Origin of the sequence: Bacillus sp. JJ1533, from assembly GCF_036965045.1 — a bacterium.
Classification (GTDB): Bacteria; Bacillota; Bacilli; order Bacillales; family Bacillaceae_L; genus Ferdinandcohnia.
In genome coordinates, this window is the sequence record NZ_JBALOV010000001.1 from 57672 (window position 1) to 107880 (window position 50209).

52 protein-coding genes, 2 pseudogenes and 1 riboswitch (1 of these 55 running past the window's edge) are annotated in these 50209 nt (G+C 36.9%); of the genes and pseudogenes, 13 read left to right on the top strand and 41 right to left on the bottom strand.

What is annotated here, in order from left to right:
- Both V7138_RS00240 and V7138_RS00245 read left to right on the top strand, forming a co-directional pair.
- A protein-coding gene (locus V7138_RS00240) for an SGNH/GDSL hydrolase family protein (RefSeq protein WP_335393115.1) crosses the window boundary here: on the top strand, positions 1–290 show its end. It extends 391 nt beyond the left edge of the window; 290 of the gene's 681 nt are visible here — the last part of the coding sequence; its start codon lies beyond the left edge, outside the window; it ends in the stop codon at positions 288–290.
- Between the two features lie 312 nt (positions 291–602).
- The gene (locus V7138_RS00245) at positions 603–1328 is read left to right on the top strand and encodes a CAP domain-containing protein (protein ID WP_335393117.1); all 726 of its coding nucleotides are present in this window, start codon (positions 603–605) and stop codon (positions 1326–1328) included.
- A gap of 86 nt (positions 1329–1414) precedes the next feature.
- Here V7138_RS00245 and aroQ read toward each other — a convergent pair whose 3' ends face one another.
- Positions 1415–1858, bottom strand: a complete 444-nt coding sequence (aroQ, locus tag V7138_RS00250; protein ID WP_335393122.1) for a type II 3-dehydroquinate dehydratase — start codon at positions 1856–1858, stop codon at positions 1415–1417.
- A gap of 268 nt (positions 1859–2126) precedes the next feature.
- On the opposite strand from aroQ, the gene V7138_RS00255 reads away from it, so the two are divergent.
- Positions 2127–2672, top strand: a complete 546-nt coding sequence (locus V7138_RS00255) for a shikimate kinase (RefSeq protein ID WP_335393125.1) — start codon at positions 2127–2129, stop codon at positions 2670–2672.
- Between the two features lie 98 nt (positions 2673–2770).
- Here the strand turns inward: V7138_RS00255 and V7138_RS00260 are convergent, their stop codons facing one another.
- The 4 genes and pseudogenes from V7138_RS00260 to V7138_RS00275 all read right to left on the bottom strand — a co-directional run bounded on the left by V7138_RS00260 (position 2771) and on the right by V7138_RS00275 (position 6139).
- Entirely contained in the window at positions 2771–3874 is a 1104-nt protein-coding gene (locus V7138_RS00260) for a D-TA family PLP-dependent enzyme (RefSeq protein WP_335393128.1), read from the bottom strand.
- 52 nt (positions 3875–3926) lie between these two features.
- Positions 3927–5033: pseudogene (locus V7138_RS00265) on the bottom strand (threonine synthase).
- Positions 5034–5035: 2 nt separating this feature from the next.
- Positions 5036–5428, bottom strand: a complete 393-nt coding sequence (locus V7138_RS00270) for a RidA family protein (protein WP_335393131.1) — start codon at positions 5426–5428, stop codon at positions 5036–5038.
- 54 nt (positions 5429–5482) lie between these two features.
- Positions 5483–6139: a helix-turn-helix transcriptional regulator gene (locus tag V7138_RS00275; RefSeq protein WP_335393134.1), complete on the bottom strand. Its 657-nt coding sequence runs from the start codon at positions 6137–6139 to the stop codon at positions 5483–5485.
- A gap of 339 nt (positions 6140–6478) precedes the next feature.
- On the opposite strand from V7138_RS00275, the gene V7138_RS00280 reads away from it, so the two are divergent.
- Positions 6479–7699, top strand: coding sequence for a dicarboxylate/amino acid:cation symporter (locus tag V7138_RS00280; RefSeq protein ID WP_335393136.1), 1221 nt, complete (start codon positions 6479–6481; stop codon positions 7697–7699).
- A gap of 79 nt (positions 7700–7778) precedes the next feature.
- Positions 7779–8474: an aspartate/glutamate racemase family protein gene (locus tag V7138_RS00285; RefSeq protein ID WP_335393138.1), complete on the top strand. Its 696-nt coding sequence runs from the start codon at positions 7779–7781 to the stop codon at positions 8472–8474.
- Positions 8475–8682: 208 nt separating this feature from the next.
- Here the strand turns inward: V7138_RS00285 and V7138_RS00290 are convergent, their stop codons facing one another.
- On the bottom strand, positions 8683–10176 hold the full coding sequence (locus V7138_RS00290; protein ID WP_335393140.1) for a PAS domain S-box protein: 1494 nt from the start codon (positions 10174–10176) through the stop codon (positions 8683–8685).
- 332 nt (positions 10177–10508) lie between these two features.
- Between V7138_RS00290 and V7138_RS00295 the strand changes: the two genes are divergently transcribed.
- The gene (locus tag V7138_RS00295) at positions 10509–10868 is read left to right on the top strand and encodes a Lin0512 family protein (RefSeq protein WP_335393142.1); all 360 of its coding nucleotides are present in this window, start codon (positions 10509–10511) and stop codon (positions 10866–10868) included.
- 62 nt (positions 10869–10930) lie between these two features.
- Here V7138_RS00295 and V7138_RS00300 read toward each other — a convergent pair whose 3' ends face one another.
- From V7138_RS00300 to V7138_RS00320, 5 genes are all read right to left on the bottom strand, one after another.
- Positions 10931–11671: a type II toxin-antitoxin system Phd/YefM family antitoxin gene (locus V7138_RS00300; protein WP_335393144.1), complete on the bottom strand. Its 741-nt coding sequence runs from the start codon at positions 11669–11671 to the stop codon at positions 10931–10933.
- Positions 11672–11823: 152 nt separating this feature from the next.
- Positions 11824–12885: an LLM class flavin-dependent oxidoreductase gene (locus V7138_RS00305; RefSeq protein WP_438824296.1), complete on the bottom strand. Its 1062-nt coding sequence runs from the start codon at positions 12883–12885 to the stop codon at positions 11824–11826.
- Positions 12886–13163: 278 nt separating this feature from the next.
- Entirely contained in the window at positions 13164–13694 is a 531-nt protein-coding gene (locus tag V7138_RS00310) for a CueP family metal-binding protein (protein WP_335393148.1), read from the bottom strand.
- 168 nt (positions 13695–13862) lie between these two features.
- Positions 13863–14426 carry a TVP38/TMEM64 family protein gene (locus V7138_RS00315; protein ID WP_335393150.1) on the bottom strand — a complete coding sequence of 188 codons (564 nt, stop codon included), beginning with the start codon at positions 14424–14426 and terminating at the stop codon, positions 13863–13865.
- Between the two features lie 51 nt (positions 14427–14477).
- Positions 14478–15851, bottom strand: coding sequence for a sensor histidine kinase (locus V7138_RS00320; RefSeq protein ID WP_335393152.1), 1374 nt, complete (start codon positions 15849–15851; stop codon positions 14478–14480).
- A 200-nt stretch (positions 15852–16051) separates the two neighbouring features.
- Here V7138_RS00320 and V7138_RS00325 point away from each other — a divergent pair, with 200 nt between their 5' ends.
- Complete coding sequence (locus tag V7138_RS00325; protein WP_335393154.1) at positions 16052–16279, top strand: hypothetical protein; 228 nt, start codon at positions 16052–16054, stop codon at positions 16277–16279.
- A gap of 84 nt (positions 16280–16363) precedes the next feature.
- Here V7138_RS00325 and V7138_RS00330 read toward each other — a convergent pair whose 3' ends face one another.
- The 8 genes from V7138_RS00330 to V7138_RS00365 all read right to left on the bottom strand — a co-directional run bounded on the left by V7138_RS00330 (position 16364) and on the right by V7138_RS00365 (position 23292).
- On the bottom strand, positions 16364–16987 hold the full coding sequence (locus V7138_RS00330; protein ID WP_335393156.1) for a DJ-1/PfpI family protein: 624 nt from the start codon (positions 16985–16987) through the stop codon (positions 16364–16366).
- A gap of 79 nt (positions 16988–17066) precedes the next feature.
- On the bottom strand, positions 17067–17699 hold the full coding sequence (locus V7138_RS00335; protein ID WP_438824291.1) for a nitrite reductase: 633 nt from the start codon (positions 17697–17699) through the stop codon (positions 17067–17069).
- Positions 17700–17777: 78 nt separating this feature from the next.
- Positions 17778–20210, bottom strand: a complete 2433-nt coding sequence (locus tag V7138_RS00340) for a heavy metal translocating P-type ATPase (protein WP_335393159.1) — start codon at positions 20208–20210, stop codon at positions 17778–17780.
- A 73-nt stretch (positions 20211–20283) separates the two neighbouring features.
- Positions 20284–20490 (bottom strand): copper chaperone CopZ, encoded by a 207-nt coding sequence (copZ, locus tag V7138_RS00345; RefSeq protein WP_335393161.1) that lies wholly within the window; start codon positions 20488–20490, stop codon positions 20284–20286.
- Positions 20491–20558: 68 nt separating this feature from the next.
- Positions 20559–20891, bottom strand: a complete 333-nt coding sequence (locus V7138_RS00350) for a metal-sensitive transcriptional regulator (RefSeq protein ID WP_335393163.1) — start codon at positions 20889–20891, stop codon at positions 20559–20561.
- 118 nt (positions 20892–21009) lie between these two features.
- A complete protein-coding gene (locus V7138_RS00355) occupies positions 21010–21675 on the bottom strand; it encodes a response regulator transcription factor (protein WP_335393165.1) in 666 nt (221 codons plus the stop codon).
- An 84-nt stretch (positions 21676–21759) separates the two neighbouring features.
- Positions 21760–22491: an urease accessory protein UreH domain-containing protein gene (locus V7138_RS00360; protein WP_335393167.1), complete on the bottom strand. Its 732-nt coding sequence runs from the start codon at positions 22489–22491 to the stop codon at positions 21760–21762.
- 180 nt (positions 22492–22671) lie between these two features.
- A complete protein-coding gene (locus V7138_RS00365) occupies positions 22672–23292 on the bottom strand; it encodes a YdhK family protein (RefSeq protein ID WP_335393169.1) in 621 nt (206 codons plus the stop codon).
- 530 nt (positions 23293–23822) lie between these two features.
- Between V7138_RS00365 and yidC the strand changes: the two genes are divergently transcribed.
- Positions 23823–24614: a membrane protein insertase YidC gene (gene yidC, locus V7138_RS00370; RefSeq protein ID WP_335393171.1), complete on the top strand. Its 792-nt coding sequence runs from the start codon at positions 23823–23825 to the stop codon at positions 24612–24614.
- A 124-nt stretch (positions 24615–24738) separates the two neighbouring features.
- On the opposite strand, the gene V7138_RS00375 is transcribed toward yidC, so the two are convergent.
- Together V7138_RS00375 and dpaL are read right to left on the bottom strand one after the other, a co-directional pair.
- The gene (locus tag V7138_RS00375; RefSeq protein ID WP_438824292.1) at positions 24739–25428 is read right to left on the bottom strand and encodes a pyridoxamine 5'-phosphate oxidase family protein; all 690 of its coding nucleotides are present in this window, start codon (positions 25426–25428) and stop codon (positions 24739–24741) included.
- On the bottom strand, positions 25409–26605 hold the full coding sequence (gene dpaL / locus V7138_RS00380; RefSeq protein WP_335393175.1) for a diaminopropionate ammonia-lyase: 1197 nt from the start codon (positions 26603–26605) through the stop codon (positions 25409–25411). Before dpaL ends, V7138_RS00375 begins: the two co-directional genes overlap by 20 nt.
- Before the next feature lie 235 nt (positions 26606–26840).
- Between dpaL and V7138_RS00385 the strand changes: the two genes are divergently transcribed.
- From V7138_RS00385 to V7138_RS00400, 4 genes are read left to right on the top strand one after another with little or no spacing between them, the layout of a single operon-like run.
- Complete coding sequence (locus V7138_RS00385; protein ID WP_335393177.1) at positions 26841–27974, top strand: ABC transporter ATP-binding protein; 1134 nt, start codon at positions 26841–26843, stop codon at positions 27972–27974.
- The gene (locus tag V7138_RS00390) at positions 27974–28903 is read left to right on the top strand and encodes a carbohydrate ABC transporter permease (protein ID WP_335393179.1); all 930 of its coding nucleotides are present in this window, start codon (positions 27974–27976) and stop codon (positions 28901–28903) included. The genes V7138_RS00385 and V7138_RS00390 overlap by 1 nt, the downstream gene beginning before the upstream one ends.
- Positions 28900–29712 (top strand): carbohydrate ABC transporter permease, encoded by an 813-nt coding sequence (locus V7138_RS00395; RefSeq protein ID WP_335393181.1) that lies wholly within the window; start codon positions 28900–28902, stop codon positions 29710–29712. Before V7138_RS00390 ends, V7138_RS00395 begins: the two co-directional genes overlap by 4 nt.
- 18 nt (positions 29713–29730) lie before the next feature.
- Positions 29731–31092: an ABC transporter substrate-binding protein gene (locus V7138_RS00400; RefSeq protein WP_438824293.1), complete on the top strand. Its 1362-nt coding sequence runs from the start codon at positions 29731–29733 to the stop codon at positions 31090–31092.
- 101 nt (positions 31093–31193) lie between these two features.
- Here V7138_RS00400 and V7138_RS00405 read toward each other — a convergent pair whose 3' ends face one another.
- The 11 genes from V7138_RS00405 to V7138_RS00455 all read right to left on the bottom strand — a co-directional run bounded on the left by V7138_RS00405 (position 31194) and on the right by V7138_RS00455 (position 39214).
- Positions 31194–31454, bottom strand: coding sequence for a metal-sensitive transcriptional regulator (locus tag V7138_RS00405; protein WP_335393183.1), 261 nt, complete (start codon positions 31452–31454; stop codon positions 31194–31196).
- Entirely contained in the window at positions 31444–31809 is a 366-nt protein-coding gene (locus V7138_RS00410) for a sulfurtransferase (RefSeq protein WP_335393185.1), read from the bottom strand. The genes V7138_RS00405 and V7138_RS00410 overlap by 11 nt, the downstream gene beginning before the upstream one ends.
- Before the next feature lie 113 nt (positions 31810–31922).
- Positions 31923–33617, bottom strand: a complete 1695-nt coding sequence (locus V7138_RS00415; protein WP_335393187.1) for an FAD-dependent oxidoreductase — start codon at positions 33615–33617, stop codon at positions 31923–31925.
- 307 nt (positions 33618–33924) lie between these two features.
- On the bottom strand, positions 33925–34557 hold the full coding sequence (locus V7138_RS00420) for an FMN-dependent NADH-azoreductase (protein ID WP_335393189.1): 633 nt from the start codon (positions 34555–34557) through the stop codon (positions 33925–33927).
- Positions 34558–34838: 281 nt separating this feature from the next.
- Complete coding sequence (locus tag V7138_RS00425) at positions 34839–35615, bottom strand: sulfite exporter TauE/SafE family protein (protein ID WP_335393191.1); 777 nt, start codon at positions 35613–35615, stop codon at positions 34839–34841.
- Between the two features lie 56 nt (positions 35616–35671).
- Positions 35672–36799, bottom strand: a complete 1128-nt coding sequence (locus V7138_RS00430; protein WP_335393193.1) for an MBL fold metallo-hydrolase — start codon at positions 36797–36799, stop codon at positions 35672–35674.
- Between the two features lie 42 nt (positions 36800–36841).
- Positions 36842–37417: a sulfurtransferase TusA family protein gene (locus V7138_RS00435; protein ID WP_335393194.1), complete on the bottom strand. Its 576-nt coding sequence runs from the start codon at positions 37415–37417 to the stop codon at positions 36842–36844.
- 103 nt (positions 37418–37520) lie between these two features.
- Entirely contained in the window at positions 37521–37817 is a 297-nt protein-coding gene (locus tag V7138_RS00440; RefSeq protein WP_335393196.1) for a rhodanese-like domain-containing protein, read from the bottom strand.
- A gap of 22 nt (positions 37818–37839) precedes the next feature.
- Entirely contained in the window at positions 37840–38199 is a 360-nt protein-coding gene (locus tag V7138_RS00445; protein ID WP_335393198.1) for a rhodanese-like domain-containing protein, read from the bottom strand.
- A gap of 29 nt (positions 38200–38228) precedes the next feature.
- Positions 38229–38456 (bottom strand): sulfurtransferase TusA family protein, encoded by a 228-nt coding sequence (locus V7138_RS00450; RefSeq protein WP_335393200.1) that lies wholly within the window; start codon positions 38454–38456, stop codon positions 38229–38231.
- A gap of 362 nt (positions 38457–38818) precedes the next feature.
- The gene (locus tag V7138_RS00455) at positions 38819–39214 is read right to left on the bottom strand and encodes a DsrE/DsrF/DrsH-like family protein (RefSeq protein WP_335393201.1); all 396 of its coding nucleotides are present in this window, start codon (positions 39212–39214) and stop codon (positions 38819–38821) included.
- Positions 39215–39563: 349 nt separating this feature from the next.
- A riboswitch (purine riboswitch) is annotated at positions 39564–39665 on the top strand.
- 137 nt (positions 39666–39802) lie between these two features.
- Between V7138_RS00455 and V7138_RS00460 the strand changes: the two genes are divergently transcribed.
- Positions 39803–40996 (top strand): NupC/NupG family nucleoside CNT transporter, encoded by a 1194-nt coding sequence (locus tag V7138_RS00460; protein WP_335393203.1) that lies wholly within the window; start codon positions 39803–39805, stop codon positions 40994–40996.
- A 111-nt stretch (positions 40997–41107) separates the two neighbouring features.
- On the opposite strand, the gene V7138_RS00465 is transcribed toward V7138_RS00460, so the two are convergent.
- The 9 genes and pseudogenes from V7138_RS00465 to V7138_RS00505 form a co-directional block, all read right to left on the bottom strand.
- Positions 41108–41569, bottom strand: a complete 462-nt coding sequence (locus V7138_RS00465) for a DUF1259 domain-containing protein (RefSeq protein ID WP_335393205.1) — start codon at positions 41567–41569, stop codon at positions 41108–41110.
- A 201-nt stretch (positions 41570–41770) separates the two neighbouring features.
- Positions 41771–44107, bottom strand: coding sequence for an ABC transporter permease (locus V7138_RS00470; RefSeq protein WP_335393227.1), 2337 nt, complete (start codon positions 44105–44107; stop codon positions 41771–41773).
- Positions 44108–44117: 10 nt separating this feature from the next.
- Complete coding sequence (locus tag V7138_RS00475; RefSeq protein WP_335393207.1) at positions 44118–44879, bottom strand: ABC transporter ATP-binding protein; 762 nt, start codon at positions 44877–44879, stop codon at positions 44118–44120.
- A gap of 133 nt (positions 44880–45012) precedes the next feature.
- Complete coding sequence (locus V7138_RS00480) at positions 45013–46278, bottom strand: HAMP domain-containing sensor histidine kinase (RefSeq protein WP_335393209.1); 1266 nt, start codon at positions 46276–46278, stop codon at positions 45013–45015.
- Entirely contained in the window at positions 46275–46964 is a 690-nt protein-coding gene (locus V7138_RS00485) for a response regulator transcription factor (protein WP_335393211.1), read from the bottom strand. Before V7138_RS00485 ends, V7138_RS00480 begins: the two co-directional genes overlap by 4 nt.
- Before the next feature lie 200 nt (positions 46965–47164).
- Entirely contained in the window at positions 47165–47935 is a 771-nt protein-coding gene (locus V7138_RS00490; RefSeq protein ID WP_335393213.1) for an SDR family NAD(P)-dependent oxidoreductase, read from the bottom strand.
- Positions 47936–48371: 436 nt separating this feature from the next.
- Positions 48372–49090: pseudogene (locus V7138_RS00495) on the bottom strand (urease accessory protein UreH domain-containing protein).
- Between the two features lie 70 nt (positions 49091–49160).
- Positions 49161–49985 (bottom strand): urease accessory protein UreD, encoded by an 825-nt coding sequence (locus V7138_RS00500; RefSeq protein WP_335393215.1) that lies wholly within the window; start codon positions 49983–49985, stop codon positions 49161–49163.
- A gap of 3 nt (positions 49986–49988) precedes the next feature.
- On the bottom strand, positions 49989–50209 hold a 221-nt coding region (locus V7138_RS00505), incomplete at its 5' end, for a GTP-binding protein (protein ID WP_335393217.1).

Sequence of the window (50209 nt, forward strand, 5' to 3'; positions counted from 1 at the left end):
TCCCTGTTAATCAATATAAAGAAAACAATCGAAAAATCCTAGAAAAGCTTAAAGCTAATGGAATCAAAGTTGTTATCATTTCCCCAACCACTATTACTAATAACAAAAATAACGGAAAGAAAACTCAAATACACTACATTAACGCGATTAAATCATTGGCACAAGAAGAAAAGGTTCGGTATGTAAACGGCGGGGACATTTCTATCAACGGGAATTTAAGTGACGGAATTCATTTTAAAGCAGAAAAATATCAATTATTGGCCGAAAAACTAATGCTTGAGCTATTTTAACGGACAGGTTTAACCCTTTTGGAACACCGTACCTGTCCCTTGTCTCCAAAAGTCATATTCGTTATTGAATAGTAATATCCGTCATAATTCCTCTTGCATTCCAAGTCTGTCAATAGGGATAATCTAGTATTTTATACCTGTATTGACAAAAGGAAACATTAAATAGAATTTGGCAAATCTATTATTTTCAATTATGATCAGACATTATAATAGTAGAATGGTTTTAGAAGGAAAAGTCTTCCTCAATTATTACAAATTTCGCATGCTATGATGTTGGTGTATCTTTCGTACACAAAACGAGGAGGACTAAACATGAAAAAAACAGTATTATCGTTAGTAGTAGCAGGTGCAATTTTAGTTACAGGACCTTTAGCTAGTTCTGCTGAGCAGCTTGATGGTTCCAAAAATGTATATGAAGGTCGATACGTTGTATCTGTTAACAGCTCTACAAACTGGAACGATCTTATTCAAAACTTACTTAAAAAATACTATTCTCAATACGGCCAAACTCAGGAAAATGTAGCGGAACCTGCTCAACCTGCTAAGCAGCCTGTTGAACAAAAAACAGAAAAACCTGTTCAGGAAAGCCCTGTTGTTCAGCAGCCAGTACAGCAGCAACCTGTTGAACGAAAAAATGAAGCGACAAATCAGGCTGCTTATTCATTAAGTCAGTTTGAGCAAGAAGTTGTGACATTAACAAATAAAGAACGTGCAAAATATGGCTTACAACCACTAAAAATTGATTTAAAATTAAGCGAGGTTGCGAGAACAAAATCCTCTGATATGAAAAAGAATGGATATTTTTCTCACACAAGTCCAACCTACGGATCACCATTTGATATGATGAAGCAATTTGGTGTTCAATATCGTGCAGCTGGTGAAAACATTGCGAAGGGACAACCTTCACCACAAGAGGTTGTAAATGCTTGGATGAACAGTGACGGTCACCGCAAGAATATCTTAAGCTCTAACTTTACTCATATTGGAGTAGGTCATGTGGAAGGTAATTATTGGACTCAAATGTTTATTGGAAAATAAGCTTGTTAACCAAAATTGATATTTTCCTATTTTAAATAAAATTGGCACTCAGCGAGGTTCGTTGAGTGCCTTTATAATACTCCCTATTATTTCTCTTTAATCAAAGATACCGCAGCACGTAACCCAAGATAGTAGCTGTCAATTCCAAAACCGCATATTTGACCCTTCGCAATATCTGCAAAAACAGAACGATGCCTGAACTCTTCCCGAGCATGAATATTAGACATATGAATTTCAATAATGGGTACTTCGAGAATATCTAGTGCATCTCTCAATCCATAACTATAATGTGTCCATGCACCTGCATTTATGATTACAGCGTCTTTATTTTCAAAATAAGCCTTATGGATTCGTTCGCACATTTCCCCTTCATGATTGGTTTGGAAACTTTCAATTTCAACACCAAGCTCATTAGCTAATTTTTTCAGTCCTTCATCAATTTCCTCCAAAGTTACCGTACCATATTGAACAGGGTCTCTCTTTCCAAACATGTTATGATTAATTCCATGTAGCATCAGAACTTTTTTCATACTTTTCTTCCCCTAACCATTGAATTTAGTATTATATCATCTTCTAAGTATAACTTGTTTTAGAATTTTCAGGCAAACCGTTTAAGCAATCAAGGACTTTCAGCACCTAGGATCAGTAGCCATTTTTAAATCTTACAGACACTAGTATAGTTTATCAAAATAATTTTGATAAATTAAACTATTTTCCTTTTGAAAAATAAAAATCCTATGGTAGTATTTATTAAAATACAACCATCAATAAATGAAATTAACAATAGGAAGTGCCGAAATGATTAATAATAGTTCATTAAAAGAAAAGAGCATCGTTTTCATCGGTTTTATGGGAGTTGGAAAAACAACTGTTGGTCAGCTGGTTGCCAAAAAGCTTTTTAGAAGTTTTGTAGATATCGATCAAGAGATTGAAAAAGAATACAATATGCCAACATCACAGATTTTCAAATTAATTGGGGAAAAAGCTTTTCGAGAAAAGGAAAAAGAAGTTATTTCAAATTATTGCACTCAAAAATTGAAAATTATTTCTCTTGGTGGTGGTGCCTTTCTGCAAAAGGAGACCAGGGACATTTGTTTAAAAAATTGTATTGTTTTTTATTTAGATGTTTCTTGGAAATCGTGGAAGGAAAGAATAAATATTTTGATTGATAGCAGACCCGTTTTACAGGGCAAAACACTAGAAGAAATTGAAGCGCTTTTTAGTGAAAGAAAAGATATCTATTCGTTACACCACTCCAAATTAGATACTGACAACCATGATGTTGAAGAAATTGCAGATTATATTATCGAGTCATTAAAATTAGCTTGGGAATTATATGATTAAAATCGCAGATGGCAGACCCCTCAGGTCTACCATCTATTTCTAGGAAGAACAACATTAAAACCTTATCTTCCTAAGACTTTTCACAAACATAGCCTTCATTACTGCAGTTTCCCTCTACACAGAATGGGTATTTCTTCTACTACCTCATCTCCTGAAATCAGATAGGCGTGATCATACAGATTGCAGACTGGGCAGATATGATTTGGTATCATTTCGACCTTTTCACCAATGGCAACTTGGTTTCTAAATTCTTCGTTGTATATGATTGCATGTTCATCATACACTTGATCAATATGAACACCATAGTTTTTAATATAGCCTAGCCCCGTAGTTGCACATATTCCTTGACTGCGAGACTGCATGGTGATTCCTTTTGCCCCCACATCGGTAATTACTCGTTCTTTTGTTGGTTTACTGATGACCGTTGTTAATACTGTTGCAGCACATCTATCATAAGTACCAATAGCATTTCCTTGCGAGACATCCATGAAGATATAAGTTCCGATGCGAAGCTCCGTAATTCCTTCCATGACTCCAAAATCATGCATGAGCGGTGGAGTAGACCCAATGCTTACTGTATCAAGTTTGCACCCTAATTCTTGTGCTAGTTGTGCAAAACGAAGGGTGCGTTTTTGTGCTGCATCGTAAAGCTCATGGCATTCATCAAGGTCTTTTGCCTTGTAAGTGTGCCCATCATGTGAAAAAATTCCTTTTAATTGGACATGTGAGCAATTTTTTATATATTCCACTAAACGTATATAATCGCTTTCTTCTATCACACCAGAGCGATTTTCCCCTACTTCAATTTCAATCAAAACTTGAGCTGGCTTTTCGCTATCACTAAATACCTTTTCGATCATTTCACATTGTTCAATACTATCAACGCCAAAAGAAATATCAATTGTTTCTGCAAGCTTCTTTATGCGTTGGAGTTTGATCTCCCCAACGATCTCATTTGCTATAAAAATATCGTTTAGCCCGTTCTCAGCCATGACTTCTGCCTCGCCAACCTTCGCGACAGTAATTCCTTTTGAACCTGCATCTACCTGTAATTTCGCGAGAGCCGGCATCTTATGCGTTTTTGTATGCGGACGAAGGGTAACACCATATTTGTTAGCATAGGATTGCATTCTTTCAATGTTATCCATCATAATCTCGCGGTCAATTAGTAAAGACGGTGTATCTAATTCATTCTTTTTCATCGTTATCTCCCCTTAAAAGTGAATTAAAAAACTGACTTTCTACTCTATAAATCTAGTTACTTTTAATACCTGCTCCGCATAAAGGAAAGACTAATTGTTGCCCTTTTAATTCGGGATACTTCTCTACATACTGTAAGTAACCTGCATAATTGGCTGCTGAAGTGATTTCAACATATATCCCTTTCAATGCAAGCTGTTTTCTTGCTTCAATAATGCTTTCTTCGGACACCCCGATTATATCCCCTTCTGTTGCTCGTATCGCTTGTAAGATTTCTTTTCCTCTTGCCGGTGCAGCAATGGCAATGCCCTCCGCCAAGGTCCCTGAATGTTCAATAGGCTTCACCCTATCGCTGCCTTCCGTAAAGGCTTTCATAATTGGAGCACAATTTTTCGCTTGAACGGCAAGGATTCTTGGCATTTTCTTGATTTGCCCATTTGCCAATAATTCTTGAAAAGCAATATAGGCACCCATTAACAAGGTTCCATTTCCTACTGGAATTATGAATGCATCAGGCATTTTGTTATTCATTTGCTCAAATACTTCGTACACATACGTTTTCGTACCTTCCCAAAAGATGGGGTTATAAATATGACTTGCATAAAAAGAATCTGTGCTTTCAACCATAGCAATTGCTGCGTTTGCCGTATCTTCTCTCGCTCAAGGAATCTTATGAATAACCGCACCATGTGCTTCTATCTGGGCAATCTTTTTATTGGAAGTAGATTCAGGGACGAAAATGTCACATTGAATTCCTGCCCTTGCTCCATAGGCTGCAATGGCTGTGCCAGCATTTCCACTACTATCTGCTACCACATTCTTGATGCCCAACTTTTTCGCCATGGCAATGAGAAGAACAGCGCCACGATCTTTAAATGATAGTGTGGGCATATAGTAGTCAGCTTTCGCGTAGACATTTTCGGCTATTTTGAGGAGTGGTGTATCTCCTTCCCCAAGTGTAATCTCCTGCCACACATCTTCCTTTTCAAATGGGAGTGCATCGATATATTTCCAAAGTGAATGATTCCGAGATGTGGCTGTTTCAGTAAAATCAACTGCCTTTTTCTCATATTCAAGATGGAGTAGCCCTCCGCAATCACATTTCCATTTATTGCTTTCCAACGAATATGTTGAATGACATTCATTACAAATATAGTCCATCTTCAATCTTCCTTTTCTGAATCAATATACGCAACTGCCTCAAGTTCTATTGAATATCCATAGTGCAGTTGATTAGTAGGAACAACAGCCCGTGCTGGCTTATGGTCACCAAAGTACTGTTTGTAGAGTGTATTGACGGTATCCCATAAAGAAATATCCGATATATAAATGGTGACCTTCATGATATCTTCTCTTTTTGCACCTGCTGCTTCCAGTATGTGCTCCAAATTTGACAACACTTGTTTGGTTTCGGCAGTAATATCACCACTCGTTCCTTCACCTGTAAAGGGATCAACCGGAAGCTGTCCTGATATGAAGAGGAGGTTTCCTTTTTGTGTCGCAGCGGAATAATGACCAGGGTTTGGCTTTGCACCCTTTATTGAAATAAACTTCATTCGATTACCTCCTTGAATTTTGAATTTTTATAGAATGGGTGGACAGATACATCATTATCCTTTATTATTTTTTTCTTTAATTTCTTCGATATAGCTGTAAACTGTGACTTTAGAGATATTCAACTTCTCCGCAACTCTATCGATTGTTCCACGGATTAAGAAAATCCCTTTTTGTTCCATAAATCGAACCATCTCAACCTTCTCATCACGCCTTAGCTTCTCTACTGGTTTATTGCCAATAATTTTATCGATTAAATCATTGGCGATCTCCTGTATATGCTCCGTTTCGTTTGTTTGATCTTGCTGATAATGCTGGTTTGGGGGGAGATCAGGATTTTGAGGAATCAAGCTATTGAGCCAGTTGATATTTTCTGTAATTCTAGTCGTATCAATGTTTATGCAAAGGGCACCAATTACCTTTTTTTCACGATTACGAATTAACAAGGTAGATGATTTTATTAATCTACCATCATCTTTATGAAAATAATAATTTGCAGAATGATCATTCGTAAAGTTTTGAGAAAGCAATACTTCCGTAATGAGATGATTAAAGCTTTGTCCCACTTGCCTTCCGGTTACATGGTTGTTAACAGTGTACACAACGGAGCTTTGCGGAACGGTTAAATCATGCAACACAACCTCACAATCGCGGCCAAACGTTTTAGCGATGACCTCTGCTACCGGAATGTACTGTTCATGTATCGAATTCATATAAAAATTCCTTTCCATAAATGGATTTAATTAAAATATATATAATTTTTTATATAAAATCAATAATAAATTATATATCAAATACTCCCCTCTATTGTTAAATTTACTTATTTTACAAAAGGCTATTGACTATTTTTGTTATTTTTTATATAAAAAGATTAAGTCATATATAAAATCTTATACTTTTTTCAAGTCGTTTGAAAGCGTTAACAAAACTAAGGGGAGGATGGAGTTCTTTAGGTAAACGCATATTTTTTTAATTACTTTTATCTGAATATTTTAAAATTTATGTTTCTTGGAACAAAGAGAACAGTGTCACTAATTTAAAGGGGGATTCGTATGAAGAGAATTGGGTTACTTTCGCAGATTTTAATTGCATTTGTACTCGCTATTATTGTTGGTGCTATTGTTGGACCTAGTGTCGAAGTTGTTAAGCCTCTTGGTGATTTATTCTTACGGATGATTAAGTTTATTATCGTTCCTTTAGTTCTGGCATCTCTCGTTGTTGGTGTTGCAGGTACTGGTGATATTAAAAAAATCGGTCGTATGGGTGGAATCACTTTTTTTTATTACATTTTAACAACCGCTCTAGCTGTAGTCATCGGATTAATTCTTGCCAACATTTTCTCACCTGGTAAGGGTGTCAATATTGAAGCAACATTAGATAAAGCTGAAACTACTGAGGCTCCTGGAATAGTGGATACGTTATTAAATATCATCCCTACGAATCCAATTGCTTCATTAGTAAATGGGGATATGCTGCAAATCATCTTCTTTGCCATTTTCCTTGGTCTAGCTATTACGATATTAGGAGATAAGGCAAAGACGGTCTATAACCTCTTTGATGAACTTGCTGAAATTATGTATAAAATTACGGGAATTGTGATGAAGCTGGCTCCAATCGGGGTTTTCGGTTTAATTGCACCAACTGTAGGAGAGTATGGAGTTTCTGTACTTCTTCCGCTTATAAAGGTAATCTTAATCGTTTATGTGGGGTGCATCCTTCACGCTGTAGTAACCTATTCTACTTCTGTTAAAGTTTTTGCAAATATGAGTCCGCTTAAATTTTTCAAAGGAATTGCACCTGCTAGCATGGTAGCCTTCAGCACATCAAGTAGCTCCGGAACTTTGCCGATAACGATTAAAAACACGGAAGAAAACCTTGGTGTTTCTAGAAAGGTAAGCAGCTTCGTACTTCCGTTGGGCGCTACCATCAATATGGATGGAACCGCATTGTATCAAGGTGTAAGTGTTATTTTCATCGCCCAATTTTTCGGGTATGATCTTTCATTTGCCCAGCAGTTAACGATTGTATTAACTGCCACTCTTGCTTCAATCGGTACTGCAGGGGTCCCTGGAGCCGGTTTGATTATGCTTACAATGGTCGTTACTTCTGTTGGACTTCCAGTAGAAGGTATTGCTCTCATTGCGGGTATTGATAGAATTCTAGATATGATCCGTACTTCTGTAAATATCACAGGTGATGCATCCGCTGCAGTTGTCGTGAATGCAATCGAGGAAAAGCGCGAATTAAAAGTCTCGGATGGGGTTAGCGTATAAGCCGTTATAAAGAATAGAATGGTTGTTGAAAAGTTGAATAAAAAGTTTTCAACAACCGGTTTTAAAGGCGGAGGATAACATGACAAAAACACTAGGTATAATGGGTGGAATGGGGCCACTAGCTACGGTTGATTTGATGACAAAAATCATTCGATTAACACCAGCTCAAAAAGACCAGGATCATATTCATATGGTTGTAGATAATTATCCACAAATACCTGACCGTACATCTGCCATTCTTAGTAAGGGAGCGAACCCGCTTCCTTTTATGATTGAATCTGCAAAGAGATTAGAAATTGCCGGAGCAGATTTGATGGCAATAGCCTGCAATACTGCACATTATTATTTAGAAGATATCCAAGCTTCGACCACTATCCCCATTATGAATATGCCTATGGAAACTGTTCAACTCATAGACAAAGCAGGTCTAAAAACCATTGCATTGTTAGCGACTGATGGCACATTGTCTACAAACCTTTACCAAAAGTCCCTTCGCGAACGAGGAATTACTGTTGTGGAACCCGACAAAATGATACAAGACTGTATTATGGAAGGAATTTATGCTGTAAAAGGTGGAGATCTCGTTAAAGGAAAGAGGTTATTGCTTCGAGCCTCACAAACAGTGATAGAGCAAGGTGCAGAGGCAATTATTGCAGCTTGTACTGAAATTCCACTTATTTTAAGTGAAGTAGATGGAATTAAGGTAATAGATCCTACTGAAATTTTAGCGAAAAAGATTGTAGATATGTTTTTGAATAATAGGGTGAGACACTAAAAAATAAGTAACTGATCACTCGTGTCTCATTCTTCCCAGAATGAGACACGGCTTAACCAGCTATCGCACACTTTACTAATTAATATTTCTTTTCAGCTGAAGAAGAACGTTATATTTTCAAACTAAGTACCAGACCATTTTTATTTAAAGCAAGCTTTTTTCCAAAAGAACAAGGTCTCATTTAGGTGTTACACCCTCTCCTACCCTTTTAAACTGGCAGTCTGATTTTTACCGTTGTTCCTTGATTTTCTATGCTTTCGAAGGTTATTGTTCCTTTGTGTTCTTTTATAATTCGAAAACATAGCATGAGACCCAGACCCGTTCCCTTTTCTTTATTACTATAGAAAGGTTCCCCTAGTCTTTTGAGGCGTTCTTCACTTATTCCTACCCCGTTATCAATTACCTGAATGCATAATTGATTTTTATCCTCTATATGAGCAGAAACTTTTAGTAATCCTTTTTTGTAGACATCGGTTGCTTCAATGCTATTTTTACAAAGGTTCAATAAGACTTGTTTGATTTGATTTGCATCACACATAATAAGAGGAATATCCTCATTTATTTCGATGATAATCTCAATATTTTTTAGATGGGCTTCAGATTTCATCAAGGTGTCTATCTCTTTTAACAAAGAGGAGATACTTACTGACTTAAGCTGAATTTCCTGCGGTTTTGCAAGGGAAAGAAACTCCTTTATAATATCTTCAATTCGGTTTAACTCTGAAAGAACCACATCAAAATATTCTTCGTTCTTTATGCCTTGCTGAAATAGCTGAATGAATCCTTTTATTGAAGTAAGGGGATTTCGTATTTCATGTGCAACGCCCGCTGCTAGCTCCCCAACTAATGATAACTTCTCGGACTTCCATAGAAGCTCTTCCGCTCTCCTTTTCTCAGTAATGTCCTTTGCTACAACCATGATATGCTCCACTTCACCGTCTTCATCGAGTACAGGTGTAGCAGTACAATCAAATAGTTTCCAACCATTTTCTGCGTGTAAAAGTCGAAACTCAACCCTCATAGGAGTCTTCGTTTTATTTACCTCTTCAAACCCATTAATTATGAGTGAAGAGTCATTTGGATGAATAAGATGCAATGTATTTTGACTCAGAAAGTATTCAGGTGAATAGCCTAATACAGATTCATGAGAAGGTGATGCATAAATACATTTCCCTTGATTATCAAATAAAATAATTAAATCGGTCATATTTTCAGCGATCAAACGGTACTTATTTTCACTTTCAAGTAAAGCCTTTTCAGCCTTCTTTCTGTCGGTAATGTCCATACATGAACCTATTACCTCAATAACTTCCCCATCTTGTATAATTGGCCTAAGCGCGGCAAAATAATGAATTCCATTTAGTTCTTCTTCATAAGTAACATGATCTTCCCCATTCCATACTCGCTCATAAAATAACAACTTTCTTTTCGTATTCTGTTCCGGTAGAAAGTCAATTAACTGTTTTCCTACAACATGACTTGGAGTTAGACCTAAACGATATACTAACTCACCATCACATAGAGTATGGATAAATTGCCCATCTACGCTTATGAATTTGAAAATCATCCCTTGATGCAAATGAATCAATTCATTTAATTCCTTTCGATTAATACGCATTAATTCATCAGAACACAATTGTTCATTTAGATCATTTGGTAGGCTGATTTCTTTGGCTTTTTCTTTAGAAGTATTTTGTTTCATATGACAACTTTCCTTTCAATGAAAGTGAAAAGTAAAGATCTTATCTTTCGAAAAAAAGCCGAAAAAATAGTCGAGATGTTACAAACTTGGACTATTTTGTCATCTATCTTTATGTTAGGTAATAACTCTACAAATCCTTTTTTTAAGTATTCTATATTTTTATAACTATTATACTATTTAACGGAATCTATTTTAATCTCTTTTTCATAAGGTTGGTTATTTACAAGTAATGCTACGAGATTCCCTTCGAGCATTTTTAAAATCTAAAATATATTAAAAACTCTATTCTAAGGTAAAATAGAATTATCACTAAATAACGAGGTGTCTATCTTATGGAAAAATTGATGTTTATCGAAACCGGCATGGGGATTGATGTTCACGGCCAAAATATCACGAAAGCAGCTGTTCGTGCTGTAAAGAATGCGATTCATTTTAATTCAATGCCTGGAATTCGTTCTGTGTTACCAGGAAATAGCTTAGATAATATGGTAGTCAATGTAAAGCTAGCAGTGCCTTGTGATAAAGAACAGCTAGATATCGAGGCAGTGAAAGGAGCGATACCTTTCGGAAAAGTCTCAGTGGAAGTTATGGACGGAGGAATGCTGACAACAAGCGGAATTGTCCTTGAAGAGAAAGGCGATCAAAATGACTTAATGTACATTGTTGTTGCATCAGTCGAGGTTGGATACTAAAGGGACAGCTGTTCGTTGCCCTTATATAAAAATTGACGGGACGCGGAAACCTTGCGTCCCACTTACACTCTAAAAATTCTACTAATCTCTGCACTAAGTCCCTTGAAAATGAATGATTGTGCAGCCTCATTATTCTTATAGGTAGCACTGTTACTGATATTCTGATCCTCAAAATGGTAGACCGTTACTTCTTTATTGTCTGGATTCACAATCCAGTACTCACTCACACCAGTGTACATGTATAGGTCAAGTTTTTTTATGAGATCCTTACTCCTTGTACTTTTCGAAAGCACCTCAACAACAAGTGATGGGATCCCTTTATAATAATCATGTTCATTTAAATTTTCCTCTAAATCACAAATCACCATCAAGTCTGGCTGAACGATATTAATATTTTCTGGTGTTCTTCTTAGCTCAATGTCATAAGGAGCAACGATTGGTGTGCAGTTTTTCCCTTGGAAAAAGATATAAAAGTTTCCAAATAACTCAGTTATTGCTATTTGATGAGCAGTTTTAGGAGAAGTGAGCAAATAGATTTCACCATCTATATATTCATACCTTTCATCTGATTCCAGTTGTAATTTAAGAAACTCCTCGTATGTCGACTTTTTTCCATCATGACTATACTCACGAGCCTTTTCGTGTACCATTTCAGGCTGGACATTATTTTCTGTTGCTGTTTCTTTAGCCGCTGTTAGCTTAGCAATTTCTGTGCCATTACGTGTAATAATAATGTCCTCATGTGCTGCAAGCATTAAATATTTCCCGAAATTATTTTGCAGTTCCGTAGAGTTTACAATCACATTGGCTCCTCCTCACATTAGTTAAATTAGCTAATTTAGCTAACCTCATTATATGGAATTTATTTTCCATTTTCAATAAGTGGAGATGTTTTTTATATCCATAAAAAAGAATACCAGACACATAAACTGCGCCTGGTATTTTCAGTTTAATGTTATTTACTTGTTTCTCTACGAACAATTGGAGCTACCTTGGTTGCTAACAATTCAATCCCTTTTGCGACGTTCTTGAAAGGTTGGCCCCCGATATCAAGTTGTGCAAGGAAACGTTGATGGCCAAAGAGTTCGTATTGTTGAAGGATTTTTTCGACGACCTGCTGTGGGCTTCCCACGAACAAAGCAGTATCTGGACTGGCCATATGCTCAAAATCATTTCTTGACATCCTTGTCCCCATACCACGCTGACGGTTTACATATTCCCAATAGTTGGAGTAATAGCGATAAAACTCGTCCTTTGCTTGTTGCGTTGTCTCCGCAAGGTACGCATGGCCTGTTACACCAACCTTTAAGCTTTCAGGTGCATGTCCAGCGTCTTTTCCCGCTTGACGATAAAGATCAACCAGCGGCTTAAAACGTTTTGGTGGACCGCCCAAAATTGCTAAAGCCATTCCTACCCCAAATCTTCCAGCACGAACGGCACTCTCAGGTGTTCCTCCGACCCCAATCCAGACTGGTAAATTTTCTTGTACGGGTCTTGGGGCAATCTCAGCATTCCTTAAAGAGGGGCGGAACTTTCCTGACCATGTTACGTTCTCCTTTTTAGTCAGTTGTAATAACAAGTCCATGTGCTCTTCAAACAGTTCATCATAATCATTTGTACTATAACCAAAAAGAGGAAATGATTCGATAAAAGCTCCTCTCCCAGCCAGTATTTCAGCCCGACCATCCGATAATAAATCCAGTGTAGCGAAATCCTCAAATAGTCGTACCGGATCAAGCGTGCTTAAAACACTTGTTGTACTTGTTAATCGAATATTTGTTGTTGCTTGTGCAATTGCAGCTAACAGAACCGCAGGAGATGAAGAAGCATAATCGAGACGATGATGTTCTCCTACCCCAAATACCTCTAGTCCAGCCTCATCCGCAAGTTTTGCGGCTTGAATGATTTCTTTTACACGTTCCTTAGCTGTAATTGTTTTTCCTGTAAGAGGGTCTGGGCCAATATCCGCGAGTGTGTATATCCCAATTTCAATTCCACTTTTCTTATCAGTCATGATGGTTTACTCCTTCTACTATTAGTTACTTTATGTAAGTAAGTATATTTATATAATAAACTTATGTCAAATAAGTATAATTATATATGATCTTTGGAAAAGTAGGTTTTAGTTCAACCATATAAAAAGGGTTGTTCAAAAGTTTGTTATTAGTAACTTTTTAGAACAACCCTTATTTTTTATTAGTTTTTACTAAAAATTCCATTTATATAGATTAACTTTTTCTTTGCTCACTAATTTTGTTTTAATTAAAAATCTATGGTTATTTCTTGAGTAACCTACTAAATTAACTGCATGGTTGTAACACAAGTATTGTCGCCTTCAAATGTGGAAATTTCAGATTCTGCTATTTTTCCATCATATTCGATTTTTACTTGATAGGTTTGATCACGTGGTAACCATAAATCGATAAATCCATTTGCGAATGAGGTCATTGTTTCATCTACCACTACATTTCCCGCCTCATCTTGAATATAGACATCAAATTCTTCTTCAACTAATTCCCCTTGACAACCGGTTAAACTATGCATTGCACATTCATGTGTTTCTTTTACAAACGGTGCAATCGAAACAAAAAATTCTTCTTCAGGAAGTTCATATGAGGTTTCCTTTTTATCACTATCCGTTACAATAAGTTCGTGAGATGTAATGGAAGCAGATACATCGTCAAAACTTCCAACACTATAATCGTGTACCATTTCTTTAATATCCTTTACTTCTTTTACTTCCTTCTCACTCGAAGTACTATTGTTACAAGCCGCTAATAATAAGATTAGTAATAATCCAGTTATTCCCATTAAACCTTTTTTCATTTATGGTCCAACTCCTTTTATTAATACAGGGTAAGATTTTACCCACAATAATTTGTACGAATACTTAATTCCACTTTTAACTGTAACAAAAAAATATGAAGAAATTATGCATAAACTAGATTGTCTTTATTAATAAATGAGAGCGGTACTATGATATTTAATTACCACTCATTCTTTTTTCCTTTGATTCTTTTTCATCTTTTTCATGAAAAAGATTAGCCCTACTAGTGAAAGGATTGATAAAATGAGCTTTCCTTCTGTTGTCCAATGGGTTACCTGGTTCACGGAATAGGCTTCAATCAGTAGGGCTGGAATCTTTCCGATTGAACTTGCAAATAGAAATACGGTTAGACTTACTGTACCTACTGCTGAGGCAAAGGTAACTAAACCGGATGGAACAAAAGGTAATAATCGTAAAGAAAGGATAAGAAAGAAAGCTTCCTTCCCTTTAGTGTCCAGGAGTTTAGTTACAAGTGGATATTTATTCAACTTCTTTACGACAAACCTTTTAAAACCCTTTCTGTATAGCCAAAAAGAAACAATCGCTCCTAGTGTCTCTCCTAGGAAAGAAATGAGAGTTCCCTTCAAAAAACCAAAGACTAGTAGGTTTGCAGCAGTTATAAAAACACTGGGAATGACGCCAAAGATGCTGATCAGAATATTAATCAGTACACTGATTACAACGGCAAACTCTTTATAGTTACCCAGAACCTCTACTAGCCAATCTTGCATATTCTTCCTCCGTTACATCATAGGCTCAAAAGAGGCCTAATGTCTAAATATTTAACCTTGCAATTCAATTTTTACCATAGTCCCTTTTCCAGGTTCACTAGAGATATTTATTTGACCACCATGAGCTTCCACAATTTCTTGAACGATAGACAAACCTAGACCAGACCCGCCACTTTCGCGAGATCTTGACTTCTCAACACGGTATAGACGGGTGAATATTAAAGGTATTTCCTCTGTCGGTATACCTATTCCTTCATCAATAACTGACAACACCATTTTATTCTTAGTTTGGTTATGTTCGACATCTAATGTAACTCTACTATTTCTGTTTGAATATTTTAATGAGTTATCGAGAAGGTTTAAAATCACTTGTTCAAATCTTGGTCGATCTATCATTGCAATTAATCTATCTGGGCAAGAATGAACCAATTCAATCCCTTTTTTCTTAAATGCCGGCCGAACCTTTTCGACAATTTTATTTGTAAATTCGCACAGATCAACCTTTTCCTTTTCAATCACAAAGGTATGTTGGTCAATTTTGGCCAAATCAAATAAGTCCTTGACTAGACCTGATATATGCTCGGCTTCCTCATATATAATCTGTAAATATTGGTTTCTTTCCTCATCACTAATCCCTTTTCGTCTTGCTATATCGGCATACCCTTTAACATAGGTTAAGGGGGTTCTTAATTCGTGTGAAATACTTGCAAGGAATTCATTTCTTTCCTTTTTTAAATGGTTTAAATCATTAGCCAATGTTTGAATACTGTTCGCAAGCTCTCCTAATTCATCATTACTTCTATGGCTAACCGAAACCGTAAAATCTCCTTTACTTAACGCTTTCGTAGCCTGTTTCAAACTAATTAAAGGGAGTGTTATTACTTTCGAAAGAAAAAAGACGGTGATAACTGTTAAGATAATCGTGAGACTTCCAACCAGTATAAAATGCTGCTTTAATTTATTAACCATTGTTTGAATCGATTGTGTACTCTTAAACATATACACATGACCAATTAATTGATCATTACTTATTATTGGACTAACAGTGGATATATAAGACTCTGTTGCCCATCGATTTTCAACAATCATTCCCTCAAAAGGTACAGGACCTCTTTCCTGTTCCATCAGTCTTTTCATGGGTGATGTTAACTTATTTGACTTAGCAAGCACCTTTCCATGATGAGTCATGATGACTACATCCGTATCTGCCTCTGTTTCCATTAAAGCGACATGTTCAATTGTACTTTCATCAAAGCTTTTTTCTAAAACATGGCGGTGACTTTCCCCTCTTGCTTTTAACTCTGCTAATTCTTCGTCAATACGAGAATCAGCTAGCCCAGTATATAAAAAGGAAAACAAAATAATTTCAAGAATGAGGATAAATGCAAAAAACAATAGACCTAGTTTAATTGAGATTTTATTCATTCATTTTCCCCTCGTAATATTTATCCTTCAATCATACAAAAAAAGTATCAAGAAAGGATGCAATAATAATTACTCTCCATTATCATACCATTTTCAACTAGAATCCTATCTGTTCTTCACCAACTCTTCAAAAATTCTGCATAGATTCTGCATGGTTTAGATGTATTCTAAAGCCAATAAAAGAAAAGGAGTTGGTTGATGTGAAAAAGTGGGCCATTAGCATTTTCACAGTTGCCTTTGTAATAGGTACTGGTACTGCAGTTTTTGCACAAGGGGATGGTGAAGGAATCTTTCATTTCGATAAGATGAAACCCTTCATGGAAAAAATGCATCCTGATTTTTCTGAACAGCAATTAAAAGATATGTTTGAATCCTGTCATGGGGAAAACGGTATGATGAAAAATACCAATTTTAATGAAATGCATTAGAAATGACTAATGAAAAACATAAAAAAAGGGTCGTCACACAAGACGAGCCTTTTTAAATTGAGACGCTGCCTATTAGTGATACATTCACACGGTAAATTCAATCGTTTTGGCAGTTCTTTCAGCAGCGGATTTCCCGATAATTTGCTCAACAAGGTATAGTGCCATATTAATTCCCGAGGAAACTCCACCTGATGATACGATATTACCATCCTGTACTACCTTACTATCGGATACAACCTCAATCTTAGGATATTTTTCTCGAAGTAACTCCAATGCTAAATGATGGGTGGTTGCTTTCTTTCCGTCCAATAAGCCAGTTTCACCTAATATGTATGCCCCGGTGCAAACTGAACATAAATAATCAATGCTTTTATGAGAAATAATCCAATCTATGATTTTTAGGTTTTTAGCTACACCCTGTACTGCTCTTAAGGGACCACCGGGAATGATTAGAATATCTAATTTGGGACTAGTATCAATGCTAAAGTCTGGTTTTACTTTTATACCTGAATGAGTTGTAATTTCCATTCCTGTTTCGGAAAGAGTATATACTTCAAACGGTCTGGTAGGTAATAAGTTCTTTTTATAAAGGGTTAGTGCTTGTTCAGTTTTGTTATGAGCTGTTAATGATAACACCTCAGCAGGACCAGCAAAATCTAAAACATCGACATAGTCAAATAGTAAGAATCCGACCTTTCGTTTTTTCATCTGAATTATCCCCATTTTCCGGAACTATTAATCTAATAATTTCATCTTTAACACCTTTAGGAAGGTGATTTTTTTAAATTTAGATAACAGCCTTTTTAATGTTTTCTAAACCAAACCGTGTGACAAACTTAGAAAATTGTTCTCTTTTCTTGCCTTGTTCAGCATAAACAGCAATTATCTTTTCAACAACCTCATAAAGTTTTTCTGGCGTCAGCTGCTCCATTAATAAAGTTCCAGCTTTGGCGTCTTTTCCTTTCGCTTTCCCGCCAATATATAAATCATATCCGTCTTTTACCTTCATCACGCCGATATCATTTACTAAAGGTTCACCACATCCAACCGGACATCCGGTATAAGCTGGGCGAAGTGTAAATGGGACTTGTTTACCTGCTATTCGCTTATTTAATTCAATAGCAACAGGCATCCCTTCTTCTTCTGCGCCTTTACAAAAATTACAGGTTCTTAAGCTTTTCACAAAATTCCCCACTGGGTAACAAGCGAGCCCAACATCCGCAAATTTTTCTTTAACGAGTTCTACTTCACTTTCTAGTACATCTATATATAGTTGTTGGAAAGTGGTTAACTCTAGTTCGTCACCATCATTCATGTACTCAGCAATGGCAACCAGTTGTTTGGCGTTTAACTTTGCTCCAAATGAAATTCCACCATTGACGGCTAATTTAACCTTTTTCTCTGTTTGATCCACAACCATCTCACACCCTCATGGGACTCAAGGGACGGGTACAATGGCATAATAAGCGAACCAAAATACCTGTCCTACGTATCCTACTTATTTTAACTTTACTCGTTGTAAACGTAATGCGTTTAATACGACGGACACTGAACTGAATGCCATCGCTGCACCAGCAACCCATGGTGCTAGGAATCCTGCTGCTGCAATTGGAATTCCTATTGTGTTATACGCAAATGCCCAGAATAAGTTTTGCTTAATATTTCGCATTGTTTTACGACTCATTAAAATTGCATCAGCTATGCTATTGAGATCACCACGAATAAGTGTAATATCCGCAGCTTCCATGGCTACATCTGTACCTGTACCAATGGCCATCCCAATATCAGCAGTCGCGAGTGCTGGCGCATCATTTATACCGTCACCGACCATAGCCACTTTTTTGCCCTGCTGTTGTAATTTTTTCACTTCATCTGCTTTGCCTTCAGGAAGGACCTCTGCAATAACCGTATCAACGCCTACCTCTTTCCCAATGGCTTGTGCTGTACGTTCATTATCGCCAGTCATCATAATAACTTGGATGCCCATGTCATGTAAGCGACGGATTGCTTCTTTGGATGTTTCTTTAATGGTATCCGCCACGGCGACTAACCCTGCGTATTGTCCATTTATTCCCGCTAACATCGCGGTCTTACCATCTGTCTCTAGTTTTTCCATCTCCGGTAGAACGGCTTGTATTTCAATTCCGTACTGTTGCATAAGTTTACGTGTTCCAATGACAATGCCTTGGCCAGAAACTGTAGCAATGACACCATGACCTGGAATGGCCTCAAAGAATTGAACATTCCCAAGCTCAATCCCTTTTTCTTGAATACCTTCGACAATCGCTTGTGCGAGTGGATGCTCAGATTGCTTTTCTGCTGCCCCGATCAGCGATAAAAATGAATCTTCATCTTGACCATCTGCTACCAAAACATCCGTTAAAACAGGTTTACCGTGTGTTACAGTACCTGTTTTGTCAACAATTACAGTATCAACACCTTGGGTTTGTTCTAAATGCTCGCCACCTTTAAATAAAATTCCAAATTCAGCTGCACGACCGCTACCTGCCATAATGGAGGTCGGCGTTGCCAATCCAAGCGCACATGGACATGCTATCACAAGAATCGCAATTAACACTTCAAGTGCTGGTGTGAATTCTCCCGGGTTTACCCAAATGATCCATACTAAAAATGCAAGGACAGCAATCCCCACTACGATTGGAACAAAAATACCCGAAATTTGATCCGTTAAACGCTGGATCGGCGCTTTTGAACCTTGTGCATCTTCTACTACTTTAATAATCTGGGCTAATGCTGTTTCACGACCCACTTTTGTTGCTTTCATTTTAATGAAGCCATTCTTGTTAATCGTTGAGCCATATAATTCGTCACCAGCATTTTTATCGACTGGTAAACTTTCGCCCGTCAACATCGATTCATCAACTGCTGTTGAACCTTCGACCATTTCACCATCTACTGGGATTTTTTCTCCCGGCTTCACTAAAATGGTATCACCTATTATAACTTCCTCTAACGGAACTTCCTTTTCAACTCCATCACGTACGACAATGGCGGTTTTTGCCTGAAGCCCCATTAGCTTTTTAATCGCTTCAGATGAACGCCCTTTTGCTCTCGCTTCAAATACCTTACCTAAGAGAATGAGTGTGATCAATACCGCACTTGTTTCAAAATATAGGTGTGGACTGTGATGGGTTCCAGCCGTTACGATTGCTTGATATACACTATAAAAATAAGCTGCTGATGTACCCATGGCCACGAGAACATCCATGTTTGCACTTCCATTACGAAGAGCTTTATAAGCACCTACATAAAACTGTTTCCCGATAATAAATTGTACCGGTGTCGCCAAGATCAATTGAATCCACGGATTCATTAAGAAATCTGGTACATATAAAAACGATGTAAATGAAAAGTGTCCTACCATCGTCCATAAAAGTGGCAACGATAATAGTGCAGAAATAATGAATTTTCGTTGTTGATCTTTAATATGCTTCTCGCGATAGTCTACCTGCTCTTTATCCTCTTGCTTTTGGTGTGCACCGTAGCCTAGTTTTTCAACTTTTGCAATGATATCTGCAATCGCTACTTCAGAAGGATTAAATTCAATCGTAGCTTTTTCAAGAGCTAAATTGACATTTGCAGTTGCAACACCTTCCATCCGATTTAACCCTTTTTCGATACGTGTTGCACAGGCTGCACAAGTCATTCCGGTAATATCAAACTCCGCTTTTTGTTTCACCACACCGTAACCTAATGCTTCAATTTTCTTTTCAAAATCTACTTCACTCAGTATTGATGGGTCATATTTAATTGATGACTTTTCTAGTGCTAGGTTGACGGATGCCTGCTCAACACCCTCCATTTTATTTAACCCTTTTTCAATACGTGTTGCACACGCCGCACAAGTCATTCCGGTAATTTGAATACTCGCTTCTTTCAACTTACTGGCTGCTGTTGCCTCGGTACTCATGATTTTCTCTACCTCCCTTATACCTTATAGGGGTATATTTTTATGAAAATGAGAGAGTGCTATGGAAGCACTCTTATTCTACGTCATATCCTTGATCTTCAATTGTTTCTTTAATTGTATCAAGGGAAACTTTAGATTCATTAAAGGCAATTTCAACTAAAGCTTCGTCTAATTTTACGTTTACTTGATCTACGCCTTCTAATTTACCAACACTGCCTTCTACAGCCTTTACACAATGACCACATGACATTCCTTGTACGTTTAATGTTACTGTTTGCATATTATTTCTCTCCTTTTAAATATTTATTGTTTCATACTCCACTAGGGTATATGCAGATTAAAAAAAATTTACTTCTTCATTAGCTTTTGGATGGTAACAACTAATTCATCTAGAACTTCATTATCACCTTCCGTAAGGCGGTCTACGACACACCCTTTTAAATGACCTTCCAATAAGATTTTGGCCACACTATTTAAAGCGGATTGTGTTGCAGAAATCTGAGTAATAACGTCATCACAATATACGTCTTTATCAATCATCCCTTTAATGCCTCGAATCTGACCTTCAATACGATTTAAGCGATTTGTTAAATCCTTTTTCACACGTTCAGGATGATGGCTCTTTCGGCCGGACGTTCCACATTCTGTATGACAAGCTACATCTTCAGCTTTGTTTTCCATAGCACAACCTCCTAACTTGATTTCATCTTAGCATACCCCCATTAGGTATGTAAAGTAGGAAGTATCCATTTTTTTGCAAAAAGATATTTAATTAAAAAAGTAGACACAAATTAACACTTTATTCCCACTTGTATCCGATACCCCAAACGGTTTTTAGATGATTTTCAATTGGAAAACCTGTTTTCCTAAATTTATCACGTATATTTCGAACGTGTGAATCTACTGTTCGATCCTCAATACTGGCGTCATACCCCCATACGGTTTCTAATAGTTTCTCACGACTAAAAACAATATTCTTGTTTTTCATTAACAGGCCTACCATCTCGAATTCTTTTGGAGTTAGTATGATACTTTCATCATTAAAATACATCGAGTGGTTATTTTCATCCCAAACCAAACCATACATTTCAATTTTCGGAGATTGTTTCGTTCTTCTTAAAACGGCTTGAATACGAGCAATTAAGACACTCTCATCAAATGGTTTCGTAATATAATCATCGGCTCCTATACTTAATCCTCTAACTATATCTGTACTAGTATCTCTTGCCGTTAACATGATTATTGGTACGTCCGAAAATTTTCTAATCTTTCTGGCTGTCTCCCACCCATTTAAATGGGGCATCATGACGTCTAATAAAATTAAGTCAATGGGATTATTCTCCAGATATTTAATTCCTTCTTCACCGGAATTTGCCGATATGCATGTAAAACCATGATGCTCTATATATAAGGTAAGTAATTGCAGCATTCTTAACTCATCATCGATCAATAAAATTTTTGGCATCTGAATCGCTTCCTTTAAAAACTTCATTTTTCACTAAATATTAACTTTAAATATGTGTTCACGGTTATTCCATATATCTATTTCTCAAGTCCAATAAGTTAATGTATCGAATACTCCGAGAACTATCATGATCCAGCCAACTGTCTTTTGCACAGTGGCCCCTACCTTCCTTCCTTTTTTCATAAAGATACTTCCTAATTCAAAATACCAAATAAGAAAAATGGCTAAAATGAGTGGAATTGACGTTCCAATAGCAAATATGCTTGGCAGCACAGCTCCATATGATGTAGATAACACAATCGGCATGAGAGTAACAAAAAATAAGACGAACATAGTCGGGCAAAAACCTAAAGAAAAGCTAAATCCCATTAAAAATGCCCCTAACTTTCCTTTTTTAAAAAATCTATCTGGTATTTTGCCTAATGAAATTGTCCAACTCATTTTAAAATATCCCGCTAGGTAGATTCCAATGATTATTAGAATTGGACCTACTTGCTTTCTCACCCATGGAAATAGAAGAGTTAGATTTGCCTTAAATTCCTGCCCTAATAACCAAACTAATAACCCTAACCCTGAAAATACAACAATCTTTCCCAGTATGAAGAAAAACACTTCCGTCCATGCGAGTCTTTTCTGAACAGAACGGTTACCATAGACCATGATTGCCCCTAAATTGCCAGTAAACTGACATGGAACTAAGGCCCCTACAAGACCTAATAAAAATGCAGCAAGTACAGGCAGGCCTTCTACACTATAAAACATATTCCTAAATGGGGTACTTAGGAAATTACTAATCTCGGATAGGATTTGATACATTACCTTTCACTCCTAGAATTACTTGTTAACGCTATTATTGCAGTCTAAATAGTAGTTTTTTTCTGCATCATCTTTCATCATAACAAAGAATTATCGAGAAATTATGGAGTTATTTTAACATTTGTACGTAAAAAAAGAGATTGGTCTCGTTCAACCAATCCCTTCATTAATAAACATTCATTATTCTGCTGGCGAAAGTTCATCTTCCGTTACCCACTTATGGTTTGTTACTTTTTCCCCTGTCTTGGTATCGGTGAAATCCACCATATAAACAGTTGTTTGTTTAGCTGTGTCAATCGTAGCAGTAGCCCCCTTCATACCCTCCATATGATCAGCATTTAATACAACTTCATCACCTGGTTTATAAGGTTCCCCACCTGCATTTTCAATTTCTTCGTGAATCACCCATTTGTGGTTTTCCACAGGTTCACCGCCAGTTGTTGGGGTATAAGTAACCGAATATACTGTTGTACGATAGGCTCCCGACACAGTTGCTTCAGCGCCATTCATTCCTGGCATATGATCTGCATGCATAATCACTTTACTGCCAACTGGATAAGTTGGATTTTCCGCCTCAGCTAAACCTTCTGGAACCTCACCAGAACCTGAGTGATGCATACCTGAATGATCCATCTCCTCGTTAGAATCAGCTTCTTCTTCACTCATATCCATATTCTCCTGGGTGTTTGAGTCGTCATCCGAATTTTTATTACGGGTTGTTTCATCATTGCCAGCACATGCTGCCAGAAGGAATACCAACAATAATGAAGCAAAGTTTAACCATATTTTTTTGTTTTTCACTATTACCAACCTCTCTAACATATTTAACGTCAGTATTAAATTATCAATAAAATATGCAAATTTTATGCATAAACTCTAGGACTTTCTCCGTAATTTTTAATGAGGATAAAGGACAGTCTTGTTCTGTTACCTTCCATAATTTAATTTTTGTAGGTCAGTCTGATTTCAAGTATAGTAAAAGTATTCGAAAACGGATTGGGGTGAGGATCCTTTGTTGTTAGATTTGTTTCTATTAGACCCGGACTTTTATACTTTAATGGCACTTAACGTTAATCTTTGTATAAGTTTAATGGTCATTTTTCTCACAACGCAAAGGGTTGAATTTGGCTTTAGTTCACCATTATCCGCTATCACAGATATACAAAATAGTAATAATAAGAAATTTGATATAAATAGGAGTCTTTTAATTCAGTATTTCATTACAAGGAGAATAACACGATCCATCCGAAATAGAGTATTCACGAGTGATGATACCGATAGCTCTGTTTCCTTTTATCTTACTAGTTAAATTCAACTTTTAAGGAGGAAACATGAAGAATTTTCGTTTTGTCACAAGTTTTAGTACTCTTTTAATCGTTCTCACTACATTCCTATCAGGTTGTGGGATAAATACGGATAGTAACAATAGCGGTTTTTTTAGTCATTATGTGGTGGAACCTTTGACACAGCTCATAAATTTTATCGCGAATACATTTCACGGAAGCTATGGAATCGCCATTATTACGGTAACCATACTCATTCGCTTGTTTATGATGCCATCCATGTTAAAACAGTATAAAAATCAATCAGCTATGAAAGAAAAAATGGAAATCCTAAAACCAGAAATGGAAAACATACAGAAAAAGATTACAGCTGAAACAGACCCGAAAAAGAAACAAGAGCTTCAACAAGAAATGATGGGGTTATACCGTAAACATGGAATTAACCCACTCAATATGGGATGTTTGCCATTACTTATCCAAATGCCAATCTTAACTGGGCTCTATTTTGCAATTCGTGGTTCAGCCGAAATCTCTCACCATACGTTTTTATGGTTTAGTCTAGGGCATCCCGATTTAGTTTTAACAATTATTGCCGGGATCGTTTATTTTATTCAATTTAAAATTTCACAGCTTAATATGACGCAAGGTCAACAACAACAAATGAAATTTATGGGCTTATTGTCACCCATTATGATTGTGGTCATATCATTTGGAGCCCCTGCCGCGTTACCACTTTATTGGGTTGCAGGCGGAATCTTCCTAACAATCCAGACCTTTATTGGGCAACGGCTCTATCGAAAGCAGAAGGTCGAGACAATTGTAGAAAATCAGCGAGTATAATCAAAATAAGGCCAATCTCATTTAACGGGATTGGCCTTTACTATTTTACAAATCTGTTTCAGGTATGTACTTAAAATTTATCATCCTAGCAGTGGGCTATCATGCCCAACTAAAAACAAACCATTCAATAAAGGCTTTTCGTATAACTCTCTTTAAGTCTTTCTTTAATAGAATCAATACTGCTATTTGGGAGCTTAGCATGTTCATATAATATATTGGCAGCAGCAGGTAGTTCTGCCTTATCTAGCCAAGTCGTTGGATTCCATAGCCCTGACCTTTTGAATGCTTTTGCACAATGAATGAAGCATTCTTCCACCTCTACACCGATACCCAAAAGGGGACGTTTATCCTTTACAGCCATTTTTTCAAGCAAACCTTCATCTTTTACGATTGTTGCATGGCCATTTACTCTTAGTGTTTCTCCAAGTCCAGGAATGAAAAAAACTAGACCTATTTTGGGATTGGACAAGATATTTCGCAATGAATCTATTCTTTTATTACCTGGTCTTTCTGGTATGATTAACTGCTTTTCATTTAATACTAGAACAGACCCTGGTTGATCTCCTCTTGGCGAAACATCACAATTTCCGAATTCATCAGATGTAGACATAACCAAAAACGGTGATTTAGCAATAAAATGCTTACAATGATGATCCAAATATGTAATCGCCTTATTTTTTACTAATTCACTTGGATAACCTACAATTGTTCGTAATTCTTCCTCTGTTTCAACTGAATTTTTAAATGGTCCACTTTTAATCAATTTGTTCACTCCTAATAGAATGTACTCAGTACTAAGATGGATATGCTCCATCCCGCACTATTTTCACATAATTCTCAACGTCTGTGTCTCCTTCGGTATTGAAAAATAATATCTTCGAATCCCCATTAAGATTTAACTGTTCTTTTAAGCTTGAATACTGGTTTTTCGTTAGAATTTCACTTACAACTCCTATTCCAACAGCAGCCCCAGATTCTCCTGAAATCACACGGATATCATCATTTAAGGGGCTTGCTAAAATTCTCATCCCCTGTGCCGCATAATTATCCGGACATGAAATGAAGCCATCTGCATAATCACGAAGTACCGGCCACCCTATACTGCTTGGTTCCCCACATGCTAATCCAGCCATAATCGTATCCAAATCACCCGTTACAGCATGCAGTTCACCATCATTTGCAGCAGCCGTTTGAAAGATACAGTTTGCTTTTTCAGGTTCGACTACAACCGTAATGGGACGGCTTTCACCATACATATTTGCAAAAAAGCCTTGCACTGATGCGGCCATTGAGCCAACTCCAGCCTGGACAAAGATATGGGTGGGCGTTTCGCCTAACTCACTAAGTTGTTCGTAAACTTCCAAGACAAAAGTAGTATAGCCTTGCATAATCTTCTTAGGAATGGCCTCATATCCATCCCAGGCTGTATCCTGAACTAAAACCCAGCCATTTTTTTCAGCATGTTCAGCTGCCATCCGCACTGTATCATCATAATTTAATTCTGTTATCGACGCGTCTGCCCCTTCAGCAAGAATATGATTAAGGCGTTCAACGGATGAACCTTTAGGCATATACACAACAGATTTTTGCTGCAATTGATTTGCTGTCCATGCAATTCCTCTACCATGATTTCCATCTGTTGCTGTAACAAATGTTAGGTCTCCTAACTTGGCTCTAACTTCAGTTGAAATTAACCTGTTATATGGTAAATCATCTAGATCCATTTCCATTTTATCTGCTAAAAGACTGCCAATGGCATAGGAACCACCTAAAGCCTTGAATGCATTTAATCCAAAACGAAAAGATTCATCCTTCACAAAGATTTTGCTTATTTTTAATTCCCTTGCCAGGTTGTCTAAAGAAATCAAAGGTGTAGGTTTATAATTTGGAAAGCTTTTGTGAAATCTTTGTACTTTTCGAGCATGATCTATTCCTAAAAAGTCGATTTCTGTCTTTGAAGCTTTCTTTCGATCATATTTAACCATACGCATATTTGATTTACCTCATTTCATCTAATCATTATCAAAACTACTCTTCACTCGTTTTCCAACTACTATATTCTACTTTACCATGAAAATTCATAATAAATTTTATATTTGCATTTTTAAACTACCTCATGAATATTTTGTAAGTAATTAACAAATATCTCCAGAAACATCATATAGATAACTGAGAGACTATGGACAAATAAGAAATAAGGTTCGTTTAAAAGGAAGGATTGATCCAATGAAAAAAGTCGAACTCCTTAATATTTCGAAATCCTATGATAAGTCAACTGAAGTCATATCAAATATTAATGTAACGATAAATCCTGGTGAATTTTTTGTATTAGTTGGACCCTCAGGATGTGGTAAAAGTACGATGCTCCGAATGATCGCTGGTTTGGAGGAAATCACAGGAGGGGTGTTAAAAATTGGTGATAAAGAAGCAAATCTATTGCCACCTAATAAACGAGATATATCGATGGTTTTTCAGAACTACGCCTTGTATCCTCATCTATCTGTCGAGGAAAACATCGTGTTTGGTTTACATGTGAAAAAGATTCCAAAGGATGAACGAAAAAAGCGCTGTACAGAAGTAGCAGAAATGCTCGGTTTATCCGAATTACTTAAGCGAAAGCCTCGAGAACTTTCAGGAGGTCAAAGACAAAGGGTCGCACTAGCAAGGGCGATTGTTAACCGGGCACCGATTTGTTTGATGGATGAACCTCTGTCTAACCTTGACGCGAAATTACGTGCCCATATGAGGTCAGAGATTAGACAGATTCAGCGAAAACTTGGTATTACGATGATTTACGTTACACATGATCAGGTTGAGGCCATGACAATGGGTGACAGAATAATGATTTTACACAACGGAAAAATCCAACAAATTGGTGAGCCTATAGAAATCTATAACAAGCCAGCAAATCCTTTTGTGGCAACCTTTATTGGATCTCCCCCTATGAATACAGCAAGGGGAATGATACATAAGGAAAAGAGAGAAATTTCGATTGGGGAAAATGTGAACATAAAAATTCCGGAAAAGGATATACATCTATTGGATTCTAATTCTATTATTGTCGGAATTCGACCAGAGCATTTAAAACCTTCCGTTAAGAATCCAACAAATACAAATCATTTTTCTGTAGAGGTCATACATGTAGAAGTTTTAGGTAATGAAACGATTCTTGCTTTTAACATGGGAGACCAGGAATGGCTTGCTAAATGGAATGGGCAATGGAGGATTAGAGTCAATCAGACTATACCGATTTCCATAGACTATGATTCTATCTGTTTGTTTGATGGTACAACCCAGGAATTGCTCAAGTCCCCTTCAAACATCGAGAATCATGTAATTGATACTGAGGTGATTCTGTAATGAGGCATGCTTTAGAGACCAAGAATGGCATGGCACCTCCAAAAATCGGATTTTGGAAGCGATCACTTAATGCACGAACTGCTCTTTTGTACTTATTACCATCCATTGTTTTATTCAGTATATTTGTTTTCTATCCGATGTTTCGAACGATCTATTTAAGTTTTTTTCTTACCAATCAACAGGGTGAGGCCGCTCTTTTTGTTGGACTAGAAAACTACGCATATTTATTTGAGTCAGATAGCTTTAAACAAAGCACAAAAGCTACCATCCTTTTTGTCCTTTATACAGTGCCAGTAGGAATTATCCTTGCTTTGTTTCTAGCCTTGTTAGCCAATGAAAAACTTAAAGGGATTGGTTTTTTCAGAACGATATTTTCTTCTACTATGGGGATTTCTGTTGCCGCATCGTCCGTTGTTTGGTTGTTTCTGTTTCATCCTAGTATTGGGATGTTTAACCGATTCTTAGGGATATTCGGCTTAAAAGACATTCAATGGTTATTAGATCCCGAATGGGCTTTAATCTCCGTCTCGATTTCAACGATTTGGCTAAATCTCGGATTCTCTTTCCTTATTATTCTCGGGGGATTACAAAATATTGATGAACATTTGTATGAAAGCTCAAAAATTGATGGTGCGGGTTATTTTTATCGGTTGCGCAGAATTACGATTCCTATGCTCTCGCCTACCTTGTTTTTTATTATCACCATCTCGATGATTAATGCCTTCCAAACGTTTGGACAAATTGATATTTTAACGAAAGGCGGACCTTCTGAATCTACTAATCTTATTGTTTATTCGATTTATAAGGAGGCCTTTATCAACTATCAATTTGGAACAGCTAGTGCACAAGCAGTCTTTCTGTTTATTACGATTTTAATTGTCACCATTCTTCAGTTTAAGTTTGGCGAAAAGAGGGTGCACTACCAATGAACAAACCTTCAAAAATATTGTTTTATGTCCTTTTAGTATTCGCTGCCTTCTTCGTGTTCTTTCCCATTCTATATGCGCTCATGATAAGTTTCATGGGCAGTAAGGAAATTTTACAAGGAAGCTTTTTCCCTGAGTCGATAAACTTTGATAATTATGTGAAGGCATTTGAACGATTACCCCTGATGAAATATTTATTAAATAGTTTTATCGTGTCAACAACGGTCATGTTAGGCCAATTAATTGTATCAAGTATGGCAGCCTATGCCTTTGTTTTCATTCCATTCAAAGGTAGGAACTTTATTTTTTTCCTTTTCATTTCAACGATGATGATTCCATGGGAAGCGACCATGATCCCAAACTTTTTAACGATCCAAAAATTGGATTGGATTAATACCTATCAGGGCCTAAATGTACCGTTCTTCGCACTTGCATTTGGAACGTTCTTACTCCGTCAGCATTTCAAGACGATTCCAAAGGAATTACATGAGGCCTCACAGGTTGCCGGCTTAAGTAGATTCCAATTTTTTATTAGAGTGATTATACCCGTTTCTCGAACTAGTTTGGTTACATTGGGCGCGTATGGTTTTCTAACTACATGGAATATGTATTTATGGCCACTTTTGGTTACAAACAACGATTCTGTTCGGACCGTACAAATAGGCTTAAAGCAGTTACAGACTCAAGAAATGGCAACAGATTGGGGGGTGGTTATGGCAGGGGTAATGGTTGTAATTATCCCAACATTGATTTTATTATTCCTGGGACAAAAGCAACTGCAGAAAGGTTTATCACAAGGGGCATTAAAATAAGAAGGGGTGTTAAAGCTAGTGAAGAAATTTAAAAAGCATTTTGCTTTATTGTTCATCGTCGGCTTGCTTTTTACGACTGCTTGCTCGAATAGTGCTAATAAAGACAATGAACCTAAAGATGAAGGAACAGAATCAACAGGACCAACTGAAATTGTCTTTTGGCATGCTATGTCCGGTGCTGGTCAGGAAGCACTTGATGAGATTGTAAATGACTTCAATACATCTCAAGACAAAGTAAAAGTTAATGCAGAATTCCAAGGTACGTACGAAGAATCATTAACAAAATTCCGCGCGGTTGGAGGCACGAATGATGCACCAGCTATCATACAAACATTTGAGGTTGGAACAAAGTATATGATTGACAGTGGTTTCATTGAACCCATGCAATCATTCATTGATAAAGACAACTACGATCTTTCACAGCTTGAAAAGAATATTTTAAACTACTATACAGTTGATGGAAAATTGTATTCAATGCCATTTAACTCGTCTACACCGATTTTGCTGTATAACAAAGACGCTTTTAAAGAAGCTGGACTGGACCCGGAAAAGCCACCACAAACCTTCAGTGAAGTGAAAGCTGCCGCAGAAAAATTAACGAAAAAGAATGGTGATAATACCGAGCAATACGGTTTTTCAATGTTAACCTATGGCTGGTTTTTTGAGGAACTAGTAGCTACGCAAGGTGGTTTGTATGTAAATAATGATAATGGCCGTTCAGATGATGCAACTAAAGCGGTTTTTAACGGTGAAGAAGGATTACGTGTATTCAAGTTTTTAGATGACATGAATAAGGCGGGTACATTTGGAAATTTCGGAACAAACTGGGATGATATTCGTGCTGCTTTCCAAACCGGAAAAGTCGCTATGTACATGGACTCCTCTGCCGGAACGACAAATGCAGTCCAAACGGCACCATTTGAAGTAGGTGCTGCTTTCATCCCACATGCGGATGAAGTTGACAGCAATGGTGTAATCATTGGTGGAGCTTCATTATGGATGTCAAAAGGAATTGATGAAGCGAAGCAAGACGCAGCATGGGAGTTCATGAAGTATTTAGCAACACCAGAAGCACAAGCGAAATGGCATGTAAAAACAGGATATTTTGCGATTAATCCCGCTGCCTATGATGAACAAATCGTAAAAGACCAATGGGAAGAGCTGCCACAGTTAAAAGTCACTGTTGAACAGCTTCAAGCAACGAAGCCATCTGTTGCAACACAAGGTGCGTTAATTTCTGTCTTTCCGGAATCAAGACAACAAATTGTAACGGCATTAGAAAACCTATATCAAGGTCAAGATCCACAAGAAGTACTGGATAAAGCAGCAGCAGAAACCGACCGCGCAATTGAAGTAGCAAATAAAACGAAAACGAAATAAGAACAGGGCCTGACCCCAAGTGGCAGTATTTCTTTTTGCACACTGGGGTCAGGCCCTCATTACGTTACCCAAAAAAGGACTAGTGACACCGTCCCCGTAATTTATCTGCTTTTTACTAATAAATCTACCGCTTCTTTCACAAGGCCTTTTGTATCTTCACCTTTTTCCATACTATCACGGACACATTGTTCTAAATTCATGCTAACAATTAAGCCAATTGTCCGATCAATAGCTGTACGTGAAGCCGAGAGTTGAGTTATCACATCTCTACAATCTTTCTTTTGTTCAATCATATTTAAAACACCTTTGATTTGACCCTCAATACGTTTTAAGCGATTTACTACAGATTTATCATAATCCATTTATGATTCCTCCCTTTTCCATACAAGGACAACCTAATATCTCAAAACTTCTAATATGATACCCTTTTCTTAATAAATACCTCAAACCTAGATTCAGTTCAACTCGGTTTGCCGCAACGACATGTAACGGTTTATCGGGTATCTCACTGCTGAATCGCTTGAAATAAGCATAAGGTATCTGCACGGCAACATTTGGTAAAATACCTTTATCGTTGTAATCTCTTATATCTAATATAACAATATCCTTATTTTCATCAATATTTTTCTTACAAGATATGCCCCTAACAGGGAAGTATCTTCTATATATTTCAATTGATAGTATAGCAATAACTACACCTAATAAATAGATAACCATTTGTTCACCTACTAAAAAAGAGTACAAAACTACATTATACCCATATAGGTATAATGTCAAGATGTCCATTTTTCTGGAAAAAAGCGAGCACCTCAACATCGCCCCATTCTACATCATTTAAAATTATATTCTGTTACGATTTTATCCCTGCCCATCACAAGATCATTAAAGTATTCAAATAGATTAACCCCTAAATAGGAGCCCGAAATATTATATACATTGTTATAGCCTAAATGTTGCAAAGCCATTACCATATTATAGCTCCTTTGACCTGAACGACAGTGGATATAGACAGGTTGGTCTTTTGGAATTTCATCCAGTCTTTGTCTAAACTCACTTAATGGAATGTTGACCGCATTTTTTAAATGACCTGCGCGATATTCGCCTTTTTCTCGTGCATCCACAATGAAAGCATTACTTTCTACTAATTCACGGACTTGTGAAACTTTTATTTCTTTATATCTGCCTTCAAGTAAGTTTAGCCCCACTAGAGCCGCATGATTGACAACATCTTTTGCCGTCCCTAGCATTGGAGAATAGCTTAGTTCAAGATCTTTTAAGTCTTCCAATGTTCCGTTCATCGTAATCATGGTTGCGATGACGTCAATTCGCTTATCAACATTTCCTTTTCCAATTGCCTGGGCACCTAGTATTCTTCCTGTTGGGTATTCATAAATCAGCTTAAAATGCATGGGATTACTATTTGGCATTAGCCCCACCTTATCTCCCGGCATTAGATAAACGTAATCGTGCTGTATTCCAGCTTGCCCGGCAGTTCTTGCATTTAGCCCAGTGGAGGCTGCATTGAGATCAAAAAGATGAATCGATGACGAACCGATTACTCCGTTATTTCGGTTAGGAATTCCATACATATGGTCAGCTGCTGCTCGTGCCTGTTTTTGAGCCGGACCTGCTAAGGCGAGTCTTGTAGGCTTGTGTAACAATCGATGATATACTTCTATAGCATCTCCTACCACATAAATATCTTTGTCACTTGTCAAGTAATGATGATTGACTTTAATTGCGCCAGTTTCACCAATTTCAAGATCCGCTTCTTTTGCTAGACTCGTTTCAGGTCTTACACCAATTGCCAATACAACTGCCTGCGCATCCACTTTCTTACCCGAATTTGTTTGGACATATCCATCAGCAATTTTAGCTAATCCATCATCTAGAACAAGTTCAACTCCATGATCGACCATTTCTTTATGAAGGATTTGCGCCATATCATAATCAAAGGGTGCCATGACTTGATTGGCAAACTCCACTAATGTTACATGATAGCCCGCTAACTTAAGGTTTTCAGCAACCTCAACTCCAATAAAGCCTCCGCCAATAACAGCAATATCCTTAATGTCATTTTGCCTGATATATGAATTGATATTCTCAATATCGACTACATTCCGTACTGTAAAAACATTGGAATTGTTAATCCCCTCTATGTTTGGACGGATTGGTAAAGCACCTGGGGATAGAACTAATTTATCATATTCTTCTTCGTAGGTTGTTCCAGTTACCAAATCTCTTACAGTGATTATTTTCTTATCACGGTTAATTTGAATAACCTCTTGATGGACCCTAGCCTCAATATTGTATCGATTTTTAAAAATATCGGGAGACATTAAAACAAGCTTCTCGCTATCTTCTACAATACCACTAAGATGATAGGGCAAAGAACAGTTTGAAAAAGACACATGCGGACCTTTCTCAAACATGATAACCTCCGCACGCTCATCTAATCGTCTGACCCTCGCGGCAACAGAAGCTCCACCAGCTACCCCGCCAACAACAAGAACTTTCTTTGACATAGATATCCCTCCGATTTAAATTACTAGCTATTTCTTTCCAAATAACCCAGCGTTTATTTAGTCGTCCCGGTACCATTCTTAAAAAAATACCGCAGTTTATGTTTTTCACCACCGCGTTTATATACCCATGCGGGTATATTTTTCTGTAAAAAAATAATGTGAAAACAACTATATGCTCACAATATACCCCTGTGGGTAAAATGTCAAGGTAGTGTTCATAAATTCACCTCAAAAAAGGGCCTACCACAAGACGCAGTATCATTCAGCACACTTGTACTCGGCCCTTAACATTGGGTATTACTTTTTATTAAGCTATCACTGCTGATAGATTTTTTGCAACAGCCTTAACTTTTTCTAAACCTTCAGCGATAATCTTTTCCGCTTGATCTGGTGCAGCAGCATGACCTTCAATAATGACTTCATCTATAATTTGCATACCGAAGACGCCACCTACAACGTTTTTAATATAAGTAGCAGCCATTTCCATTGGTGCTGTTTCAGGTGTTGAGTAAATGCCACCACGAGCACTTAGAATAACGGCTTTTTTATCAGTCAATAATTGTACTGCTTGGCCATTTTCATCATATTTGAATGAGTACCCTGCTTGGTACACATAGTCGATAAATGTTTGTAATTTAGCTGGGATTGTTAAATTCCATAATGGGAATGCAAATACCACTACGTCTGCAGCTGTTACTGCATCCATTGCTTTTTTCTTTGCAGCTAAGATGCGTTGCTCTACATCTGTCATTTCTTCGCCTGACTCTACTTTACCAAAAGCGTTGAATAAATCTTGACCAAGGTAAGGCATGTCCTCTGCAAATACATCGTAAGTAGTTACATTAACACCATCTATATTATTTATGAAAGTTTCATACATTTTGCTTGATACAGCTTCTGAAGCTGGACGATTATTTGCTTTTACTACTAATATATTCATTATATTGAATTCTCCTCCATATATCTTAAGTTTAATTATCTTGAAAACATTATATTAAGATAATGCGCAGGTTAATGCAATACAACTTTACTCCCAATTTTCCAGGTCTCTTGTTTGAAAGCTGCATTTTACCAGCAGAGCGGAAACGCTTAACCCTCTGGAGTAGACACTTTGATTGAGCCTTACATCCTCTACTGTTACTGCAAAACATTACCAATAAAAAATGGGGAGGTAATCCCTCATCTAGCCAGCTCCTTCGTTGACTTACTTCAAAAGAAGTCTTACAGGATATCGAACCAAATTTTAACTGCAGTAGCAGCAATTAAGATTGCAAGGATAACCTGTAACACCTTTGTATTCATCTTTTTCCCAGCGATTGCACCTATTGGTGATGCAATTAAACTTGCTACTATCATAATGATTGCTGGGACATATTCTATTTGTCCAGTTGTCAGTTTACCCACGGTGGAACCAATAGACGATATAAATGTAATCGCAAGTGAGGAGGCAATCGTCATTCTTGTAGGAATCTTAAGCACAACGAGCATAATAGGAACAAGTAAGAAGGCACCTGCCGCACCTACAATTCCAGCACCAATACCTACAATGAGAGCAAGTACTGCAGCTAAATATTTATTAAAAACAACTTGATTGAGCGGAATGTCATCTACATTCTTTTTAGGTACAAACATCATAATTGCGGCAATTAAGGCTAAAACACCATATACAATATTAATACCGGATTCAGACATAAACTTTGAACCAAATCCACCCACAAAACTACCGATTAAAATACTAATACCTATATAAAAAATAAGTGTCTTGTTTAGATATCCACCTTTTCGATAAGCCCAAACTCCACCTATTGTTGCAAAGAATACTTGTACCGCACTAATACCTGAAACCTCATGTGCAGTAAAAGCAGCTATGCCGAAAAGAGGCGGAATATATAAAAGCATAGGATATTTGATAATAGAACCACCTATTCCTAACATCCCCGAAAGAAAAGAACCGATAAAACCTATTAAAAAGATCGTAATAATAAATACAAAATCCATCGTTTTTCTCCCTTTTTTAGAAGAGGGAACCTATAGTGGTCCCCTCACTCATTTTCTTAACGTACCGCACAGCGGTTTGGTCCAATTTCCATTTCACGCTGTCTTTCTTCATCAGGAGAGATTTTTCCCATATTTGTTTCGCGGATTTCTTGATATGCATTTGGTTGCGGAGGTAAATTTTCTGTTACCATCTTTCTAAATTCCGCATCATCTGTAATATTTAGACCATGGTTTTTCACAAATAGAGTTCCTAACCTTTCAGATACACTTCCATCCTGATTCAACTCGTCAATTATCATGAAGTGTGCTGGTAAAACGATTAGTTCATCAGATAATTCCCGATAACGGTTATAAAGAGTTTCTCTTAAGTCTCCTACCCAATCTTGTGCCAAACCTGCAAGATCTGGTCTACCGATTGAATCGATGAATAAAATATCACCAGAAAGCAAGAATTTCTCGTCAACAACGAAAGATGTAGAACCAATGGTGTGACCTGGAGAATACAAGGCGTGGATATTAATCGTTGTATGACCAATTGTCACATCTTGTCCACCCTCTAAAGCTGCATATTCAAACGTTACTTCCGTTGCATCTTTTGGTGGTAACCAGTATGTTGCATCTGTACTTTGTGCAATTTTTCTTCCTCCAGAAATATGGTCTGCGTGTAAATGAGTATCAAATACATGTGTGATTTTTGCACCTAAACTGTCTGCAAAATCAAGAAAGATATCAGTCATACGTGTTGCATCAATAATGGCTGCTTCACCGTTTGATACAACCATATATGAAAGACAACCTTTTCCGATCCGAACAAATTGATAGATTTCTCCACCATCTTTTAAGTCGCCGACTTTAACGGGCTCTAAATGCTCACTCCAAGCCTTCATACCACCCTTTAGGTATGAAACTGTAAGACCTGCTTCAGAAAGCATATCTGCCACCATCACAGATGAACCTTCTTTGGCACAAACAACCAAGATTTCCTTATCTGTAGGTAGCTTTTCAAGTATTTCATCCACACCATCTAGTAATTCAAAATAAGGAATATTGAAATACTCAAAGTTTTTTCCTTCAATTTTCCAATCATTAAAATCATTTTCGTTACGTACATCTAGAACAAATAATGGCTCGTGATCAAAAACTTTTTTTGTTACTTCTTTTGCTTTCATTACGTTAACAGTCATTTCTCCAAATACCCCCTATGGTATATTTTTATTTAAAAAAATTTAATTTGTAATACTTGTAGTGTTTCCAATCCATTTGCTCATTCCAGGTAGCACATTCTTAACCTGTTCGAACCCTTTTTTTACTAACATTTGTGATGCTAAGTCACTACGACTGCCCGTACGGCAAATAACATAGATTTCTTGCTCTTTGTTTAATTCTTCTGCTCTTTCTTCCAGTTCCCCTAGAGGTATCGAAATGGCCTCAGGTATATGATTAAATGCAAATTCAGCTGTCTCCCGAACATCAAGAACAACAACTTCTTTATCGGAAGAAAGGATTGATTCTAACTCTTCATTTGTTATTACATGTGGATGTGTCTTTTCCGAAACTTCTTCTTCATTTGCTTTGCGAATATAATGCTTAAGCACATCGCCTTCCTCAAGTGTACCAAGGTATTGATGTCCAGTACTCTCAGCCCATGCTTTTAAATCTGCTTTTGAACCTTTATCGGTTGCTAGGACCTCAAGGACCTGACCACCCTCTAGATGATTCATCGCTTTTTTCGTTTTCACGATTGGCATTGGGCATGCTAAACCCTTTGCATCTAATACTGAATTTGTTTTTAATGGTTCCATTCTGTTTCCTCCCAATTTTCAGATGACATTTATTCGTTGACCATTTATTCGTTGATGAATACATAAATGTCATCCAACTCTATCTGCGTAATTCCCAATAAAATTACTCCACAGATCCTTCCCAAGCGAGCATTCCGCCTTCCATGTTAATAACCTTAAATCCTTGATTTTCAAGGAATTGAGAAGCTCTTCCACTTCTGCCACCTGACCGACAGACCATTACATATTCTTTTGTCTTATCTAGTTCATGCATTCGAAATTCAACGAGACCTAAGGGGATATTTACAGCTCCAGGAATTTTACCTGTTGCTACTTCATCTACCTCACGAACATCAATAATATTTAATGTTTTTCCTTCTGTTAAAAATTGTTCAACTTCTTTTGCTGTCATTTGTTTCATGGTTATCCTCCTAAACTGTTGATTAACTCCAGGCACTTACTCCGCCTTTTACATTTGTGATTTGCTTAAAACCCATTTTCTTTAACTGTTTACTAGCTTTTTGACTTCTCATACCACTTTGACAAATTACAACTACCTCTTTTTCTTTTGAAAGCTCATTAGCTTTTTGAGAAAGCTGATGAAGTGGCATGTTTTTAAATCCATTAATATGGAAGCCCTTGTACTCGCCAGGTGTACGAACATCAATAAATTGCTTCTCTTTATTCTTTAATTCATTTTTTAACTCTGTTGTTGTGATATTTCGAACACCTTTTGTAGGAATCAGACGTTGTACGATAAAAATTGCAATTAGTGCAATAAGGATATAATTCATATAATCCACTTTTCTTGCCCCCTATAGTATCCAATTATTTACCCTTTTTTAATAAAAAATGTTAGTACTCCATCTTCTTCTTTCATATCAAGTATTTCATGTCCAGTAGATGCAGCCCATGCTGTTAGGTCGTTTTTCGCCCCTTTATCAGTTGTAAGAACCTCTAATACTTGCCCTGGCGCTAGATCATCCATGGCTTCCTTTGTTCTTACAATTGGCATTGGACAAGCTAAGCCTTTTGCATCTAACACTTTATCAATATTCATAGCTCTAACCCCCAGATTCTGTTTTTTATTAGGCTGTTTTCGTAAACTTTGTTGTTTTTGCCACATTTGATTTCCGCTACAGGTGGACGCTTTCCGCGGGCGTGGCTTGAGCCTCCTCGTCGCTAATCGCTCCTGCGGGGTCTCAAGTCTCACGCTTTTCCCGCTGGACTTTGAATAACTACCTTGAAAAAACCCACGCACGAAGAAAATGTGAATGCATTTTCGAGGAGTCGCCACCTTCCGCTTCAATCAATAGTTCCGTTTTTATCCAATAGCAACAAACTTTTAGAAAAGAGCCTTTTATTATATTTTAGAATTATTTACAGTGAGGAGAACTTCCCTCACTGCATGTAGTCATTTATCTAGAAAGTAAGTGTTGGGGATGCGTCTTTTGCATATTCTAAGAATGTAACTGCTCCTCCAACCTCAATTCCATCAACAAAATCATCTTTAGTAAGACCCATTACATCCATTGTCACTTGACAAGCAATAAACTTCACACCTAATTCTTGTGCCATTTCTACTAATTCCGGAATACCAGGTACATTTGCTTTAGCAAATCCTTCCGCAAAGTGTTCCTTTCCAGCTGGCATTTCTAATGCATGCATTCCTTGTTTATGAATAAGATTTAAACCTTCAAAAGTAAAGAAGATCGCCACTTCTTTTTCTGAAGCTGCTGCGGCTGTTGCGATATTAAATACCTTATACGCATCAAACATTCCGCCATTTGCTGCAATAATTGCTACTTTATTTGACATAATCCATTCCTCCATTAAGCTTTTTTATTTTTTGTTACAACTAGCTGATCCAGTAGAACGCTTTTCACACATACCCCAGTGGGTATATTTTAACTTAAAAAAATAAGCTCTTTAGTTGCAATGTGAAAATCACTACACGAGTAATAATATACCCCTACGGGTAATTTGTCAATGCATTTATTCACTTTGTTTTTTTGTTACTTTTTGGTAGTGTTACTTATTCATTCAATATAGCTATCCCTTTAATAATAAAGATATATAGGTTGGAACGAGTGTAATTCAGTAAGTTCTGTATTTTATTACTTTTTATTTATCTATTGTTTATCAGAAAAACCTCTGTTAAAATTCAAAAATCAACTTCATACGCCCTTATATATCTATGGAAATATGGTCCATAAGTATCTACCTGGCAGCCGTAAAATGCCGGACTATAAGGAAAGTTAGAGCGATACACGTAACACGTGTATCTTAGGTGCATTCTCTTCTTTCTTTATAGATTGAGAGGATGCACTTTTTTTATACACAAATGAAGTTATACCTCTAACAACAATAAGGGTCGTCTATGGAGCTATTATAAGGAGGTTATTCATGGATATTTTATATGGTTTATTATCCCTTGTAGGGTTACTAATTATAGCTTGGCTTCTTAGTAAAAATAAGAAAGCCATCAAATGGCGTACGATTATAGTAGGTGTATTGTTAGAAGGGATTTTTGTTTACTTTATGCTTAATGTTCCCCTTGGCCGTTGGGTTCTTACAAATGCTGCCCAAGGCGTTCAACATGTCCTAAACTATAGTCAAGAAGGTATTGAATTCTTATTTGGTGGTTTTTTTGCAGAAGGAACGAATGTAGGATTTGTTTTCGCTATCCAAGTATTATCTGTTATTATTTTTATCTCTGCATTGGTTTCTGCTCTGTACTATTTACGGATCATCCCTGTGGTTGTACGCGGACTCGGCTGGATTGTTGGTAAAGTATTTGGTACCACACGTGTTGAATCTTTTAATACAGTTGCCAATACAATGTTAGGTGTTGTAGAATCCCCGTTATTAATCAAGCCTTATCTCTCAAAACTTACACGTTCAGAGTTATTCACCGTTATGGTTGGGGGCACAGCTTCAGCAAGTGGTGCCATTCTCTTATCATACGCTCAAATGGGTATTGACATTAGGTATTTACTCATCTCCGTTTTTTCTGTACCATTTGTCGCAATTGTTATGTCCAAAATCATGGAGCCTGAAACAGAAATATCTGAAACCAATGAAGATGTCAAAATGGAACAGGCTGGACACACAAATATTTTCGAAGCTATATCCGAAGGAGCTGTGAGTGGTGTAAAGCTTGCTGCTAGCATTGGTGGTCTGCTTATTGCGTTCATCAGTTTATTAGCTCTCGCAGATGGCATTTTAGGCATCATCGGAACGGATTTAGCAACGATATTTGGTTATGTATTCTATCCTTTTGCTTTACTTGTTGGAATTCCAGTTGAAGATGCTTTCCGTGCCGCTTCCATTATCGGCACAAAGATTACAGCCAATGAACTAATTGCCTATCAGGATCTCCTTAAATTACAAGGAGAACTAAAACCACAAACAGTTGCAATATTAACTGTTGCATTGTGTAACTTCGCGAACCTATCATCAATTGGACAATTAATTGTAGGTCTTGGTTCATTAGCACCATCAAAGAAGAAACAAATTGCATCAATGAGTTTTAAAGCCATTATTGCCGGCACTTTAGCAAGCTTTATTACAGCTATTTTCGTAAATATGTTTATATAAAAAGTAGAAATAAATGTGGTATTGATTCTGACCAACCTAAGAAGGGCCTTCCCCCAGTAGTATAAGATGTCGGGGCTAGGTCCTTTAATAGAGGCGCTATTCATCATTCCATTACTTTTGTTGTGCCACTTCTATGGCCGACTTAACGGTTTGGGCAAGTGATTCAGGGTCTCCCTTACTTTGAAAATGAAGATAAAGAACCTGGGGGCGCTCAAACCAATGGTTATGTACGGCTGAAATTTGTATATCCCCTTTACGCAATGCATCAATTACAGGGTTTACTTCTTGAGGAAGTAGCGCAAACTCTCCTAAAACAATTGTTGCATCTCCAGTCCTTTCAAAATTAGCGGTAAGTGAAAGGCCCATCATTTCAGGAGAGAGCTTTGCTCCCTCTATCGAAACGTTAAGATTTTTACGACTTATTTCCACTTTACAAACTTTGTCCATCTGCTTTACATGGTCACCAAAAAGATTCTTAAACAAAAGACATTGATTGTCTGTTACTCCATATGATTTATTAGCCGGACTTATTAAGAACAAGCCTAACATGAGAATTGAAAATATTTTTTTCAAATTTAATCTTCCTCCTTTGTTATTTTATTCTGTACAAAACAAGGACATTCAACTCGAACAAAAAGCGGCAGAAGAACAAACACTACTTTTGTCTTCTGCCGCTTTATTCTTTAGGAACTTTTCAGTTTGCCCCCATCCTTTGTGAGGTAATTCAATTATATTTACTTAGATCCCTCAGGTCATCGTATCGTTTCATGTGTACTATTCTGTAATTAAACCATACGCAGAAATCTTTTTAATTCTATGCGATACAAACATTGAAACAATGTAAGCTAATACAAGAATACCTACACAAATCATAAGAATAGTAGGTAGATGAATGATAAAATCTAGCCTTTTAACTCCTGCATTTGATAATAATACGGAAAGCATAGGATTGGTGAAGTAATAGCCAAGGATACCACCGATTGCCACACCCGTTATAACGACAGGCAGAAAACTAATAGATATTTGATTCATGAGTTGTATCGTTGAATAGCCTAGTGCTTTCATGACACCGAACTCTTTCTTACGCTTAATAATCATCGTTTTGATAACCAGATACAAAATCAGCACAACGATTAGAACAGTAATTGTCAAAACCATTACCATAACAGCTAACACTGCAGCTGTATACATACCTGTTTGGTTCTCTATGTTTTCGTCAATATCCAATGTTTCGATTACAGAGTCCCCGTATTGTATCTGGACGTTGTTGAGAAAGTCTTTGTTCGATATACCATCTAGATACACATAAAGTGTCGTACCTTTATAGTCTGCTTGTAATTGTTGAATACCTTCCATTGTTAAAGCTGCAACCTGTCCTAAATTACCAATTGATTGACTGAGACCCGTTACTAAGTACCTTTTTGCTTCAGGTCCATATTCTACTTCAACCGTATCCCCGATTCCTTTATTAATTTGTTCGGATACTACCCAAGAAATGGATATTTCATTTTCAAACTTTGGTTGCCGACCTTCATAGACGATATCATTTTCTAACTCACTATAATGATCAGTAACATTTGTATATACGGTTTGACCATCAATTTGGGTAGTAAGTAAGTCAAATACATTTACTTTCCTTACATGGTCCATTTGTTCAATATTTCTCAACAATTCACGTGTATCTGTATCAGGCTTAACAGCAACTAGTACATTCGCAGGTTCTGAACCGAATAAGTTAACAAAAGCGGTTTTATCTGAAGCGACGTTGTAATAAAGGACCATTGAAAAAATGGAAGCAAACGTTAAGGCAATTATAATTACTAGAATCATTATATTTTGTTTAGCATTTGCAAGCATCGATTTAATCGCAAGTATGAAGTGAAGACCGCCTTTCGTGTTTGCCAAGGGGAAGTAATTTTTTCTAAAACTGTGCGTTTGAATCCCTCCACGAAGTGCAGCAACAGGTAAAATTTTTCGAACACGAAAGGCAGACAGTATCGTAACAATTACGACAGATAAAATAACAAGGAAAATACTAAGTAAATTCATGATAAGATCAAAGCTTTGAACCCATACTAAGCCAGATAAGGATGAAATAATTCCTCCGATAAATGGCATTAGACCATATGACAATGCAACTCCTCCTACACTTGCACTAAGAGCAATTAAGATAAACTGTAGGATGATGGATGAAAGAATTTGCCCGCTTGTATAGCCGATTGCTTTAAGGGTTCCGATATTTGCCATTCCATCTTCAATACTATTTGAAACACGAAATCGAATGACAATAAGTGATACAAGCACAATAATGGCTGCAAATATGACCAGTATTGTCGCCACAATATTTATAGTCAACGTGCTTACGCTTTTCACCAATTCAATATCTAATCCCCAAATATATGAAGTCGTTTCTCCTACCATTGATTGCGGAAATTTCTTCGTGAAATCATTTAGTACCTTAGAAGATTGAGTTTTGTCCTCCATCACTGCAGACAGGATTATCCCTTTTGATTGATCGTTGAGATTGTCTGCTAAGGATTGATAGGATGGTTCTGGTAGCATAAATTTCATAACTCCGATGTTAGTTGTCCCCATGAGCGTGGTTTCTAAGAATCCAGCAATTCGATATTCATACTCTTTTTCTTGATATGTAATGGTAAAGTCATCACCTAATTCAAACCCTCCATTTGTTTTAAAACTGTAAGGCACATAAATGTCATTTGAACTCGTTGTAATAAGTTGTTCACTCAACTTTAGCGGTCCAATACTGCGATTGCTATCTGCATTAAAAATCGCGACACTACTCGTTAATTCACTGCTGCCATAATTAAATTTAGCAATGTTCATAAAAACAATCTCTTCTGTCTCTGTCTCTGTTACACCAGAATAGTTTATTAGAAACTCTTCATAAGTTGAATGATAACTAGCTTGATCCATCATAATCGTTACATGAGGATCTTTTAATTCTTCAACCTTATTATCAAAAAATGGATTGATTTGAGTAATAACCATTAGACCAATATTTAGTAGAAGTGCAGCAACCAAAATAAAGATAAATAAAGAAATGGTAGCAGTTTTACTTTTTCTGAGATTTGCCATAGCTAGATTCATTATCTTCACCTTACCACCCCATTTCAGCAAGGAACGTCTTCAGTTTTTCATGGCGTTCAACATTCTCATGGTCGCTATATGCACCTAGCTGCAAGTCCCCGCAAATGACACCATCCTTCAAATAAAGAATTCGATTTCCGCGCAATGCCGTTTTTAAATCATGGGTTACCAAGACAATACTTTGTCCATTACGATTCACATCTGTGAATACATCTAAAACACGGTCACTAGATGTAGAGTTTAATGCACCAGTTGGTTCATCTGCAAATACTATTTTCGGGTTGTTAATGATTGCTCTAGTAATTCCAACTCGCTGGGCCTCACCACCAGAAAGCTGGGCTGGAAATTTAGACCATGTGTTTTCATTGATCCCTACTTGTAGTAATAATTGCTTCGCTGTTTTAACAATTTTGCGCTTATTTTTATTTACTAAAAGCCCACTTGCCAGTATATTATCAAGTACACTCATATTGTCTAGTAAATAAATTTGTTGGAATACAAAGCCACAATTCTTTCTTCTAAAAATCGCAAGTTGGTCATTGTTTAATGAAGCTATATTTTTTCCAGCAAAATCGATTTCACCTAATGTTGGTTTATCCATACCACTAATTGCATAAAGCAGAGTGGATTTCCCAGATCCTGAACTACCCATGATGATTGTAAAATCCCCTTCTACTAAACGGATATCTAGATTCTTTAAAACATGTTGCTGAATACCACCGCTAGAAAAAGATTTACAAAGCTTCTCCGTTCGGATAATTATTTTCGTCATGATTGATTGACATCCCCCTTTATCACATTCATATATCAAGCAAAATAAAAAGACCGTAATGAAGATTACAGTCTTATCATACAAAATCAATTCTTATTAAATCTTTGCGCAATTCTTAACTAATTCTTAATTATTATGCAAGCTTGATTTTTAAAACGACGGTAAAACCATCTTCTCGGTTGAGACAGTCAATTTGTCCACCCATATTTTCCATAAAGTATTTCGATATATACAAACCAAGGCCCGAACCATTCTTTCCTTCAACATTTTGGCCACGGAAGTATTTGTTGAACAGTAGAGGTATTTCCTCTTCACTCATTCCAGGTCCAAAATCTTGAATTAGGAGTTCAAGGTAACCCTGATGGAGTTGTGATTTTATCATAACCTTTGTCCCTGCATATTTATATGAATTACTTATAATATTATCGATCACTTGCTGCATACGTAGGGTGTCTATTAAAAGAATACATGGTGGAATTGGGCCGCAGACAATTCGGTGATCATAATTGACATTTTCAATCATATCAGCCAGTACTTCGCTCGATTCTTCGGTTACGGTTAGTTTTAACTGTTGCAGTTCTTCTAACGTGGCATGAAACATATCAGTAATAAGCAGGTTAATTTGATCTGCCTTTGAATAGATTGTATTCACTTGCTTAATGACCTTATCATCTTTTGCCTGCATCAGCATTAATTCGCTCACTGCTTTGATAGAAGCGACGGGCGTCTTAATATCGTGGCTTAATGTAGCAACAAGCTCCTTCTTACTGAGGTTGGATTCATACTCTCTTTGACGTGAAGTTTCAAGTTCATCACGTAATAAATCAAAGCTTTCCGTGAACGCACCAAAGTAATTATTCTTTTCCATATTCAGTGGAATATCTAGATTTCCCCTAGCCACATTCGTTGCAAAATATTGTAGTTGCCGAAATGGCTTCAATAACGTTTTGTAAATATAAATCAGATAAAATAGGATAACAATCATGATTAGGCCAAATATCACACATACGGTTGTGACCAGTTCATTTTTCATCTGTTGCACGATTTCTTGTTCGTTATTTTGAAGAATTATTTTCCCGACAATCTCGTTCTCTTGCTTAAGATCGATAATCGTGTCTCTATTTTTTATGGCATTATATAAGTCAATAAAATGATGATCGGGTGTTTGATAAATCGCGTTCCCTAAGTGGTCGATAATAGAAAACGGTTGTGTTATATCGGTGTTTTGAAAGGTTTCTTTAGAGATTTGTCCCCAATTTTGTTCGGTCGTTTTAACGAGATCATTGGTGGCAACAAGATCCACTTCTGAAAAATTATTATTCTTTATAACTATTATGGAGAAGACAATGCCCACACTAAAAATAACAAGAATCGTCACAATGAGCAATTTTATTCTCATTGCCCGCTATCCTCTAAAACATAACCTGTTCCCCATACCGTTTTAATAAATTGTGGGTCCTTAGGATTCCTTTCAATTTTCTCACGCAAATGACGAATATGTACATTTAGGGTTCCATCCCCGACGAAAGAATCGCCCCATACGTTTTGAAACAATTCATCTTTTGTGATAATTCGATTTTTATTTTTCGCCAAGTAAGACAATAGCTTATATTCCATTGTTTTTAGTTGAATATCAACACCATTTACTCGTACACGTTGCATCTTTGTATCTATTTGGATCTGTCCAAACTCTAAAACCTCTGGTTGGTTGCTAGAACCACTGCCAAATCTTTTGAGAACTGCTTTTACTTTTGCTAGTAAAATACTAAGTGTATAAGGTTTTTGAATGTAATCGTCTCCTCCTATGTTCAGGGCAATGAGAATATCATCATCGCTCGAACGTGCACTGATAAATAGAATTGGAATTTGTGTAGTTTGGCGTAATTTTTTGCATAGATCAAACCCCGATTCATTACCTAGATTGATGTCTAGTAGAATCACCGCTGGTTCATTATCTTGCAAAAAACGTTCACACTCATCCGCACTTGTCACAAATGCCGTTTTGACTTCAAACATATTAAAATATTCACAAGTTGTTTCAGCTAATGCAATCTCATCATCAACAATTAAACAATCCAATATCATCGTTAATCTCCTAGAAAAAGATTATCCTACTTTAGTAACAGGATTATTAACAGTATACATTAGATTTGATTAGCAATTGTAAATTTTGTGGCTATTTATTTAATAAGGATTTGTACAAATGTGGTTCTGACAACAGCGAGTACAAAAAAACAGCCAGAGAAAACGTTGCGTTTTCCACTGGCTGTTTTCCTATATTTGACTTAAACGTTATATAAAGCACCATCGATAGTAAATGAAGATGAACTTACATAAGAAGCTTCGTCTGAAAGAAGGAATGCAATGACGTTAGCAACCTCTTCAGGTTCACCGTAGCGTTTCATAGGTACTGCATCGTTATAAGCTGATTGTGCCGCTTCTGCTGCACCTGGTGCTACATTTGATTCAATTTTACGCATCATTTGAGTATTAATAACACCTGGGTTCACTGTGTTTACACGCACGTTAAATGGTGCTGCCTCTAAAGCCGCCACTTTATTAATACCCATTACAGCATGTTTCGATGAGTTATACAAGATCATGCTTGGTGAACCAATTAAACCTGCTACTGAAGACGTATTAACGATTGAACCAGATTTTTGTTCTTTCATTACTGGCAATACGTATTTAAGACCAAAAAGTACACCCTTTACGTTAATTCCATAAACAAAATCAAAATCTTTTTCTGTTACTTCTTCAAGTGGTTTAGCTGGACCTTCAACACCAGCATTATTTACAAAACCGTCAATGTGGCCAAACTTTGAAATAGTTTGCTCTACATAATTTTTAACATTCTCTTCATTTGAAACATCCGCTTTTACTACTAAGCTATTTTCTTCTGTTAAACCAAGCTCAGCTTGTACAGCATTGATTGCGTCTTCATTTAAATCAACTAATACAACGTTAGCTTTTTCGTTCGCTACTTTACGTACTACTTCTTTCCCAATACCGCCTGCTGCACCTGTAACGATGACTACTTTACCTTCAAAATTCATTTTAAACTCTCCCTATTCATTCGGATTAGTTGCAAAATAATCTCGAATTTATTTATCTTTATATCAAGATAATAATTTAATTATATTCCTAAAATAAATGCAAATCAAGAAATTAGGCTTCACGTCAATTTTTGTTATTTATTCCCCTGGTATCATACGAAAAAACCATATGACATATCCAAAAAGGAATGTAATATGGTTTCTTCATAACTCTATTAGTCTAATTCATAATAACTGCAAACAACTTGTCCAACAGCTTTAGCCGCTACAAGAAGTGCATCCTCATCTATATCGTATTTAATCAAACCCGGGATGAAATAAAACCATACCAAAAATCGATATTTTCAGAGATTAGTCTTTTGGGGTTACAATTTTAATATCTTAAAAATCTTATTATCCTCGTAATAAAGCTACAACTTACTAGGTATCCAAATCCTTAAACCCAAAGGTTCAATAATCCTTCATTGATCCCTAAATTATAAATATAGTATATACCAAAAACAGTACTGATTACCCCTGTTAATAATCCGAACGTCCCGCTTACTGTTCTACGTTTCTTGCTCAAAACAAACGGAATTCCAATGATGGTGGTAAATAAAAGCATACCAATGACCGTTCCTACACCAAAAATAAGGATAAAGATTGATGCATCCCCAACACCGTTTACAGTACCCATCGTCAATAGAACCATGGCTCCGCTTCCTGCTAGTCCATGGACAAAGCCGATAAACATGGACCCCAAATACGAAGTGCTTGTACGCTTGTTTTGATGCTCATGTCTCCCACTATTTTGGTGGAGATGGTCATGTGTATGTTCTTCTCCTTCATGTGAGTGTTTATGTATAAAAGTATTTTTGAAAGAAAGAATCGTTCTCACCCCAAGGTAAACTAGCATGATTCCAACAAAAAATTCTAAAGACATGGCCCACTTTTCGGGTATTTCGTTCTTCATAAGGATGACGACAAGACAAGACCGACTAGAAACAGTGTTACAGTATGTCCAATTCCCCAAAATACTCCCGCCAAAGACGCGTTCCACAACTTTTTACTTTGGCTCGCGATTGTTGATACTGCAATAACGTGGTCAGGTTCAATCGCATGCCTTATTCCTAAAATGAAACCTAGGGCCAAAACTGAAAAAAAAGTAACCTCCATCAGATTTCTCCTCCATTTTTCTTTACTTGTTAATAACCCAGCAATTATACGAATTGCTGGGTTATCAACATTAATATTTTCTTAGTAAGCTGGGGGTTTTGTTAAACCATTCTCGGCTAATTATATGATGAAATTCAGAAAATATATTTTCAATCGTCTGTGTTTTATTTGCTAACACCCGTACCGTGAATCCTGGGATTGGTAAAGATGACAGTCCCACTTTATATTCCTTTGTATTTTTATCGATGGCCTGATATAAACGGTCAAGGAGGGTATGATTGGCTTTTTCATCAATCACTATCAAAGACCCCAAATGTGAATAGCCTTCCATCAGACCGAGCTTCTCCATATTCTGCATAGCTGGATTTAGTTTGATATGATCATATACTACCAATTCATTTTCCATATAGATTTCATTGATTAGCTGAAGTATATCGTAACTAAACATTACCCCGTGAGGAGACCATCCAGGAGTAATAATATCCGAGTAAAAAAGAGAGGTCCCTTTCTCCATATAGATTACATTCTTTTGTTTATATCGTGCATCCTGATAACCAATGAGCGGATCGGGAATATACTCAAGGTAGCTTCCTTCTTTAAGGTGAATTTCCGTTTCCTGATAGGCATATGTTTTTGGTGTCTTGTATATTTTTGTGGCTGACTGTGTGGTTAATGTCAGCTTCGCTTGTTTTTCTAACGAAATCTTGAGTTGATAGCGGTCTCCATCCAGATAGCCACCGCCTGGATTTAAAAGATAATAACAGACTTGTCCAGAGTCATCATGATAGATTGGACGCATAACTTTAAACGCGCCTTGAAAGTAAACATTCTTTGCGACGGTCTTTCCATTCCGTTCCTCAGCATCTATACGCAAAACTCCTGTCCAGTCCTGCATTTTTTATTCCAACCCTTTTAAAAGTGCATTTTTTTTGATCCAATCTATAACCTGTTCAAGACCTTCGTCGGTTTTTAAATTGGTGAAAAAAAATGGCTTATCACCGCGGAACACTTTTGTATCGGATGCCATAACATCTAGATTTGCCCCGACTAAAGGAGCCAAATCTGTTTTATTGATGATAAACAGGTCAGACTTAATCATCCCTTGTCCACCTTTACGAG

Excerpts from the sequence above, each read along its gene's own strand:
- V7138_RS00245 (WP_335393117.1), top strand. The coding sequence starts at position 603 with ATGAAAAAAACAGTATTATCGTTAGTAGTAGCAGGTGCAATTTTAGTT.
- aroQ (WP_335393122.1), bottom strand. The coding sequence starts at position 1,858 with ATGAAAAAAGTTCTGATGCTACATGGAATTAATCATAACATGTTTGGA.
- V7138_RS00255 (WP_335393125.1), top strand. The coding sequence starts at position 2,127 with ATGATTAATAATAGTTCATTAAAAGAAAAGAGCATCGTTTTCATCGGT.
- V7138_RS00260 (WP_335393128.1), bottom strand. The coding sequence starts at position 3,874 with ATGAAAAAGAATGAATTAGATACACCGTCTTTACTAATTGACCGCGAG.
- V7138_RS00270 (WP_335393131.1), bottom strand. The coding sequence starts at position 5,428 with ATGAAGTTTATTTCAATAAAGGGTGCAAAGCCAAACCCTGGTCATTAT.
- V7138_RS00275 (WP_335393134.1), bottom strand. The coding sequence starts at position 6,139 with ATGAATTCGATACATGAACAGTACATTCCGGTAGCAGAGGTCATCGCT.
- V7138_RS00280 (WP_335393136.1), top strand. The coding sequence starts at position 6,479 with ATGAAGAGAATTGGGTTACTTTCGCAGATTTTAATTGCATTTGTACTC.
- V7138_RS00285 (WP_335393138.1), top strand. The coding sequence starts at position 7,779 with ATGACAAAAACACTAGGTATAATGGGTGGAATGGGGCCACTAGCTACG.
- V7138_RS00290 (WP_335393140.1), bottom strand. The coding sequence starts at position 10,176 with ATGAAACAAAATACTTCTAAAGAAAAAGCCAAAGAAATCAGCCTACCA.
- V7138_RS00295 (WP_335393142.1), top strand. The coding sequence starts at position 10,509 with ATGGAAAAATTGATGTTTATCGAAACCGGCATGGGGATTGATGTTCAC.
- V7138_RS00310 (WP_335393148.1), bottom strand. The coding sequence starts at position 13,694 with ATGAAAAAAGGTTTAATGGGAATAACTGGATTATTACTAATCTTATTA.
- V7138_RS00315 (WP_335393150.1), bottom strand. The coding sequence starts at position 14,426 with ATGCAAGATTGGCTAGTAGAGGTTCTGGGTAACTATAAAGAGTTTGCC.
- V7138_RS00320 (WP_335393152.1), bottom strand. The coding sequence starts at position 15,851 with ATGAATAAAATCTCAATTAAACTAGGTCTATTGTTTTTTGCATTTATC.
- V7138_RS00330 (WP_335393156.1), bottom strand. The coding sequence starts at position 16,987 with ATGAAAAAACGAAAGGTCGGATTCTTACTATTTGACTATGTCGATGTT.
- V7138_RS00335 (WP_438824291.1), bottom strand. The coding sequence starts at position 17,699 with ATGGTTGTGGATCAAACAGAGAAAAAGGTTAAATTAGCCGTCAATGGT.
- V7138_RS00340 (WP_335393159.1), bottom strand. The coding sequence starts at position 20,210 with ATGAGTACCGAGGCAACAGCAGCCAGTAAGTTGAAAGAAGCGAGTATT.
- copZ (WP_335393161.1), bottom strand. The coding sequence starts at position 20,490 with ATGCAAACAGTAACATTAAACGTACAAGGAATGTCATGTGGTCATTGT.
- V7138_RS00350 (WP_335393163.1), bottom strand. The coding sequence starts at position 20,891 with ATGGAAAACAAAGCTGAAGATGTAGCTTGTCATACAGAATGTGGAACG.
- V7138_RS00355 (WP_335393165.1), bottom strand. The coding sequence starts at position 21,675 with ATGCCAAAAATTTTATTGATCGATGATGAGTTAAGAATGCTGCAATTA.
- V7138_RS00360 (WP_335393167.1), bottom strand. The coding sequence starts at position 22,491 with ATGTATCAAATCCTATCCGAGATTAGTAATTTCCTAAGTACCCCATTT.
- yidC (WP_335393171.1), top strand. The coding sequence starts at position 23,823 with ATGAAGAATTTTCGTTTTGTCACAAGTTTTAGTACTCTTTTAATCGTT.
- V7138_RS00375 (WP_438824292.1), bottom strand. The coding sequence starts at position 25,428 with ATGGAGCATATCCATCTTAGTACTGAGTACATTCTATTAGGAGTGAAC.
- dpaL (WP_335393175.1), bottom strand. The coding sequence starts at position 26,605 with ATGCGTATGGTTAAATATGATCGAAAGAAAGCTTCAAAGACAGAAATC.
- V7138_RS00385 (WP_335393177.1), top strand. The coding sequence starts at position 26,841 with ATGAAAAAAGTCGAACTCCTTAATATTTCGAAATCCTATGATAAGTCA.
- V7138_RS00390 (WP_335393179.1), top strand. The coding sequence starts at position 27,974 with ATGAGGCATGCTTTAGAGACCAAGAATGGCATGGCACCTCCAAAAATC.
- V7138_RS00395 (WP_335393181.1), top strand. The coding sequence starts at position 28,900 with ATGAACAAACCTTCAAAAATATTGTTTTATGTCCTTTTAGTATTCGCT.
- V7138_RS00405 (WP_335393183.1), bottom strand. The coding sequence starts at position 31,454 with ATGGATTATGATAAATCTGTAGTAAATCGCTTAAAACGTATTGAGGGT.
- V7138_RS00410 (WP_335393185.1), bottom strand. The coding sequence starts at position 31,809 with ATGGTTATCTATTTATTAGGTGTAGTTATTGCTATACTATCAATTGAA.
- V7138_RS00415 (WP_335393187.1), bottom strand. The coding sequence starts at position 33,617 with ATGTCAAAGAAAGTTCTTGTTGTTGGCGGGGTAGCTGGTGGAGCTTCT.
- V7138_RS00420 (WP_335393189.1), bottom strand. The coding sequence starts at position 34,557 with ATGAATATATTAGTAGTAAAAGCAAATAATCGTCCAGCTTCAGAAGCT.
- V7138_RS00425 (WP_335393191.1), bottom strand. The coding sequence starts at position 35,615 with ATGGATTTTGTATTTATTATTACGATCTTTTTAATAGGTTTTATCGGT.
- V7138_RS00430 (WP_335393193.1), bottom strand. The coding sequence starts at position 36,799 with ATGACTGTTAACGTAATGAAAGCAAAAGAAGTAACAAAAAAAGTTTTT.
- V7138_RS00435 (WP_335393194.1), bottom strand. The coding sequence starts at position 37,417 with ATGGAACCATTAAAAACAAATTCAGTATTAGATGCAAAGGGTTTAGCA.
- V7138_RS00440 (WP_335393196.1), bottom strand. The coding sequence starts at position 37,817 with ATGAAACAAATGACAGCAAAAGAAGTTGAACAATTTTTAACAGAAGGA.
- V7138_RS00450 (WP_335393200.1), bottom strand. The coding sequence starts at position 38,456 with ATGAATATTGATAAAGTGTTAGATGCAAAAGGCTTAGCTTGTCCAATG.
- V7138_RS00455 (WP_335393201.1), bottom strand. The coding sequence starts at position 39,214 with ATGTCAAATAAAGTAGCAATTATTGCAGCAAATGGCGGAATGTTTGAT.
- V7138_RS00460 (WP_335393203.1), top strand. The coding sequence starts at position 39,803 with ATGGATATTTTATATGGTTTATTATCCCTTGTAGGGTTACTAATTATA.
- V7138_RS00470 (WP_335393227.1), bottom strand. The coding sequence starts at position 44,107 with ATGAATCTAGCTATGGCAAATCTCAGAAAAAGTAAAACTGCTACCATT.
- V7138_RS00475 (WP_335393207.1), bottom strand. The coding sequence starts at position 44,879 with ATGACGAAAATAATTATCCGAACGGAGAAGCTTTGTAAATCTTTTTCT.
- V7138_RS00480 (WP_335393209.1), bottom strand. The coding sequence starts at position 46,278 with ATGAGAATAAAATTGCTCATTGTGACGATTCTTGTTATTTTTAGTGTG.
- V7138_RS00485 (WP_335393211.1), bottom strand. The coding sequence starts at position 46,964 with ATGATATTGGATTGTTTAATTGTTGATGATGAGATTGCATTAGCTGAA.
- V7138_RS00490 (WP_335393213.1), bottom strand. The coding sequence starts at position 47,935 with ATGAATTTTGAAGGTAAAGTAGTCATCGTTACAGGTGCAGCAGGCGGT.
- V7138_RS00500 (WP_335393215.1), bottom strand. The coding sequence starts at position 49,985 with ATGCAGGACTGGACAGGAGTTTTGCGTATAGATGCTGAGGAACGGAAT.